The 57,671-nt window shown below is 41.0% G+C and carries 50 protein-coding genes (1 of these 50 running past the window's edge); 22 read left to right on the forward strand and 28 right to left on the reverse strand.

The features are described from left to right. Positions 1 to 365, forward strand: partial view of a hypothetical protein gene (locus H5123_RS06245; RefSeq protein ID WP_182697367.1) — the 3' portion only. It extends 40 nt beyond the left edge of the window; only the last 365 of its 405 coding nucleotides appear in the window; its start codon lies beyond the left edge, outside the window; its stop codon occupies positions 363 to 365. Between the two features lie 63 nt (positions 366 to 428). Here the strand turns inward: H5123_RS06245 and H5123_RS20585 are convergent, their stop codons facing one another. Beyond that, positions 429 to 554, reverse strand: coding sequence for a hypothetical protein (locus tag H5123_RS20585; protein WP_259395596.1), 126 nt, complete (start codon positions 552 to 554; stop codon positions 429 to 431). Positions 555 to 564: 10 nt separating this feature from the next. Then, positions 565 to 714, reverse strand: coding sequence for a hypothetical protein (locus tag H5123_RS06250; protein WP_182697368.1), 150 nt, complete (start codon positions 712 to 714; stop codon positions 565 to 567). A 78-nt stretch (positions 715 to 792) separates the two neighbouring features. Between H5123_RS06250 and H5123_RS06255 the strand changes: the two genes are divergently transcribed. Beyond that, entirely contained in the window at positions 793 to 1,125 is a 333-nt protein-coding gene (locus H5123_RS06255) for an elongation factor Ts (protein ID WP_182697369.1), read from the forward strand. 68 nt (positions 1,126 to 1,193) lie between these two features. On the opposite strand, the gene hsdR is transcribed toward H5123_RS06255, so the two are convergent. The 4 genes from hsdR to H5123_RS06275 form a co-directional block, all read right to left on the reverse strand. Then, complete coding sequence (gene hsdR / locus H5123_RS06260; protein ID WP_182697370.1) at positions 1,194 to 3,653, reverse strand: EcoAI/FtnUII family type I restriction enzme subunit R; 2,460 nt, start codon at positions 3,651 to 3,653, stop codon at positions 1,194 to 1,196. A 443-nt stretch (positions 3,654 to 4,096) separates the two neighbouring features. Further along, on the reverse strand, positions 4,097 to 4,345 hold the full coding sequence (locus H5123_RS06265) for a DUF2171 domain-containing protein (protein ID WP_182697371.1): 249 nt from the start codon (positions 4,343 to 4,345) through the stop codon (positions 4,097 to 4,099). Positions 4,346 to 4,721: 376 nt separating this feature from the next. Continuing rightward, the gene (putA, locus tag H5123_RS06270; protein WP_182697372.1) at positions 4,722 to 8,555 is read right to left on the reverse strand and encodes a bifunctional proline dehydrogenase/L-glutamate gamma-semialdehyde dehydrogenase PutA; all 3,834 of its coding nucleotides are present in this window, start codon (positions 8,553 to 8,555) and stop codon (positions 4,722 to 4,724) included. Between the two features lie 508 nt (positions 8,556 to 9,063). Beyond that, the gene (locus H5123_RS06275) at positions 9,064 to 9,522 is read right to left on the reverse strand and encodes a hypothetical protein (RefSeq protein ID WP_182697373.1); all 459 of its coding nucleotides are present in this window, start codon (positions 9,520 to 9,522) and stop codon (positions 9,064 to 9,066) included. A gap of 805 nt (positions 9,523 to 10,327) precedes the next feature. On the opposite strand from H5123_RS06275, the gene H5123_RS06280 reads away from it, so the two are divergent. Then, on the forward strand, positions 10,328 to 10,765 hold the full coding sequence (locus H5123_RS06280) for a SirB2 family protein (RefSeq protein WP_259395599.1): 438 nt from the start codon (positions 10,328 to 10,330) through the stop codon (positions 10,763 to 10,765). Between the two features lie 223 nt (positions 10,766 to 10,988). Here H5123_RS06280 and H5123_RS06285 read toward each other — a convergent pair whose 3' ends face one another. Further along, positions 10,989 to 13,382, reverse strand: coding sequence for an EAL domain-containing protein (locus tag H5123_RS06285; RefSeq protein ID WP_182697375.1), 2,394 nt, complete (start codon positions 13,380 to 13,382; stop codon positions 10,989 to 10,991). After that, complete coding sequence (locus tag H5123_RS06290; RefSeq protein WP_182697376.1) at positions 13,375 to 14,283, reverse strand: phosphate/phosphite/phosphonate ABC transporter substrate-binding protein; 909 nt, start codon at positions 14,281 to 14,283, stop codon at positions 13,375 to 13,377. The genes H5123_RS06285 and H5123_RS06290 overlap by 8 nt, the downstream gene beginning before the upstream one ends. Before the next feature lie 217 nt (positions 14,284 to 14,500). Between H5123_RS06290 and H5123_RS06295 the strand changes: the two genes are divergently transcribed. Then, positions 14,501 to 15,262: a spermidine synthase gene (locus H5123_RS06295; protein ID WP_124014886.1), complete on the forward strand. Its 762-nt coding sequence runs from the start codon at positions 14,501 to 14,503 to the stop codon at positions 15,260 to 15,262. Between the two features lie 11 nt (positions 15,263 to 15,273). Here the strand turns inward: H5123_RS06295 and H5123_RS06300 are convergent, their stop codons facing one another. The 6 genes from H5123_RS06300 to H5123_RS06325 all read right to left on the reverse strand — a co-directional run bounded on the left by H5123_RS06300 (position 15,274) and on the right by H5123_RS06325 (position 20,160). Continuing rightward, a complete protein-coding gene (locus H5123_RS06300) occupies positions 15,274 to 15,942 on the reverse strand; it encodes a glutathione S-transferase (protein ID WP_182697377.1) in 669 nt (222 codons plus the stop codon). Between the two features lie 164 nt (positions 15,943 to 16,106). Further along, positions 16,107 to 16,457, reverse strand: coding sequence for a cupredoxin domain-containing protein (locus tag H5123_RS06305; protein WP_124014888.1), 351 nt, complete (start codon positions 16,455 to 16,457; stop codon positions 16,107 to 16,109). 10 nt (positions 16,458 to 16,467) lie between these two features. Then, complete coding sequence (locus H5123_RS06310; RefSeq protein WP_182697378.1) at positions 16,468 to 18,714, reverse strand: heavy metal translocating P-type ATPase; 2,247 nt, start codon at positions 18,712 to 18,714, stop codon at positions 16,468 to 16,470. Then, positions 18,714 to 19,184 carry a MerR family DNA-binding protein gene (locus H5123_RS06315; RefSeq protein WP_182697379.1) on the reverse strand — a complete coding sequence of 157 codons (471 nt, stop codon included), beginning with the start codon at positions 19,182 to 19,184 and terminating at the stop codon, positions 18,714 to 18,716. The genes H5123_RS06310 and H5123_RS06315 overlap by 1 nt, the downstream gene beginning before the upstream one ends. Positions 19,185 to 19,310: 126 nt before the next feature. Then, a complete protein-coding gene (locus tag H5123_RS06320; protein WP_182697380.1) occupies positions 19,311 to 19,745 on the reverse strand; it encodes a DUF2057 family protein in 435 nt (144 codons plus the stop codon). A gap of 112 nt (positions 19,746 to 19,857) precedes the next feature. Further along, on the reverse strand, positions 19,858 to 20,160 hold the full coding sequence (locus tag H5123_RS06325) for a hypothetical protein (RefSeq protein ID WP_259395280.1): 303 nt from the start codon (positions 20,158 to 20,160) through the stop codon (positions 19,858 to 19,860). Positions 20,161 to 21,545: 1,385 nt separating this feature from the next. On the opposite strand from H5123_RS06325, the gene H5123_RS06330 reads away from it, so the two are divergent. The 4 genes from H5123_RS06330 (at position 21,546) to torD (ending at position 26,184) form a co-directional block, all read left to right on the forward strand. Then, positions 21,546 to 21,716, forward strand: coding sequence for a periplasmic nitrate reductase, NapE protein (locus H5123_RS06330; RefSeq protein WP_124014893.1), 171 nt, complete (start codon positions 21,546 to 21,548; stop codon positions 21,714 to 21,716). Between the two features lie 42 nt (positions 21,717 to 21,758). Further along, complete coding sequence (gene torC, locus H5123_RS06335; RefSeq protein ID WP_182697381.1) at positions 21,759 to 22,937, forward strand: pentaheme c-type cytochrome TorC; 1,179 nt, start codon at positions 21,759 to 21,761, stop codon at positions 22,935 to 22,937. 12 nt (positions 22,938 to 22,949) lie between these two features. After that, positions 22,950 to 25,442, forward strand: coding sequence for a trimethylamine-N-oxide reductase TorA (torA, locus tag H5123_RS06340; RefSeq protein ID WP_182697382.1), 2,493 nt, complete (start codon positions 22,950 to 22,952; stop codon positions 25,440 to 25,442). 100 nt (positions 25,443 to 25,542) lie between these two features. Then, entirely contained in the window at positions 25,543 to 26,184 is a 642-nt protein-coding gene (gene torD / locus H5123_RS06345) for a molecular chaperone TorD (protein ID WP_404948300.1), read from the forward strand. A 143-nt stretch (positions 26,185 to 26,327) separates the two neighbouring features. Here torD and torS read toward each other — a convergent pair whose 3' ends face one another. After that, entirely contained in the window at positions 26,328 to 29,372 is a 3,045-nt protein-coding gene (gene torS / locus H5123_RS06350; protein ID WP_182697384.1) for a TMAO reductase system sensor histidine kinase/response regulator TorS, read from the reverse strand. A 67-nt stretch (positions 29,373 to 29,439) separates the two neighbouring features. On the opposite strand from torS, the gene torT reads away from it, so the two are divergent. After that, on the forward strand, positions 29,440 to 30,513 hold the full coding sequence (torT, locus tag H5123_RS06355; RefSeq protein ID WP_182697385.1) for a TMAO reductase system periplasmic protein TorT: 1,074 nt from the start codon (positions 29,440 to 29,442) through the stop codon (positions 30,511 to 30,513). On the opposite strand, the gene torR is transcribed toward torT, so the two are convergent. The 3 genes from torR to H5123_RS06370 form a co-directional block, all read right to left on the reverse strand. Then, the gene (gene torR, locus H5123_RS06360; protein ID WP_182697386.1) at positions 30,503 to 31,228 is read right to left on the reverse strand and encodes a two-component system response regulator TorR; all 726 of its coding nucleotides are present in this window, start codon (positions 31,226 to 31,228) and stop codon (positions 30,503 to 30,505) included. The genes torT and torR overlap by 11 nt on opposite strands. A 199-nt stretch (positions 31,229 to 31,427) precedes the next feature. After that, positions 31,428 to 32,177: a TorF family putative porin gene (locus H5123_RS06365; RefSeq protein ID WP_182697387.1), complete on the reverse strand. Its 750-nt coding sequence runs from the start codon at positions 32,175 to 32,177 to the stop codon at positions 31,428 to 31,430. A gap of 305 nt (positions 32,178 to 32,482) precedes the next feature. Continuing rightward, a complete protein-coding gene (locus H5123_RS06370; protein WP_182697388.1) occupies positions 32,483 to 33,865 on the reverse strand; it encodes a LysM peptidoglycan-binding domain-containing protein in 1,383 nt (460 codons plus the stop codon). A gap of 355 nt (positions 33,866 to 34,220) precedes the next feature. Here H5123_RS06370 and H5123_RS06375 point away from each other — a divergent pair, with 355 nt between their 5' ends. Both H5123_RS06375 and H5123_RS06380 read left to right on the forward strand, forming a co-directional pair. Then, positions 34,221 to 35,795: a YjjI family glycine radical enzyme gene (locus tag H5123_RS06375; RefSeq protein ID WP_182697389.1), complete on the forward strand. Its 1,575-nt coding sequence runs from the start codon at positions 34,221 to 34,223 to the stop codon at positions 35,793 to 35,795. Continuing rightward, complete coding sequence (locus H5123_RS06380) at positions 35,788 to 36,678, forward strand: YjjW family glycine radical enzyme activase (protein ID WP_182697390.1); 891 nt, start codon at positions 35,788 to 35,790, stop codon at positions 36,676 to 36,678. The genes H5123_RS06375 and H5123_RS06380 overlap by 8 nt, the downstream gene beginning before the upstream one ends. Before the next feature lie 34 nt (positions 36,679 to 36,712). Here the strand turns inward: H5123_RS06380 and H5123_RS06385 are convergent, their stop codons facing one another. Beyond that, entirely contained in the window at positions 36,713 to 37,636 is a 924-nt protein-coding gene (locus tag H5123_RS06385) for a LysR family transcriptional regulator (RefSeq protein WP_182697391.1), read from the reverse strand. Between the two features lie 586 nt (positions 37,637 to 38,222). Between H5123_RS06385 and H5123_RS06390 the strand changes: the two genes are divergently transcribed. The 4 genes from H5123_RS06390 (at position 38,223) to H5123_RS06405 (ending at position 40,987) form a co-directional block, all read left to right on the forward strand. Further along, on the forward strand, positions 38,223 to 38,864 hold the full coding sequence (locus H5123_RS06390; protein WP_182697392.1) for a peroxiredoxin: 642 nt from the start codon (positions 38,223 to 38,225) through the stop codon (positions 38,862 to 38,864). A 66-nt stretch (positions 38,865 to 38,930) separates the two neighbouring features. Continuing rightward, entirely contained in the window at positions 38,931 to 39,800 is an 870-nt protein-coding gene (locus H5123_RS06395; protein ID WP_182697393.1) for an MBL fold metallo-hydrolase, read from the forward strand. A gap of 17 nt (positions 39,801 to 39,817) precedes the next feature. After that, entirely contained in the window at positions 39,818 to 40,567 is a 750-nt protein-coding gene (locus H5123_RS06400) for a sulfite exporter TauE/SafE family protein (protein ID WP_182697394.1), read from the forward strand. Positions 40,568 to 40,582: 15 nt separating this feature from the next. Beyond that, on the forward strand, positions 40,583 to 40,987 hold the full coding sequence (locus H5123_RS06405; protein WP_124014907.1) for a rhodanese-like domain-containing protein: 405 nt from the start codon (positions 40,583 to 40,585) through the stop codon (positions 40,985 to 40,987). Positions 40,988 to 41,098: 111 nt separating this feature from the next. On the opposite strand, the gene H5123_RS06410 is transcribed toward H5123_RS06405, so the two are convergent. From H5123_RS06410 to H5123_RS06420, 3 genes are all read right to left on the reverse strand, one after another. Further along, entirely contained in the window at positions 41,099 to 41,965 is an 867-nt protein-coding gene (locus H5123_RS06410) for an MBL fold metallo-hydrolase (RefSeq protein WP_182697395.1), read from the reverse strand. 256 nt (positions 41,966 to 42,221) lie between these two features. Next, positions 42,222 to 42,866: a DUF3365 domain-containing protein gene (locus tag H5123_RS06415; protein ID WP_182697396.1), complete on the reverse strand. Its 645-nt coding sequence runs from the start codon at positions 42,864 to 42,866 to the stop codon at positions 42,222 to 42,224. After that, complete coding sequence (locus tag H5123_RS06420; protein ID WP_182697397.1) at positions 42,844 to 44,151, reverse strand: NAD(P)/FAD-dependent oxidoreductase; 1,308 nt, start codon at positions 44,149 to 44,151, stop codon at positions 42,844 to 42,846. Before H5123_RS06420 ends, H5123_RS06415 begins: the two co-directional genes overlap by 23 nt. A gap of 257 nt (positions 44,152 to 44,408) precedes the next feature. On the opposite strand from H5123_RS06420, the gene H5123_RS06425 reads away from it, so the two are divergent. Then, entirely contained in the window at positions 44,409 to 45,731 is a 1,323-nt protein-coding gene (locus H5123_RS06425; protein WP_259395597.1) for a sigma-54-dependent Fis family transcriptional regulator, read from the forward strand. Positions 45,732 to 45,757: 26 nt separating this feature from the next. On the opposite strand, the gene H5123_RS06430 is transcribed toward H5123_RS06425, so the two are convergent. The 3 genes from H5123_RS06430 to H5123_RS06440 form a co-directional block, all read right to left on the reverse strand. Continuing rightward, positions 45,758 to 46,282 carry a NifB/NifX family molybdenum-iron cluster-binding protein gene (locus H5123_RS06430; RefSeq protein ID WP_182697398.1) on the reverse strand — a complete coding sequence of 175 codons (525 nt, stop codon included), beginning with the start codon at positions 46,280 to 46,282 and terminating at the stop codon, positions 45,758 to 45,760. Between the two features lie 272 nt (positions 46,283 to 46,554). After that, positions 46,555 to 47,811, reverse strand: a complete 1,257-nt coding sequence (locus H5123_RS06435) for a Y-family DNA polymerase (RefSeq protein ID WP_182697399.1) — start codon at positions 47,809 to 47,811, stop codon at positions 46,555 to 46,557. A gap of 6 nt (positions 47,812 to 47,817) precedes the next feature. Next, on the reverse strand, positions 47,818 to 48,231 hold the full coding sequence (locus H5123_RS06440; protein WP_124014913.1) for a LexA family transcriptional regulator: 414 nt from the start codon (positions 48,229 to 48,231) through the stop codon (positions 47,818 to 47,820). Positions 48,232 to 48,535: 304 nt separating this feature from the next. Between H5123_RS06440 and H5123_RS06445 the strand changes: the two genes are divergently transcribed. Genes H5123_RS06445 through H5123_RS06460 form a run of 4 tightly spaced genes read left to right on the forward strand, consistent with a single transcriptional unit; the run spans position 48,536 to position 51,987 of the window. After that, entirely contained in the window at positions 48,536 to 49,648 is a 1,113-nt protein-coding gene (locus H5123_RS06445; RefSeq protein WP_182697400.1) for an ABC transporter permease, read from the forward strand. 2 nt (positions 49,649 to 49,650) lie between these two features. Next, positions 49,651 to 50,415 (forward strand): ABC transporter ATP-binding protein, encoded by a 765-nt coding sequence (locus H5123_RS06450; protein ID WP_182697401.1) that lies wholly within the window; start codon positions 49,651 to 49,653, stop codon positions 50,413 to 50,415. Next, positions 50,412 to 51,383 (forward strand): MlaD family protein, encoded by a 972-nt coding sequence (locus H5123_RS06455; RefSeq protein WP_182697402.1) that lies wholly within the window; start codon positions 50,412 to 50,414, stop codon positions 51,381 to 51,383. The genes H5123_RS06450 and H5123_RS06455 overlap by 4 nt, the downstream gene beginning before the upstream one ends. 19 nt (positions 51,384 to 51,402) lie before the next feature. Next, positions 51,403 to 51,987: a membrane integrity-associated transporter subunit PqiC gene (locus tag H5123_RS06460; protein ID WP_182697403.1), complete on the forward strand. Its 585-nt coding sequence runs from the start codon at positions 51,403 to 51,405 to the stop codon at positions 51,985 to 51,987. Positions 51,988 to 52,161: 174 nt separating this feature from the next. On the opposite strand, the gene H5123_RS06465 is transcribed toward H5123_RS06460, so the two are convergent. Continuing rightward, on the reverse strand, positions 52,162 to 52,845 hold the full coding sequence (locus H5123_RS06465; protein WP_182697404.1) for an RES family NAD+ phosphorylase: 684 nt from the start codon (positions 52,843 to 52,845) through the stop codon (positions 52,162 to 52,164). Beyond that, entirely contained in the window at positions 52,829 to 53,218 is a 390-nt protein-coding gene (locus H5123_RS06470; protein WP_182697405.1) for an antitoxin Xre-like helix-turn-helix domain-containing protein, read from the reverse strand. Before H5123_RS06470 ends, H5123_RS06465 begins: the two co-directional genes overlap by 17 nt. A 290-nt stretch (positions 53,219 to 53,508) precedes the next feature. Here H5123_RS06470 and H5123_RS06475 point away from each other — a divergent pair, with 290 nt between their 5' ends. Continuing rightward, a complete protein-coding gene (locus H5123_RS06475; RefSeq protein WP_182697406.1) occupies positions 53,509 to 55,578 on the forward strand; it encodes a M13 family metallopeptidase in 2,070 nt (689 codons plus the stop codon). Positions 55,579 to 56,130: 552 nt separating this feature from the next. Next, positions 56,131 to 56,652, forward strand: coding sequence for an NADPH-dependent FMN reductase (locus H5123_RS06480; RefSeq protein WP_124014921.1), 522 nt, complete (start codon positions 56,131 to 56,133; stop codon positions 56,650 to 56,652). A 417-nt stretch (positions 56,653 to 57,069) separates the two neighbouring features. Here H5123_RS06480 and H5123_RS06485 read toward each other — a convergent pair whose 3' ends face one another. Beyond that, entirely contained in the window at positions 57,070 to 57,276 is a 207-nt protein-coding gene (locus H5123_RS06485; protein ID WP_182697407.1) for a hypothetical protein, read from the reverse strand. Between the last annotated feature and the right edge of the window lie 395 nt (positions 57,277 to 57,671).

Consider the following 57,671-nt stretch of genomic DNA (forward strand, 5'->3'; position numbering starts at 1 on the left):
TCGAATACGCCGAAAATGTCCGCTGTAACAAATGTAAGAAAGACTACAAGGGATTTGAATTTTCTAAACGAAAATTGATCACAGGCACAGCGATGATCCTTTTAACTTATGTTGGCGTTCATACCCTGAATGACGAGGTCAAAGGTTACGGAGATCGTTATCCGATAGCGGTTGAATATGCTTTATTAGATAGCTGTATTAATGGAAGTAAAAATTCTATTTCTCAAAGCCGTTATCTCAGCAAGCGTGATGTTTGCCTATGTGCTCTTAAAGGAGCGCAAGAAGATTATCCCTACTCTGATTATAAAGATGATGCGAAAGGGTTCGTTCCTATTTTTCGTCAGTATGCTAACAGCTGTCGATAATTACATACGTAAAAAGCGGTCACCTTCTGGGACCGCTTTAGCCAAATTTAACGCTAAATCGTTTTATTTACTCTTTGGAACGTTACCTCGCCCGTAACCTGAAGGTTTACCCGTCGTGCTTGGGTAATTGGGATTGTTACTTGGACGTGGTGCTGCTGGTGCTTTTGAGGTTGGTGTTGATTTGCTCAAGGTAGTCTCCTTATTTGCCTGACTTTTGGTTAGTTTCTGCCGCACGTTGTGCGCGACCTACAAAACTGCCTTTTTCTACCTTGCCACCACTTTGCTTGGCGGTACCCGAGTGAATGCGAGCAGCGGCTTCTGGTGTCATTGGAGTTTTACTTTTAGTCATGTTCAATTCCTTTTTACTAGTTAATATTATTGGTGTCTTCGCTAAGACAGGTACAGAATGACATAGGGGTGGGGACACATGGGGACAGAAATAAAACAGAAACAAATAAAAGAGTTACTGCAAAAGCTAAACCTCAGTATTAACAACTTTGCAGGGTTAGTTTATGAGGCTCTTTATGATGACAATAATGATGAAGCAGAGAAAAAGCTTGCAGAGAACATTAAGAAGCAACTACAGCGGAAAACAACCAAAGAGGAAGTTTTAGATTCATACCTTGATATATTGGTAGAGCTACCTAGTTATCAAGGCCTCAACCTTGATAAGGTTCGCAGCCAATATGTTAATCATAGCTGCTTAAATGATGACATTACGATGAGTATCACAGCACTTTCAGGTGAACTAGACAGCTAGCTCAACAACTCGTTCGACGACCAATTTTATAAGCAAAGGGGGTGGTCAACACCCCTTTGTCATTTCTATTAGGCTGATTGCTGATGAATTTGATAAATCTGCGCTTCTAGGTCACTAATGGCTTGCTCGTATTCTTGTTTGCCGCCAAAGCCTTTTTTAACGATCTCACTCAAATTGCCGTACTCGGTAAACGGTGCGACTTTAAGCACTTGCATGTTTTCAATTTCTTGCACGCCGACATCGGCATATTTTACCAGTAAATTTTGCAGTACGGCTTGTGCAGTGTCGGAATATTTAGTGAAGTAATTGCGCTTTTGCACATTGTTTGCACGATCTTTTCGAGTTAATGGGGGTTGGTCATACACCACGTGGCAAATCATGTCGAAAGGGTCCATGTCTTTACCCACTTCTTCCTCAAGTGCCGACCAAATAATGCCTTCTAGTGCCAGTTCATCAATCACCGCTTGTTTGCGATCTGATTCATTCCAGCGCTTAACAAACTCATCGAGTGAGCTAAACTGTTTCGCCATGGTTTTACGGGTGTAATCTTTAAAAGATTCGGTAACTAATTTGCCGTCACTGTCGTAATATTGCACTCGTTCAGCCACTTTGCTAACAGTAACACCTGACACGCGGTACTTATGGATTTTACGGGTTTCGCCTTCGTCCCATTCACCTTCATCAAAGCTACCATCGCCTTGGGGGTCGTTTATGTGCTCATCATCCTGATGTTCATCGCCCTGTTGGTTTTGATTATCATCGGCACCGTTTTCATTCGTAACCTCATCACCAACTGAGTCAATATCAACATTTTCATCTTCAATATCTTCAGGCGTCACTCTAATGATTTTTTCTGGTGTACCGTCAAAGCGTTCGTCGGCAAATAATTCGGTGGCCTTTTTAAAGTCGAGAATGGTGAACCACAGCTTGCCGTATCGGTCGTCAATGCGGGTGCCACGGCCAATAATCTGTTTAAATTTGGTCATCGACTGAATGTTTTGATCCAGCACCACTAACTTACAGGTTTTGGCATCTACCCCTGTAGACATTAATTCTGAGGTGGTGGCAATAACAGGATAAGCTTTTTTGGGATTGATGAAGTTGTCTAACTGCGCTTTGCCAAGCTCATCATCACCGGTTATTTTCATCACGTACTTTTCATTCTTGACCATTTGCTCAGGGTTGAGATTGGCAATAGCACGGCGCATGCGATCTGCGTGGTCAATATCGTTACAAAACACGATAGTTTTGGCCATCGGGTCGGTGCGTTTTAAGTAGTTGGTAATGGTTTCGGCAACTAATTGGGTGCGTTCATCAATCACCATGTTGCGATCGAAGTCTTTTTGATTATAAATTCTGTCTTCTATCACTTCACCGTTATTATCTATTTGACCTTTTGTGGGGCGCCAGCCTTGTAGATCGACATCAATATCTACCCGCACGACTTTGTAAGGAGCTAAGAAACCATCTTCAATGCCTTCTTTGAGTGAGTAGGTATAGACAGGCTCACCAAAGTAGTCGGAGTTTGATACTTGGTCAGTCTCTTTAGGGGTGGCGGTAAGGCCAACTTGAGCAGCGCTGCTGAAATATTCTAAAATTTCACGCCAGGCGCTGTCTTCTGAAGCGCTACCACGGTGGCACTCGTCGATAATGATTAGGTCGAAAAAGTCTGGGTCGACTTGTTTAAAGGCTTTTTGGCTTTCTTCTGGGCCGGTTAATGCTTGGTATAAGGCTAAATGAATTTCAAATGCAGGATCAACCGTGCGTCCAGTGATTTTGGTCATTGAAGTGCCAAAGGGCTGAAAATCGTTTATGCGGGTTTGGTCTACCAAAATGTTACGGTCGGCTAAAAACAAGATTCGTTTTTTAGCGCGAGACTTCCATAAACGCCAGATGATTTGAAATGCGGTATAGGTTTTACCCGTACCGGTCGCCATGACAAGTAACACGCGGTCTTTACCGGATGAAATAGCTTCAATGGTTTTATTAATGGCTTGCAGTTGATAATAACGAGGGTGCTTACCCGTGCCATCATCATGATATTCTTGATTGATAATAGGTAACTGGGTTTGGGTATAACCTTTCCACACGCAGTACTTAGTCCATAATTCTTGTGGTGATGGAAAGTCTTCTAAGCGGATCTCTGATTCAAGTTGGTTTTCTTCAGGTGTTTCTAACTTGGTTTTATCATGGAAGATAAAGCCATCGCCATTGGAGGCAAAAATAAAAGGCACTTCAAGTAAACGGGCATAATCTAGCCCCTGTTGCATGCCTTTACCCACTTCGTGCTTATTGGCTTTAGCCTCAATAACAGCCAGCGGCATACTGGGTTTGTGATACAGCACAATATCAGCAGACTTAACCGTTTTGCGCACACCCAATTGACCACGCACAATGACTTTACCGTCACGCAATTTCACCTCTTGGCGAATTTGCGACATATCATCCCACCCAGCATTTTTGATAGCTGGCATGATGTATTTAGAGATAATATCGGTTTCGGTAAGCTTGGCTTTATTGATACTCATACGAGATCTAGATCCTTCTAGCGCGATTGCAAACGGCAATAATATTCAGTTTGCCACAAAGCCTTAGTATCACCAATGATTACATGCAGATACAGAACTTAAATATGTAAAAACGTGATTTTGAGTAAACATTGAGATTGTTTGATGTTGAAGAAGAATCTTGATATGAAATTGCACTTAATATCGCTTCACCAGGTTATCTCATTAATAAAACGACACACGAGTATTGTGCTCTGGCTCATCTTTGAGTCTAAGACACAATACCAGTATGTTATTTACAGGGACCATCTATAAAAGAAGGGCAAACTAAACTGTCAGCGAAAATTAGATATTGTCTAACATACGACGTGATAGTGATGGCGGGAAATAAATTCAGTACTTCCCGCTCTGGTCTTAAGATGGCATGAGTGCATGCCATCTCTGTTTAGCGGTACAGCAAGACTTTAGTGTCCTGTAGCTGTTGGCGGAGTTTGAGACCATTCCTGCATAGCCTGGTCTCCTGGACGATCGATTTTAACTTTATCGCCCTCAATTGAAGTTACCCAGCTCAGCGGAATGTAATGGTGTTGACCGCTGTCATCTTTTTTCAGCTTGAGGGTATCGGTGCCCTCCATATGATCTACAGTAGCAAATTGACCATCTTCGGAGCAAAAAACAGGCATATCAGGTTGAATTTGGTTGGTTTGAATCATAGTTTCTCCTCAGGGCTCAGTACAAGCCCTTCTATTTATAAATGTGCAATCAGTCATCTGACAAGATTCACTAATCGGGATTGTCTTTGACTTTAACTACAATAATTGGTTACTTAATGTTTCTAATCGCACAGTAAAATCATACCGATAAAACCAAATGCAGTCTGTTCGACAACGAACAGACTGCATATCCAAATCCTCTGTTACCATTAATGGTCAACTCGAATAATACATCTGTTCGTCTATCGTTTTAGTTTGCCTGTTAGGTCGTTTTAATTTTATCGATTGTCACTAAAGTGAATAATTTCATCAACGTTTCAGTTGATGAAATTATAAATATTCAGAATATTTGTTTAACCATAACATTCTAAAATAGTTAGTTTTCTTCATCTAAGGTCATTAGCGACGTATTACCACCAGAAGCGGTTGTATCAATGCTAACGGTTTTTTCTGTTAATAAACGTTGAATGAGATTATCAAAATACTCTGAACTAATAACCGGTAAAATTGCGCCTTGACGCTCAGCTAGTCTGTCACTGATATAATGTTTTCGGTCACAATGACTATCAACAACAACTCCTGATAACGCCGGATGTGCCAACAAAGTGGTTAAATGACCTAACCGGGTAACTTGAAAAACATTCTCATCAGAACCTGCTGTAACGAACTTATCTCTAATGGCTAGCGCTTGATCATAAAATAAATCAGAAACCACCGAGATAACGGTATTTCCGGTTGCCAAAGCCGTTACGATAGAGAGCATCCAAAAATGGAAAGTTACATTTTTATCAGCAAAGCAGATGATATTACCGCGGTTTTCCAAATAGAGAATATTAGACTCACCTGTTGGACCTGGAAGTGTTGTTGGCTTTTGTAGGTGTTTTTCAACAGCCACTAATTGTGAATTAGCGGCTGTCAAAGTACGATTTAAGTCATCGGCTAAATCATCAATACTATCGATATTAGCTATTTCGACTAACATTTGACGAACAAAAACAATACGCTGATTTAGCTCGGTCATGCGCCAGATTTTTTCTGCTACATTCGCCCTATCCATCAATAATTCTGCTTCTGCTTTTGATCCCGCATCGCTCACTAAGGCATCGACTTGCGATGGCAATAAGTTAAATTTATCGGCATCAGGAGTGGCTTTTTCTTTCACTAAACGCGTTAAATAAAAGGGGCCACCCGCTTTTGGCCCTGTACCTGAAAGACCACGCCCCCCAAAAGGTTGCACCCCGACAATAGCGCCAATCATATTACGATTTATATATACATTACCTGCACGCGATAGTGTCGCCAAACGAATGGCTCGCTGTTCAATTCGGGTATGTATACCCATAGTTAAACCAAAACCGGTACCATTAATATCATCAATGACTTTTTCTATTTCATCGCCTTTAAAGCGAATAATATGCACACAGGGACCAAAGACTTCATGCTTGAGCACGCTAATATTGTCTATTTCATAAAGTCGCGGTGCAAAAAAGAAAGCTTCGTTTTGTGCTATTTCATTTTCTTCATTAGATATCGCACATTGGTACAATAGCTGACCATGAGTTTTCATATAATCACTGTGAGCATTGAGTGATTCTAGCGCTTTTTGATCAATGACAGGCCCCACATCAGTGCTCAGTTGTTCTGGATTACCCACATGCAATTCTGCTAATGCGCCTTTAAGCATTGTAATAACCGTATCAGCAATGTCTTCTTGCAAAAATAACACCCTGAGCGCAGAGCAACGCTGACCAGCAGACTGAAATCCTGAAGAAATAACATCATCAACCACTTGCTCTGGCAAAGCTGTGGAGTCAACTATCATGCAGTTTTGACCGCCCGTTTCAGCAATGAGAGGCACTTTTGCGCCGTCTCTATCAGCCAACGTTTGCGAAATCATAGTCGCTGTTTTAATTGACCCCGTAAAAATAACCGTTTGAATATGTGCATTAGGAATAATAATACTGCCTACTTCACTCCCCTTGGCAATAACCGCTTGTACAACCCCGTGAGGTAGTCCAGCAGACGCCATGAGTTCAATAGCGCGTAATGCGATTAAACTTGTTTGCTGGGCGGGTTTTGCCAACACCGTATTACCAGTTGCAACGGCTGCAGTTACTTGGCCGATGAATATTGCTAACGGGAAGTTCCAAGGGCTGATACATAACACCACCCCACGGGCTTCTAAACGATCATCTTCTGCAAGTTCAATCGCTTGTTGTGCATAATAACGACAAAAATCAACAGCCTCTCTGACTTCATCAATACCATCTTGAGTCGTTTTTCCCGCTTCCTTGATGCATAAGGCTATGAGCTCGTCCCTATGATGTTCGAGAATATCGCCGATACTGCATAATAAGGCTGCGCGCTCCGATACAGGCTTTTGTGACCATGAGGCAAACGCCGTTTGAGCTGTATCGATCATCGCGAGCATGTCATCTTTGCCATGATGTCGCTGGAAACCAATGATTTCACTTTGCTTTGCTGGGTTTCTAATGGCCACAGCCCCTTCTCGGATATCACTCTCACAGAACTGGTTAGCTTCAGCCCAGTTATCTAGTGATGTTTTTAACGGGGTAAGCATATTGATGTCGGTTAAATCTAGGCCCTTGGAGTTATCTCGACCCACACCATTTTCATCGTGGTATAACGCAATAGGTTTGATTATCTGGCCGTTATATTTGTCTGTTAAGCGAGTCATTTTTTCAACCGGGTCTTCAAGTAACGATTCGACCGGTTGAGACTCATCAATAATGGCATTAACAAAAGAAGAGTTAGCGCCATTTTCTAACAAACGACGGACTAAATAGGCGAGTAGCTCTTTATGAGGACCAACCGGTGCATAAACCCGACATTGAACATTTTCACTGGCAACAACTTGATCATATAAAGAACCACCCATGCCATATAGACATTGAAATTCAAAACTTGTTTTGTCATTGCCCGCCAGTTCAAGAATAGTCGCCACAGTATAAGCATTATGTGTAGCAAACTGTGGATAGAGAGTATCTCTATATTCGAGTAATTTTTTCGCACAGGCGAGGTAAGACACATCAGTAGAAGCCTTGCGAGTGAATACCGGAAAATGCTGATAGCCGCCTTTTTGAGTGTTTTTAATCTGAGTATCCCAGTAAGCACCTTTAACTAAACGCACCATCATTGTCCGGCCAACACGAACGGTTAACTCATGCAACCAATCAAGGATAAAAATAGCCCGCTTTTGATAAGCTTGCAGCGCCATCGAAAAGCCATTCCAACCCGCTAAATCGTCATCACTAAATACCGCCTCAATAACATCAAGGGATAAATCTAATCGCTCAGATTCTTCCGCATCAACCGTTAAACCAATATTGTATTTTTTAGCTTGCAAACAAAGCGCTTTAAGTTTGGGCACAGCTTCAGTCATTACCCGTTGTCTTTGCGCAAATTCGTAACGAGGATGGATAGCAGAAAGCTTAACTGAGATACCAGGAACCCTGCGAGGATCGTCCTTACCTGACGCGAGAGAAACCGCGCCAATAGTATCTATAGCAACTTGATAAGCTTTAAAATATTTATCCGCATCATCCATGGTGCGCGCACCCTCACCTAGCATATCGTAAGAATATACGAAGCCTTGCCGATCTTGTTTGGTAGCATGCTCTGTTGCAGCTTGAATCGTTTCGCCCATAACAAACTGCTCACCCATAATTTGCATGGCGTAGTTCATTGCTTTACGAATGACAGGCTCTCCTAAACGACCAATAATCTTTTTCAATAAATCAAAACTATCTTTTTCGCGCTCATCAGCATAATCAACCATAGTGCCGGTAACTAATAATCCCCAGGATGAGGCATTAACGAACAGTGAATCACTGCTGCCCAAATGACTTCGCCACTCACCTTGAGAAATTTTGTCGCTAATTAGGGCATCTTGAGTGTGTTTGTCTGGTACACGCAATAAGGCCTCGGCCAAACACATCAACACCACACCTTCTTCACTGGATAATGTGTATTCTGCGAGTAAGGCATCTACAGCACCGTTTCCTGACTCATCTCTACGTATTTTTAGTGATATTTTACGGGCTTTTTCCCACGCTCTGCTGGCAGCTTCAGGGTTAACCTTTGCTAACGGTAAAATATGCTCTACCGCAACACTTTCATCAATACGATAGAACTCGCGAATTTTCTGACGAATAGGAGAGTCCGAGATATTTGAATTATTAAAAAGCATGTGCTCACCTCAATATTAATAAATTGTATTTTGCAATGACTAGAGACATTTGATATCTAAGTGATACCTAAGATTTGATGACTAACGATTAAATTATACTGATATTTAGTTTTAGACTCTGTGCGTTAGCGTACTTTCGAGAATACGCTTGATAGTGGCTTTGTTTTCGATTTTAATGTTTGTATTCAAAATGTTAAAAAATATGAACACTGTGAATAACCTGTCATTCTTTTGCTAACGTCGCGGAGTTTTATTGCAGAGTCACATCAAGTTAAGGTCATAAAACCGATAAATTCGGCTTAGATTTGTTGAAATGTCGCATTGTCTATATATGGCTTGATGTGAATTCGCCGTTGTTGCCAAATTAACGCTAATTTGGTGGCTAAAATAACGTATAAAGTCAGCCACTAAACAGGCTTTGCTTACCAGAGGGAGCGCATTCTGCATAGTTTCTAATACGAAACCACTCAGCATGACGCTATGACTTTTGGTCTGAGGAGTATTGATGCTACAAATCGTCAATTTGTTTCATGTTACGTGCCAATAACCTTCCCTCTACCTCTTGAACCGACAATATATCGTTAAGAAATTCCGTCACGGAAGGTGCACAACTGCACTTTTGCAGATACTCAAATAGTCCGACAATATTTTTGTGATATTCAAGAGTGACAATCGCTATTTCATCCGTATCCATCTTTTCAAACGGATGCTCACCTTCAGTGTGAATTGAAATAGCGAGTTTTTCGTAGTAATGCCGACTATAAGTGTTAAGCGCACTGTTGTTACCACTGTCTTCGAACTTTTTCATTATCTGCGCCATTTTTTTTTCGTGCTCTGAAATGTACTTAAGCAGCAATCCAACTCTTACACTATCGCTTTTTAGTGCACAATTTGCTGCAAAATAGTGCAGTTCTTGGTGCATGTTTTTAGTCCATTGCATAACATCGTGAAGTGTTTCTATTTGCATATTATCCTCAAAATTGACGCGTTTAGATCACTTTGCTGTGCAAAGTGAAGCGCCTGCCTAGCATAAAAATAAAAAAATGGTAAAAAAATATCACCATCTGTGGCTTAAATTGCAATCACTTTGAACTCGTTCAGTCTATGCAACATTATGTATTGACTACATAAATAAGAGTTAGCGACCACAATTAACTCATGATGTTAATGCTCATCATACGTGTATTTTATTTTTCACTCTGTTCGCTGCCGCACTCAGCTTGGCATGAATATTTGTCTGATCTACATATTTAGAAACCTTACCGAGAATAGTATGACCCACATAAAGCCATTAGAATTATTGGTGTGGATTGGGCGATATCATCGAAGATGTCTACAGACTCATTGAAAAATATCCTGTTATCTTTGGATAGGACGAAGCTGAATGAGATGAACGCTTGGCTAGTAAATTCATTGTAAAGTCAGTGCGCAAAGTGTAATGGTTTAAGACAAAAAACCGACAAAAGCGCAAAGATAACACCTGAGCAACGGATTAAAGAGTTAGTACTCATGAGCTGCACTAAAATGAAAAAACTGTAGCCTACAATGCTGTATTGCTGATATGAGGAGAAAGCTTGTAAGAGAAGTTTGATGCCTATTTTTCATATAAGCACGATACTCAAATACAATAATTAGACTGAGTTGGTGATATTGATCTTAACGCCACCGTAGTACGTAATTAAGGTTCGTTGGTTACAGACTTTGCTTTAAACTACAAACACACGGTATAAGTACTATATACACATTACTTTTTAGGGAACAAGACCATGTACATGATAGTTAAGCACACCCACCTGACAATAATTGCGCTGACGTTTATATTTTTTATCATTAACTTTGTGTTGACGATGAAAGGCTCTGACAAGGTCAATAATAAACTGCTCAAGATCGGTCCTCATGTTTTGTATGCTCTGTTTATCTGCACCTTTGTTTACATGATTATCGTTAATCCATTGAACTTGTACCCGTTTGTGAACGGTTGGGCATCGTCTAAATTAGGTGGTTTTGTACTTTATGTACTCTCGATTACCTTTACGCTTAAATGGGCAAAATCAACGCTATGGCGCATTGTGGGTTTAATTAGTACGATATTTTGGTTATTGATGAGTGCACGATTGGGTTTTGCCCATCATCTTAAATCGAAAGGGATTGTTGATGATGCTAATGCTTATCTTGAGTTGGGACAGTCTATGTTAACAGGCATTTGTTAGATAATGTCGAGTAAAGTGGCTAATTAACTTTAGCCACTATTGGTCCATCGTGTTGATTCATTCGGTGTTTATTCCAGCGGCAACATGGCCCCTTATACGCACACCTTAGAATAAAAATCTCGCTTTATCTCATTCCATGTTCTACGCAATAGCCGCTTTATTGACTCTAAGTCAATAGGCGCATTTTGCTTATCGTCGCCCTAGCCTACTGGCATCTGCCTAATTAAGCGATTTGAGGTATTAGGCTTTCAAACTGGTCAATTGGTATCGGTCTACTGAACAAGTAACCTTGAAAATTACGGCACCCTTGGCTGATTAAATATTGCTGTTGTTGTTCAGTTTCTACACCTTCTGCAATTACACTTAAACCTAAGCTCTGTGCCATCGAAATAATGGTCTTAACAATGGTTTTATCGTTACTATCAACACATAGTTCACGCACAAATGACTGATCGATCTTAAGCTGATGTAATGGGAGTTTTTTGAGATATTGTAACGATGAATAACCGGTACCAAAATCGTCTAACGAAAACTGGATACCTATAGCCGCTAAAGTATTCATTTTTTCGATAATGGTTTGAATATTATTTAACAGTACACTTTCAGTTAATTCAATTTTAAGTAATTTAGGATTAACACTATATTTATCAATACTTTTTTTGATTATGTCGACAAAATCGGCTTTATGGAATTGTTTGGCGCTGACATTGATAGATAATGATAATCCTGTTGTATTAACATGTTGCTGCCAGGCATTGAGTTGCCTACAGGCCGAATCAATAACCCACTGTCCTATTTCGATAATCATGCCGGTTTCTTCTACCAACGGGATAAATTCTAAGGGGGACACTATGCCACGCTGTGGATGGTTCCAACGGATAAGTGCTTCGGCGCCCACGGGGGTGTTTGAGCTGTCGACTTGTACTTGGTAATACAATTGGAATTGATTATGTTCTAGTGCAATGAGTAAATCGCGTTCAAGCACCACTCTATTGATAATGCTGATTTCCATTTTAGGGTCAAAAAAGCAGACAAGGTTTCGACCTGATTTTTTGGCTTGATACATGGAAATATCAGCTTGTTTGAGTAACTCATCTGGGGTGGTATTATTGCCGAGAAACAAAGTCGCACCAATACTAGTACTGGTCGAATAACTATGGCCTACTATATTGTAAGGCTGGTTAATGGTATCTAAAATAGCCGTGGCAATCGCTTTTATCTGTGTGGCGGCAACAAAAGCATTAGAATGAATGCCTTCTAATATGATCACAAACTCATCACCGCCAAAGCGAGTGACTGTATCACCTTCACGGATAATATTGATAAGTCGATTGGCCACTTGTTGCAATAACAGGTCACCAATATCATGTCCTAGGGTGTCGTTGAGTGTTTTAAAATTATCCAGATCAAGAAATAATATCGCACCATAATACTGATTCCGATCACTAAATATTAATGCTTGTTTTAACCTATCATCTAATAACCGCCGATTGGGTAATTTCGTTAGCGGGTCAAAGTAGGCTAGTCGCTCTATTTGAATAGCATCTTCTTTTTGCTTGCTGATGTCTTGAACCATTGCCAGAACATAATCAATACTGCCATCATTTTTACGCACACAACGCACGACTAACATGGTAGGGATCACTTTGCCTGTTCTGCTAATAAAACGTTTTTCTAAACTATAGCCATCAATTTCATTGGCAAGTAACCTGGTGAATTGGGCTTCATCAGCCTCTAAATCATTAGGGTAGGTTAAATCATTCCATGTTAATTTTTTCAGTTGCTCTTCGGTGTATTCCAGCATCTTACACAAACAAGGATTGATACTGATCAAGCCTTTATCTGGTGACGTAACCGTTAAACCGACCAAATCTAAAGAATAAAATGAGGCTAATTGAGATTCCCTTAATGCCAAGCTATCCAGCATTTGATCAAATTGTTTAGCAAGTAACGAAGCTTCATCAGTTCCCTTCATGTTGACACGTAAATGAGTGGCGCCAGTTTGGACTTTGTCGGCTACTTTTTGAATGATATACAAACGACGAGTTAAATAACGACTGGCTAAGGTGGTGATTAATACACCAAGTAAAATGGCAGTAAGTGCATAAAAGAAACTGTTTATTTTTATTTGGTTAATTTCTTCTAAGTAAGCGCGTCTATCTAAATCAATCACCACCCAGCCAATTTCTCGATCCGCTAAAACAATGGCTTTAGTCACATCAATACTACTATCAGAATAATGTATCTGTTGCAGATCATTGTCTTGGTTGAATGCATCGATATACAAACCCACTTTAGTCAAATCTGTATGTGCCAACACTTGGCCACGTAAATCGATGACGATAGCTTGCTTTAAGTTAGGGTATTTTGAGACACCATTGACGATTTCCTGCAGACCGCTGACATCTCGCGAGGCAACCCAAATAGCAGACGAAGTCGCTAAAGTATCTGCAAGGGCAATAGCTTGATCTTTATATTGTTCAACTTTAATTTTTTGTTGGCGATGAGTGGTATCCCAGACAAATAATCCCATCATCAAAGTGATGATGAGCGTCATGCCAATCATCATTTGTCGGCGCAATGTGCCTAATAGAATACGTTGCAATTTTTTAATCATTGATTGAGCTTTCCACTGGACGCACTTTACTCTCAAAATTATTTATATAGCTGCGTACAACATCGTAATCAGCATCTTCCGCCTGAGTAAATCTAGCGGTTTCCATACCGAGCATAATCGCCTTACCTTCTGGTGAGTCTGCTAAAGTAATCAGTAAATGTTGTATTTTTTGACTAATCTCTTTAGGAAAGTCATCACGTACCATAACTGAGTTATTGATTAAAGATGGTGTTTGCCAAATGACTTTAAGCTGGTTTGCTTTTTCTGGGTGATCTTTTTGAAATAATCGCCAAGGAAGTGGCCAAGTTGCTGCTGCAGCTACCTTACCAAGATATGCATTCATGATTGAAGACTCTTGTGAACCCACATAGATATTATCAAGATCTTGGTTAATATCGATTCCATTAGTGTACAAAAAATACTGTGGCATAATTGTCGCAGCAAGCGCTGTTTGTGCAGGATAACTCACTCTTTTACCCTTGAGCTCAATTGGTTTTTGGATATTATTGTCTTTTCTTACGATAAAAATCCCTTTGAAATCATCAGCATCACCAGCCATGGCAATCACTCGATATCCGTTGTCCCTAGCCTGCAAGGTCTGCCATGGATTAGGCAGTAATAAATCTGGCTTTCTGTCGCGGATTTTTTGTTCATAGGAGGCATAATCGATTGATGCTTCGAGTTCAATATCAATCTCAGGGATTTTCTGATTGATATAATCAATCAGCGGTTGATAAGCTTCGAATAACTTTTGCGGATTGTGTAAAGGGTGAATCGCAAATCGATAGGTTAACGCGGTATTATTACTAGGCGAACGACTGTACTGCAGGGCTTTTTCTGTAGCGGGTTGTTCGCAAGCGAATAGCAAAATGATAATTAAGGTAAAGAGATATTTTTTCATAAAAAATCAATTTGTTATTGTCGTAATAATGATAGTAGTTTTATATTTGAAAAAAGTCACTTTCTGGATACATTATATTAACTTAACCACGAATAATTTAGCCGTTTGATATCAACTCAAAGAGCTTTACTTCGTAAGCAATTAATTTACCGCGTCTATTATCAGCTATACTGCCCTACCCGTTACATGTACGTATTTAAGCGATGTTAACAATACCATGGATATCAAAGGAACCTGCATCTCATCAACTGAAGATGAGCACGGCCCCATTTATGTTTATCAAACAAAAAATAGCCGTATTCTTAGCTTCGATGGGAAAATCTATCAAAGCTGCATGAAACTCAATGATATAAATGGATTACATCTTGGTTATACCCAAGCCATGATGAGCGGATTATTGTTTCTTCCGACAGTGAACATCGCCACTATTATGGGGCTGGGGGCGGGATCGATGGCAAAGTGTTTACTCAATAGTTTCGTTAATATAAACGTCCATGCGGTTGAATACCGCGAAGCGGTAGTCAATGCCGCCAAAGATTACTTTTATTTACCCGATACCCATCGCATCGTTACTCATATAGACGATGCAGTCCATCACATTAAATATACTACTGTCCAAAGTGATGTTATTTTTTCAGATTTGTATAACTCACAAGGCATGGAACCTAACCAAGTGCAGTCATCCTACTTACGGGATTGTAAAAATGCACTTAATGAAAATGGCGTTTTAGTACTCAATATTTGGCATACATCGGTAGAACTTCGACAAGAGTTAGATGCATTACTTGCGCTAGAATTTGAACATCGCTTAATCAGTTTCGAAGTTGACAGTGGCAACAGGATCATTCTGGCATTCAAAAATGCCATACCCCAAATAGAAACTGAACAACTCATGCGTAATGCTCAAATATTGCAACAACAAATCAATATTCCAATGGCGCGTTATGCCGAATTAATCTTAAATACTCAAGCTCAATAAAAATAATAGCCCTAGACAACAGCGCCAAATATCAGGCGTTGTTTAGTGTCTAACCACATTGAATTTTGTACCATTACCTTGCTGAACATCCGACTTTGCAAAAAATGATTCAACCACTGGCGCAATTTTGGATAGGGTGATTGTAGATACCATTGCCGCTCTACTTGGGCAAACTGCCGCATAAACGGCATTAATGCCAAATCAGTTAAGCTCGGTTTGTCGGACATCAAATACTGGTGCAGAGAGAGTCGCGATTCCAGATCGGCAAGATAACGCTCACATTGCTGTCTATCTTCTGGTAATGAGGGTTCATGGTAACGTTTTGAGCAGCGATACCGTTCAAGATGACCTTTAAATTCATTATCAAATATCGCAATAACAGCCAACATTTCATCTAAAGCGTTGGGGACTGCTTTGTTAGTGTAACCTTCTGGGTCTGTTTGTAAAAATGCCCATTGCATGATGGCTAGGCTTTCATCGATCACCTGGTTATCGGTGGTGACTAGTACCGGGACGGTACCTTTAGGTGACACCTTAAGCATCTCATCAGGTTTGTTACTTAACACTATATCGCGTAGCTGAACTTGCTGGCCTGAAGCATAAATCGCCAACCTAGCCCGCATTGCATAAGGGCAATTTCTTAAAGAATAAAGTATGGATAAGTCAATTGTCTGGGTCATTTTTGCTCAGTAAATTCATTTTGCCGATAGGCTTTGTTACATTAACGATAATCATTAATTAAATCTTAGGGTGACATTACACTATCAAGTTCTGAACGTCATTTTGTTCATGTCCCCCAAAGATTCATTATCCAATCCGTTATGCCATAACGGGCTGGCAACGCTTACTCAACGATCAACACGCCTTTATACATTTGCATCTGACAATGAAATGGATACTCGCCTTTTTCCAGAGCAGGTAATGCTACCTTGGTGGGTTTATCCAGTGCTAAATCTTGGCTAATATCTAAGTCGGGTAGCAAGACTGTGGCGGAACATCCGGATTTATCTTGGCGTAAAAAGGTTATTTCTGTCGGCGTATTGGCGCTAATGTTAATTCTTGCAGGCGAATACACCCCGTCTTTAACCACTATTGATGTGCTGGCATCAACCTTAGTTTCATTTGATGGTTTATACAGCCAAAACCACCAAATGATAAAACCGATTAATGCGATACACAGTAAATTAATCAACATTTTGAGTCTCCTAGTGTTCTTTAGCTTTAAACAGACGTAAACGGTTGGCGTTACTGACGACGGTAAGCGATGAAAAGGCCATCGCCGCCCCGGCAATCACTGGGTTTAACAAAATACCAAATACCGGATAAAGCACTCCTGCCGCTAACGGAATACCCGCAACGTTATAAATAAATGCACCAAACAAGTTTTGTTTAATGTTGCGCAGCGTTGCTTTACTAATGGCTATGGCATCGGCTAATCCATGAAGTGATCCACGCATTAAGGTAATATCGGCACTTTCTATCGCGACATCGGTACCCGTACCAATTGCAAAGCCGACATCGGCTAAGGCTAACGCTGGAGCGTCATTAATGCCATCGCCAGTCATGCCAACAATTTCATTTTTTTGCTGAAGTTCAGCGACTTTTTTGGCTTTATCTTCTGGCATCACTTCAGCGAAAAAGTCATCAATACCGACTTTCTTCGCCACTGCGGCTGCGGTAGCTTTATTATCTCCGGTTAACATAATCACTTTAATGCCACTGAGTTTTAATCTCGCAATCGCTTCGATTGAATCGGATTTTATCGGATCAGATACTGCGATAATGGCAAGTAACTGCCCTGCAAGCGCCAAATACATAGGTGTTTTAGCCTCTTCGGCTAAGGTTTGGGCCTTGGCTTGGTAGTCACTAATCGCAATATTGTTGTCTTGCATCAGTTTTTCATTACCAAACAGTAATGTTTGTCCATCCATCTGAGCTTCTACACCTTGACCCGAAATGGCATTAAAGTGTTCAGTGTTAATGGCTTTAATGCTTCTAGCGTTGGCACTGTCAACAATGGCTTGTGCTAAGGGGTGTTCGGAGTGACTTTCAATTCCAGCCGATAAGGCAATTACCTGCTCTTCACTGTCTGCATGAGCCAGAATAATATCGGTAACTTGCGGTTTACCTTCGGTAATGGTGCCAGTTTTATCTAAAACCATTGCGGTGATTTTAGAGGCCGTTTGTAAAGCTTCACCGTTACGAATAAGTACCCCAGATTCAGCCGCCTTACCAACGCCAACCATTACCGACATTGGTGTTGCGAGTCCGAGGGCACAAGGACAAGCGATAATCAACACGGTTGTAGCAGACACTATGGCAAATACCATTGATGGCTCAGGACCAACGTTAAACCACACCATGGCACTGACAATGGCAATGATCATAATGGCTGGTACAAAATAAGCGGCAATGACATCCGCTAATCGACCAATCGGTGGCTTCGAGTTTTGTGCCCGTTTGACCATACTAATAATGTGCGCCAGTGCGGTATCTTTTCCGACCCGTGTTGCTTTAAATATGATTGAGCCAGATTTATTTAAAGTACCGGTGACCACATCATCATCAACAGCTTTTTCAACTGGCATGGGCTCACCGGTCAGCATTGACTCATCAATGGTACTTTTACCTTCAATAACCACTCCATCCACGGGGATTTTTTCGCCAGGACGGACTCTAACATGATCGTTAAGTAACACTTGGGCAATGTCGATATCGATTTCTTTGTCATCACGGATAACCCGCGCCGTTTTTGCTTGCAGGCCAATAAGACGCTTAATGGCTTCAGAGGTCTTACCGCGCGCTTTCACTTCTAGTGCTAAACCAAGATTAATTAAACCAATGATCATCGTGGTTGCTTCAAAGTAAACATGTCTTGCCATTTCAGGAAACCACTGTGGAAATGCCACAATTAGCATCGAATATATCCAAGCCGTTCCTGTTCCCAAGGCGATGAGGGTGTCCATATTGGCGTTATGGTTTAAAAAAGACTTCCAAGCACCGATATAAAAATGTTTACCGGATATCAACATAATGGCCAAGGTAACTACACCAACCAGCCCCCATACCATTTGCTCTGAGAGGCTTGATACCGTCATCTCGCCAATAAAAAGTCCATAGATCATCAACGGAATACCGACACTTAAAGCGATAATGGTATGGCGTAATAAACTTTTATAATGTTGTAAATCAGCCTGTTCTTTCTCATTCATGGCATCTTCTGCCGACTCAGCCTGGATTTGAGTGGCATTGTAGCCAGCACTTTCTACCGCGTTGATAATGGACTCTGCAGTTGCTTGACCAGTAACAAGTACCGTTCTATCTGCAAAATTCATATCGGCCGAATCTACGCCTTGTACGGTTTTAATGGCTTTCTCAATTTTACCAACACAGCTAGCGCAGCCTGCGCCGATAATATTGAGCTGTATAGGTGAATGCATTGTGTGTTCCATTACTTAACCTCCGTTGGTGTTAATGTAATCTTATCATCCTGATTAATACTTGCAGGAGTGCCATCTGTTTGATGTGAACCTTCAATCAAATGGCAAATCATATTTCCTGTCGGTAAGTTATCTGGCATGGTTGACCATTGCTCAACTGCGTGTGCAAGCCTTGAACGTAGTTTAACCATTTCATTAAATTGTCTTTCCGTTTCAGCCAGCTTTTGTTTAACTAACGTTCGCACAAGATGGCAGGCACTTTCGCCATGATCGGTTTTTGAAAAAATCACTTTAATTTCTTCAACTGAAAAATCAAGTCTGCGAGCGCTTAAGATAAATTGCATACGCGACTTATCTTTATGGTCATAGACTTTATAACCATTGACTGGAGATTTATTCGGATTAAGTAGGCCAATGCGAGTGTAAAAGCGCACTGTGTCGGCAGTAATACCTAATTCAGTAGCAAGTTGGTTCACTTTCATGCAGCCTCCACCGCTAAGGTTAATCATTATAATCATCTGACTATAAACCTATGTGTAACACACAGGTCAAGTAGGGTTTGAATATTAAAATAATAGGGCGCATTAGAGCGCCCTATTATTAGAGGGTTATTGCTGCATCATTTTACTATGTTGTTTCATGATGATAGCCATTAGCTCTTCGTGATTAACTAACTTGACGGTTTCACCTTTGATAGTGGCGCTTTCTAATGTTATAAACGGTGATTTGATAAAGTTTTTTGCATTTTTCGAAGATAGAATCTCTTTGGTATACACTTTAATATCTTCATCTCTAGATAGATTTAAACTCCAATATAACGCATCAGACTTAATGAAATTAGTATCATCAGCGCCAGATGAGAACAATTCATAAAACTGTAATTCAATGAGATGTTGACCAGGAGAGATTTCTAATTGGCTTTTATTTGATACCGGTTTTCCATCGACCGCAGTAAAGATCAAATAATCTGGCAATGAGATAGTGGCAGCCATTGATACTGAGCTGACTAAAGATAGTAGTGAAATAGCAATAAATTTTTTCATAATAAACTCCGTTAACTTTTTGATGCTGATAACGATAGCAACAAAAATCTTTATAAATTAATGTGGTAATTAATATAGGTAACTAATATAAATAATTAATTTAGATAAAGAATTAAGCTATTGGAGGTGGGTTTTGGCTTGATAGATTAGAAGGGGTTGATACCCATAAAGGCAAGCTGGCCTTCGTGCTGGTTAGCCCTATAGAGATAAGCTCTATGCCTGTAAAAAACGTAAAAGTATTCGCGATCGCATGGCAATGACTAATGCATTGACTCATATCACCTAAACAACAATTAGGCTCGTTATCACAGTCAGTGTTCATCATTGCTGACTGATGAGGTGGGCTCGATTGTGCGTCAGACATGACCATTTCTGCAGGCATAGACATTTCATTAGACATAGCGAAGCTAGGCATCAATAATTGCCCTACTAGTGATATTATAATCGCTATATTTAACAAAACTTTCAGCATATATGGCGCCCAAGAATTCGAAGATGATCTTACTATAACGATTTTTAGTTAGATTTGTTCGACACATGTCACATTTAGCGACTAACTATACGATGCCTAGTAAGTGATTAAAAAGCTAAGTACGTTAATACTCTCACTACAGAGAGCGCCTCTATCCGCCTAGAACGGTCAGAACTGGCTTATATATTCTATATCAGTTATATCATGCTGTGAGCTAGGCTAATATTTGTTAACAAACTCTTTAGAATAAGATTATCTCATTGTTTTATAGTGATAAAAACAAATTTTAACATATTTAACGGCCAATAAAGCTCTACCATATAAGCTATATTTTGCACTTAAGAGAGCCAATGCATCTTGTTCTGGGGATATTGTGATAACAAATGTCATTGTGTATGCTGCAAGCCTGCTATTAACATTATTGTAACTATATGGCTGTCATTATTTGAAGCTACTTAGCAAAGATTTACCTCATTTGCATTGTAGTCTTAAGTGGCTATCTAATCTAAGGAACACTGCTGTTAATATTTATTAGCAATAATACCTGTGACAATAATAAGGTGCACAAATGTTCGAATTGTTGAAATATTTTTTATATCTGTTGTTGGTACTTTTAGCTTGCCTTAATCAAGCACCTGATAAGTCAGTTGCAGAGCTGAGTAAGCGTTGGGCTCAACCTGCTTCTCAGGATGAATATTCACTCAAGAGATGAAGGACCAAAGTCTGATCAAGAACCCATAGTATTAATCCATGGTACAAGTGCATCTTTACATACTTGGGATGGTTGAGCCCGCATAAGGAGCCCACTCTAGTGATGCGATTTTCCATGTTTCACCTGCATGTGAAGTTGGCATAAATACGATTAAAGACAATAAAATAAACTTTAAAATCAACATCCTTGTATTACTCCATTAGTGTCAAATTAATAGAATAACTATAGTGTAGTTAACAGATTTTAATCTATTTTTTTATGGTGTTGTTTAACATTGTTATCACACGTCATATCACATCGAGTGTTTAGCTTTTTATTATCGTAATAGTTTAATGTAATTCTCTATTAGACCTGAATAAAATTACGGGTTAAAAAACCACAAAATAGTCTAAAGCTATGGTAGATAGCGATGCGGTGCATAAACCATAATCTCACTTTCCCTAGTCTCTACCCCGGTGTTATTTTCTACCGCAACCTTTCTTGTTGGTACTCAATCTATTTATTCATAATCTTTCATATATTGTCTACGTTCATTCATCCACAGTCTGAGTGCCATTAACAATTGTTATCTAATATAGCTGTCATCAGCAAAGGTAATTTTTTAAGTGAGCAAGCTATGACAACAAAAAACGTAGTAGATCCCCAACGTAATGTGAAGTCTAAGGAGCTGAAAGCTCTTGGGTTTATCATTTTTTTATTCTTTCCCATTATCACAGTAACCAGCATTAGTGCGTATGGTTTTGTCATTTGGATGATCCAAGCATTTGGTGGCGTTGTTGCGCACTAATCCTCAAATAAATTATGAGTCAATCTTATAAAGGATGCTGTTATGAAATGGTTTATTAATACCTGGCGGACGCTAAACCAGCCTGCCAAATATCTTACATTAGGCACAATTAGCCTATCTGCTTTTTTAATGGGGATTATATTCTGGGGTGGTTTTAATACTGCACTGGAAATGACCAACACTGAAGAGTTCTGTATTAGCTGTCACAGTATGGAAAGCAAGCCCTACCAAGAGCTACAGAAAACGGTGCATTGGTCTAATCACTCTGGTGTTCGGGCCACTTGCCCCGATTGTCACGTGCCTCATAACTGGAGTCGTAAAATTGGGCGCAAGATTGAAGCATCACATGATATGTGGGGCTGGTTGATGCAAACTGTTAATACTGAAGAAAAATTTGAATCAAAACGTCTAGAGATGGCTAGCCGTGAGTGGAAACGCTTCGACCGTGATAACTCTTTGGCGTGTAAAAACTGCCATAACTATGACTCGATGAAATGGGATGACATGTCAAAGTTGGCGCAAAAACAAATGAAGCGTGCAGCAGAGATAGACCAGAGCTGTGTTGATTGCCATAAAGGTATTGCTCACAAACTTCCTGACATGGGGACTTCTCGTGCACCAGAACTCATTGCACAAGTAGGATCTGGCGAAACTGGTCTTGTGGTTGGTGCTCAGTACTTTACTGCCTTAACTAAACCCCTTTATTTTAATCAAAAAACAGATGTTGAAGCTGGCACGTTAAACATTGCCACTAAAGTGACGGTACTTGAAATCAATGGCAGTCGTGTACTAGTTGGTATTAATGGTTGGCGTAAAAAAATTGGTGCTGGTCGTGTTATCTATTTCGATTTTGGTCTTAACATTCTGTCGGCTCAGTTATCAAAAGATGCTGCTTTAGAAGAAGGCGTAATGAATGTTTTTGAACAGAAAGAAGACCCCATGACCGGATTAACATGGCAGCGTGTTGAAGCCAAAATTTGGACAGATGCTGACTACCTAATTAACGATTTACAGCCACTTTGGGATTATGCCCGCACCACTTATACCAGAAGTTGTAGTGTGTGCCACACCCAACCAGCAGAAGCACATTTTGACGCTAACAGCTGGCCTGGAATGTTTAAAGGCATGATTGCATTCGTCAACATGGACCAAGACACTCAAGCGCTTGTACAAAAGTACTTACAAGAGCATTCATCTACTTTCGATAAGTCGGCGCATTAATAGGATATCATCATGAACAGAAGACATTTTCTTAAAGGCTTAGTGGCGACTTCTTATGTTGGACTAAGCAGTACATCAGTTTTGGCACCATTCAATGCCCTTGCAGCTGCGGGCACTAAAGCAAATGACGACTGGTTGACTACCGGTTCGCACTTTGGTGCATTCAAGATGAAACGTAAGAATGGCGTGATTGACCAGGTGATTCCATTTGAGTTGGACAAATACCCTACCGATATGATTAATGGCGTTAAAGGCTTAGTCTACAACCCTTCACGGGTTCGCTACCCTATGGTACGCCTAGATTTTTTATTGAAAGGTCATAAAAGTGATACCAGTCAACGAGGTGATTTTCGCTTTGTCCGTGTCACTTGGGATAAAGCATTGACTCTGTTTAAAGATTCACTTGATGAGGTGCAAACTCAATATGGCCCATCAGGATTGCACGCAGGTCAAACTGGCTGGCGCGCCACTGGACAACTGCATTCAAGTACCAGTCACATGCAACGCGCTGTTGGAATGCACGGTAATTTTGTCAAAAAAATAGGTGACTACTCAACGGGTGCTGGCCAAACTATTTTGCCTTATATTTTAGGCTCTACTGAAGTTTATGCCCAAGGTACTTCATGGCCGTTGATCCTTGAGCAATCTAAAACCATCATTTTGTGGTCAAATGATCCCTATAAAAACCTGCAAGTGGGTTGGAATGCGGAAACCCACGAATCGTTCGCTTATCTAGCGGAGCTTAAAGAAAAAGTAAAACAAGGTAAGATCCGGGTGATCAGTATCGACCCAGTGGTCACTAAAACCCAAAAATACTTAGGCTGTGAGCAACTTTACGTCAACCCACAAACTGACGTTGCGTTAATGCTGGGTATTGCCCATGAAATGATCACCAGTAAGTTACACGATGAAAAATTTATTGAGGGCTACAGCCTAGGTTTCGACAGATTCGTACCTTATATTTTAGGCGAGTCAGATAACGTAGCTAAAACACCAGAGTGGGCCAGTAAAATTACTGGTGTTAGCCCTGAAATTATACGTGATTTAGCTAAAGTGATGACCAAAGGTCGTACTCAAATCATGATGGGTTGGTGTATTCAACGTCAACAACACGGTGAACAACCTTATTGGATGGCAGCTGTACTTGCCACTATGATTGGCCAAATTGGTTTACCTGGTGGTGGTATCAGCTATGGCCATCATTACTCAAGTATTGGTGTTCCTTCATCGGGCGCAGCTGCACCGGGCGCGTTTCCTCGTAATCTTGATGAAGGCCAAAAGCCATTATTCGACAGTAATGATTTTAAAGGTGCAAGTAGCACCATTCCGATTGCACGTTGGATTGATGCCATTTTAGAACCGGGTAAAACCATCGATGCAAACGGGGCGAAGGTCACTTATCCTGATATTAAGATGATGGTATTTTCAGGTAATAATCCATGGAGTCATCACCAAGATAGAAATAAGATGAAGCAAGCATTTCAAAAGCTTGAATGTGTGGTCACTGTCGACATTAACTGGACAGCAACGTGCCGTTTCTCAGACATCGTTTTACCCGCTTGTACTACATTTGAACGTAATGACATTGACGTTTATGGCAGCTACGCTAACCGTGGTGTTTTAGCGATGCAAAAAATGGTTGAACCATTATTTGATAGCTTGTCTGATTTTGATATCTTTACCCGCTTTGCCAAAATAATGGGTAAAGAGGCAGAATATACCCGTGGCATGTCTGAATTTGACTGGATTAAGAAACTTTATAACGACTGTAAAGCCGATAATGCCGGTAAGTTCGATATGCCAAATTTCGACACGTTCTGGAAACAAGGTTATGTACATTTTGGTGAAGGCCAACCTTGGACTCGCCATGCCGACTTTAGGGATGATCCTGAAATGAATCCATTGGGTACACCATCGGGCTTGATTGAAATTTTCAGCCGTAAAATCGCCCAATTCAACTACGATGACTGTCCTGGCCATCCTACTTGGATAGAAAAGTCAGAGCGCAGCCATGGTGGTCCTGGTTCAGATAAATACCCAATGTGGATGCAATCTTGCCACCCAGATAAACGCTTACATTCACAAATGTGTGAGTCGCAGCAATATCGGGAAACCTATACGGTACAAGGCCGTGAACCCGTGTACTTGAATCCTACCGATGCAAAACAGCGCGGCATTAAAGATGGCGATGTTGTTCGTGTGTTTAACGACCGAGGTCAACTGTTAGCGGGTGCAGTGGTATCCGACAGCTTCCCTAGTGGGGTTATCCGAATTCATGAAGGAGCTTGGTATGGCCCAGTCGGTAAAGATGGGTCTAAAAAAGGCGGTAGTGAAATTGGGGCGTTGTGCAGCTATGGTGACCCTAATACGTTAACGCAAGATATTGGTACATCAAAGCTTGCCCAGGCTTGCTCCGCATACACTTGCTTGGTCGATTTCGAAAAGTATCAAGGTAAGTTACCTGACGTCAGTTCTTTTAGTGGCCCAATAGAAACGCAGCTATAACGTGTAAGTATTATCACTGTGCGCTAAGCGATTTAATTCTTGGCGCTTAAGTTAACGGCCATAATAGGCTCAGGAGATAACATAGATGAATGACAAGATATTGTATAACACGCCAATGAACCAGGGTCGTTCGGTGGTGTATAAGCTGCTCTCATCACTGTTTGCAAAAGAGCTAGACCAACAGCTATTACAAGAGCTCACTGCAAGTCAGGCTCAGGCATTCTTTGCTCAATTGGCCAGTGACCCGTTATTGAGTCAAGACATTGAAACCATAAACTCAGTGCTTAATTCAACCCTTAACAGCGTCAATACTGATCATGCTTTATTAGAGCTTGCTGCCGATTATTGTGGCCTATTTTTAGTAGGAACAAAGCATAGCGCCAGCCCTTATGCCAGTTTATATCTTAACGATAATGCAGTTGCCAAGGACGATGTACTCTTATTTGGTGAACAGCATCAGCAAATGCAAACATATCTAAAACAAAGCCAATTAACGGTTCAAAGTGAATTTCCTGAACCGTCTGACCATATTGCCGTTATTTTGGCTTATGTCGCTCACCAAGCGTGTGCTTGTGACGATAACACTCAGCTCAGCTTTATTAGGCAATATCTCCACGCTTGGTTACCCCGTTTTGTAGATAGGCTTACCTCTGTGGATACTGGTAAGTTTTATTCAGCCATTGCTCACCTCACTCTGGCTTGGGTTGAAAGCGATTGTGTAGGACTAAAAGGTGCTCAGTAACAGGATATCTATATAATTAACCCCCATATAAAAACACCGATCAAGCTCGGTGTTTTTATATGTAATGTTTGAGTTCAGGATAAATAGCGTTAGGGTTACACACACAGATATAATTATTATCAATATTTTACAACAGCTTAGGTTTAGATTTTCAACTCAAGTGCGTTAATGGATGCTTGCAATACTTGCTTAAGCAACAAATATGAATCATCACTAATGCCATCTTTTTCTAATTGTTTGCACAACTGACTCAACTGAATAAAGCCAATGCTGGCACTACTGCCTTTAAGTGCGTGTAACGCTTTTGGCCTATCTATAGGTAAAGCTGCCAGTGCATTGATGTGTTGTGTACTACTGACTTTAAATAACGCTAACATCTCTTTAACAGCTTCTGTACCAAGATATTGTAAGTCTTCATTAATTTGCTTTTCATCGAGTAAAGGCTGATTGTCTTCATTACAAACTGAAAATTTTTGATCTATGGTCGTTTGTGTAAAGCCTTTGTGTTTATCCATCTTAGTTAACTTATTCGTGTTGTCGCTGTTGATTGCTGACTTATCACTTGCATCACCAATCCAATTGGCTAAAAACTTCATATTAAGCGGTTTGGCTAATACGTCGTCAAAGCCCGCTGCTTGATACTCGTTTATGTCATCATGTTGAATTTGTGCCGTAAAAGCGGCTATGCTGATGTCTTTTTGGGCTGCGTTAGCAATATTCTTCAACTCTACCAATAACTCAATTCCTGAGCCATCGCCTAATTGAATATCAAGCATAATGCCGTCAAACTTCAACGCACTATCAACGTTAAACAACGCTCTTGCTTGAGCACAACTATCAGCCAGTACGGAATGATGTCCAAGATGTGCTAAAAACCCTTGGGCTACCATGGAATTGACTTTGTTGTCTTCGATAACGAGTACACATTTAGGATCAACTTTAGGTAATTTTGCACAGATAACCTCATGTTCTTGCTCACAGATGTGCAATGGCAAACTAAAACCAAAGGTGGAACCCTCACCCACTTTACTATTGACCCAAATAGAATCATTGGCAGTATTAACCTCATTCATTAATGAGACTAATTCTTTACAAATTGCGAGCCCGAGTCCTGTGCCTCTGGTTCTGCCTTGATTAGGCTGTGCACCATAGGCGATAAACAATTGATCCATGGCCTTTTTACTTATGCCAACGCCAGTATCTGACACTTCAAAGGTTAATCGTTTCTCGACCACATTTACCCGTAATGTAACCTGTCCTGCTGGAGTGAATTTAATGGCATTGCCGAGCAAATTAAACAACACTTGGCGCAATTTTGGGCCATCTACCGTTATCCATTTAGGTAAATTACCGCGAACTAAATATAACGAGATACCTGACAATCCCGCACCAGCTAACATGATTGCCATCACTTCATCGAGCAGCTCATTAAGCGCAACAGCCCGTGGTTCGTTAGTTAATTTACCTTGCTCCAAACGGGAAAAGTCCAAAATATCATTAAGTACATTTTGCAGTAAGGTGCCGCTGTATTGCGATAATGCCAACATTTGTTTTTGTGCTGGAGGTAATGGCGAGTGACTCAGTAAAGTCAGGGTGCCTAAAAGACCATTTAGCGGAGTACGGATTTCATGGCTCATGGTCGCTAAAAATAGCGATTTTGCCTTGTTAGCTTGTTCTGCCATCACTCTAGCCGTCGAATGTCCTTTTGCTTCAGCGTCTAGTTGACGGTTGGTTTCAGCCAGTTCGAGTGTACGTGCCTGCACAGTACTTTCAAGTGAGGCTTTATGGGCAAATAATTCTGATGCCGTTTGTTGTAATTCAGATTGCAGTACTTGATTGTGCGCGGTTTTTTGTTTAAAAGCTTCAATGGCAGAAGCCATCGCGGTGAGTTCATCGTCTCCGTGAGGATCAAGTACTACTTCGGTATTGCCCTGACTTAATTGAGATAATGCTGCAGTTGCTTCACTTAGGCGTAAAGCGATACCTTTATAAATAACTCGATAAACCACCAACAGCATAATGATTAACATCAAAATACCTGTCGCCCAAAGTCCTGATTTAGCCCACAGTAATTGCTGTAAAAAATTACTTCGGGCATGTTCTGCCTGTAGCTGTTGTGCTTTCATTGCGCTATCGACTGACTTATTCAGTTGGCCTAATTTATCCGTCAGCGTTAACAGCTGCGCATTTTGTTTCGTTAGCAATTGAGCATATTGCTGCTGCAAACTTAAGCCATCATTCACCTCCCTTAACATTATCAATTGGTGCTCAAGCTCTGTCGCTCTAACCGGATCTCGAATTAAGCCTTTAAGTAATTCTAGAGGCATTAAATCAATTTGCCCACTCGTGCCTGAAGCAGTATAAGGGCTCGGTATTTCATTACCGTTTTGGGAGTTATCGCGAGTAGAATTAATGGTATAAGTCGTTGGAGACAGTACTCGAGCCATATTGTCGAGTACGTTATTTAATCCGAGTTGTTGTTCTGGAGACTGTAATAACTGCCCTACTAACTCAATGTGATGGATCAATCCCAAAGCTCGATTTAAACGTTCACGAACATCCAAGTCTTGTTCTATGATGGAGTCCAAAAGTTGGGCACTTTGTTCAGCACCAACCACTTGAGGGTAAGCTAAACTTAACTTGGCCAGAATGGTTGAATCGACCACAGCTTGTTCTGCTTCAAGTAAAACACTACTCTTACTGGCTGCTTCCGCGAGTGCGCTTCCTTTATTATTCAATTGAGCCGCCAACACTAAACGTTTACCCACTTGGCGGCCGAATACCGATAAGTCATGGATAATTTCACCAGCTAATAGAGCTAATTGCTTATCTTTATCGACACCATGATTTTGTAGATTTAACGAATTGAGTCGTTCAATAGCGGAAAGTAAATTAGTGCTTTCGAGTGACAACTTACGCCCAAGGAAAACGCGTTGTGCCTCTTGTTCCACTCGTTCCAGCGCTTGGGCATTGTCGAGCAAGCCATTAGAAGACTGCATCAATTGCCTTGCAGCCTCAGATGCGGGTAACGCCTCTTCATATAAATATTGGTCAGCAAGCTTTACCCAATAAAGCGAAATGCTGCCAAGGCTAACTAACATTAACAATAACAATCCGAGCAGACAAAATGCCAACATAAGGCGACCTACTAAGCTCTTGCCTGATAGTGATAAAGTGCTCACAGTCATTCCTTAAAATGTTATAATTACAAAAAATCTTAGTGTTCTGTTTAGAAACCTTAATCGAGACAATATAATGCGCCGACTTATTTATTTGCTCATAGCTTGCTTAGGGACAATACCATTACTTGCTGAGGCTACATTAGATTCTAGCTGGATATTACAACAGCGGACGCCATTTAATGCCAAAATTCAAACAGTAAAATCGATACAATATAATCAACTGACTTCGGCCAAAAAGCCTTGGCGGATCTGTGCCTTAGTACCTCACCTCAAAGATGCTTATTGGATCGGCATTGATTACGGTTTGGTGTCAAAAGCCAGCCAATTAGGCATTGATTTAGAATTATTTGAAGCCGGCAGTTATTACAGAAAAGAGCAACAACTAAAACAACTTGAATACTGCCTTAATCAGCCGTTCGATGCCATCTTACTCGGTGCCGTGGCCCCTAATTTACTTGATAACTATCCTGGACAGATTAATAAACCCATCATAGCGTTAGTGAATAGACTCGATAACCCCATGATAACGACTCGTGTAGGCGTTAATTGGTATCAAATGGGCTGGGAAGCTGGCCACTTTATAGCTAAAGCTGTTAAAAAAATACCGCCATCATCTCCAGTAACACTCGCACTACTCACTGGTCCAGAAAGTGTTGGTGGCAGCGATTGGGTTGAGCTCGGTATTCAAGATGCTATTGCCAATAGTCATATTGAGATTACATCAATTCGCCATACCGATAATAATCGTGACCTTTATCGTGACCAACTTCATCATCTGCTTAATGATCATATTCCTAGCTATATTATAGGCAGTGCTGTTGCTATCGAAGCAGCAATTGGAACATTGCAACATAAACAATTAGCTGGCCAAGTAAAGCTTGTGAGCAGTTATCTATCGCCAGCGACATTGCGAGGACTGCATCGTAATAAAGTCGCTTTCAGCAGTGATGATCAAGTGGTGTTACAAGGTAAATTAGCAATAGACATCATGGTAAAACTACTTGAGGGAGCACAATCATTTGGTGATATTGGCCCACAAATACAGGCGTTAGAACAAGGAAAGGTGCAACTCGATATGTTTAATAACAGCTTAGCCCCTGCAAGTTTTTACCCTATTTACCGCGTGACGCCAAAAACTAATCTTTAATCTTTGTCGCAAACAAATAGCCTTCTCCATGAACCGTCACAAACAGGTCAGCCTGTAGCTTGTTTCGTAATCGACGAATAATGACATCAATGGTTCTATCATTTACATCTTCATTACGGTGGCTTGTTTGCTGCATTAGTCGCTCACGAGATAGTACTTGCTGCGGATGCAATGCAAAGGCGGTAAGTAATTCGAACTCTGCTTTAGTCAGCTTTATCACCTCGTCACCACGACTCAGTTTTCGGCTGTTTAACTCAAGAATATATTTATCGAACGCAATGATATCGTCACACTGTTCAAATTGTTCTACAACGTCTTGCTGTGCTTTTTTAACTAATGAAATTCGCCACAACAAATTTTTAACTCTTACTAATAGTTCTCTTAATTCAAATGGTTTAGTCACATAATCATCAGCGCCCATTTCAAGACCAACGATTTTATCAATGGTTTCATCACGACCTGTGACTAAAATAATGCCAACGTCCGAACGACTTCTCAGTTCACGTGCCAAGCTCAAACCATCGGTACCGGGTAAGTTAATATCTAACATCACCAAATCGATATGTTGATTTGTAAACTGTTGCCACATCTGTTCGCCGTCTCCAGCTTCAAGCACCCGATAACCTTCACGCTCAAAATAACCTTTTAATCGAGCTCGGATCACTGCTTCATCGTCAACGACGAGTACTGTATTTGTTAAACCAGAATGTGCCATCGTCCAATCCAGATAGTGTTGCTAATAATGGTCGTTATTATTCATAACTTTTCATATTTGCCTATAAAGATATACAAGGAATGAGTGGCAGCTAGCAAAATTGGTTTATAAAAAAGGACCTAGATCACATAATGGGGATATGTAAAACAAGATCCAATTATATTTGTAGTTTAGCAATAAAAGACGTTATGTTTTTATATTAGAAACTTTTGCTGATGCCGACAACCACTCGGTCATCAAAGATTTTTGTTTGAGTGCCGTAGACCTTATGATCGCTATCCATGGTACTTCCATGATAACGAACATCAAAATTGAGGCCGGCATAGGTTTTACTCACTCCCAAATTCCAGTGTCCCCAACCTTCTGCTCCATTACCATCTAAATCTTGGTAGCCGATACTTGCTGAAACATGTAAACCATTGTCAAACTGATAGCTCGGATGAACGGCATAGTTAACACCTTGCCAGCCCTCTACGCCAAACCAATCGTCGATTGTTGGAGTCACTTCTAATTGCACATTTGCATGACCAAATTGTTTACCAACTTTGATCCACAGTTCGGTATAATTTGAATATGAGGCACCTGGATACAGGTAAGAAAAAACCATAACGTCGTAACTGATACCACTATCGCCAAACTCACCTGCTTTACCTATATAAGGTGCCGTAACAATTTCTAAATTGGGGTCTGCAAATTTGATATTGGAAGCAAATACACCGGTATACCAGCCCAGATCATTACCCCACCCTAGAGTACCTTGTACCACTGGTACTTCTGCATCCATCGTTTCCGATTCGCCACGAAAAACATAATCTGAAGCAAAGGTTAATTTACCACTTATGGCTCCATCGAAGACATTATCATCTGCAGCATTGGCAAAAGAGGTAGCCGATAAGATTAGACTGCCTAACAAAATTGACTGAGCTAGTTGAGTTTTTCTAATGTTCATATTCATTACCCTAAAATATATGTTCTTGTTGATAGGGTGACTATATTCAAAACTTATGAATGGCTGTTGAGTTGGTTATGAACTGATGGGAAACAAATATGAAAAAATATGAACACTAAGATTTAACATCACTCAAGCCTTGTGGGTCACTCTATTAAACGATCTGTATAATCAAAAGTGTCCAGATGGCAAAGCTGGATTTCGATGTGCTTCACTAGGTTAAATCGATAAATACTCACATTTATGTAACGCTCAACTTTTACAACATTTGAGTTATTGTGCTTATCAGTTTTTAAACAACAGGGTTACAATTGAGTCTGCTGTTGCTGGAAGGGCTGTTGATAAAACTGCAGGGTTTTACCTACCGTCAACTTGTCTTTGTCCGTCATTTTGTTCCAAGCGATAATTTGTTCCACACTGACCTTATACACTTTGGCAATACTCCAAAGAGTATCCCCATATTTTACCGTGTGATCGCTCCGAACTGCTGGCTGATTAGATGTGGTGATGGTCCTTGGTTGTTTGTTTGTTGAAGCGAGTTCGACCTCTGGTATCATGCTCGATACGCCTTGTGGCATATACAAAAATTTACCGGCAACTATTTTATCACTATTGATGTCGTTCATTTGTTGAATTTTAGACACAGTCGTTTGATAACGTTTAGCAATAGCACTCATGCTATCGCCCGGTTTTATTTGATATTTAGACCATTTCATTCTGGCGCTAATGTCAGTATCAGCAAGTGCCTTTTTAAATTCATTTACCTTGCTAACAGGCACTATTAATTGATGCGGTCCGTCTGGCGATGTCGCCCAACGATTAAATCCAGGATTTAGATTTTGTAGCCGGGCAATGGGCATATTTGCAAGCTCAGCTGCTACCGAGATATCGATTTGACTGCCAACATCAATGACTTCAACAAGGGGTTTGTTAGGAATAGTTTTGAGTGCAATACCATAACGTTGAGCATTTTTTATCACATCAGCGATTGCCAGCAGTTGTGGTACATATTGTCTGGTTTCTTTAGGCAAGGGTAAAGACCAGAAGTCAGTACTCAGTCCTCTCGCTTCATTATATCTAATCGCCTCACGCAAGCGCCCTTCACCGGCATTGTATGCCGCTAGTGCATATAACCAATTATCGGTCTTTTTGTACAGGTATTCGAGCATATCTAATGCTGCGGATGTTGCCGCTGGCACATCTCTTCGACCGTCATACCACCAATTCATCTGCAAGCCAAAATGGCTGGCCATTGGTGAGGTGAACTGCCATAGACCTGACGCATCGGCACTGGAATACGCGAAAGGATTAAATGAGCTCTCAACCATAGGTAGTAAGGCTAATTCAATAGGTAAATCTCGATGTTCAAACTCTTGCACAATTAAATACAAAAACGGCTTTGCGCGTTGCGAAATACTCTCAAGATGCTGTGGATTATCGATATACCACTGTCGATATTGGTTAACTAACTGCTCATCTGGGATTGGCATATCCATTGAGTAGCGGATGCGTTCCCACACATCACCATTGTCTTGGTAATTTCGGCGGGCTAAAGACTTAGGGATCGTTGAGCTTGTTTTATTGGCAGTACTGATATTGCGGTCTGCGTCGGCATCTTTAATTGCCACCGTTTGGCAACCACTTAACAGGATAAAGCCTGTTGTGATAAAGACAATTAATGTTCTCAATTAAAGATGTTCCTTAGATCTTACGCTGGCATTTTATGCTCAGATCGCGAATATTTTTGAAGCAAAAGTCGTCCATTGTAATTGAGTTTTATTTTTCTATCTATCAGTTTTAAAGAGCCAATTTAGAAAAGTTTATCAATGACTTCAACCGTTAATCAATTCAGCTTAACGATAATCATTATGCGTTTAGAATTATTAGGACATAGTATGGAGTAGAGAACTTGATTGATTGTGATCTGCATCATCGGATTTCGATTTTATCAATGCCAACCTCAGCTATTTTCACTGTTTAAACACCCGGTCACTGAGTAGATTAATGGCTATTAAGCATTAGCCTTTAAAAAGTGAATTCAGCATGTCATTACAAGAAAATATTGTCCAAATAGTCAGCCACCCTCACCTTTCTCCTAAGCAAAAATCAAATTATTTGGCCCTAGAAGCTGAAAATAGTCTGCCATATGTGGCAGTGTCTGAGCAGGTTAGTAATGCGATGAAGGACGGTATTATTTGCGATATGTTTGAAGGCCACGCGCCGTTTAAACCGCGTTATGTTCTGCCCGACTATGCTAAATACCTGAAGCAAGGTTCAGAGTACTTAGCGTTATCACCGGCTGAAGATTTTGATGATGCCCTCAATGCGTTAATGGTGCTTTATCATCATGTGCCGTCGGTGACCAATATTCCGGTGTTCTTAGGTCATTTAGATGCGTTATTGATGCCTTTTGTTGCTGGGCTTGACGCTGATGCCATTTATCGCAAATTAACCCGCTTTTGGATCTTACTTGACCGCATATTGCCCGATGCATTTATGCATGTGAATATTGGTCCGACTGATAATATTATTTGCCGGACTTTATTGCGCATTGACCTTGAGTTACAACAAATTGCGCCTAATTTGACCTTTATGTACGAGCCTGCAATAACACCAGATGATTTATTGTTGCAGGCGACCACCAATATTTGTTTTTGCAATAAGCCTCACATCGCCAACTATTCGTTGCATGCTGAAACATTCGATAAGCGCGGGTTTGGCATTGTCAGTTGTTATAACGCGCTCCCATTAGCTGGCGGCGCCAATACGTTAGTACGACTTAACTTAAAACAAGTTGCCTTAAAAGCCACTAGCATCGATGATTTTTTTCAACAAGTACTGCCTTATTATGGCCAACTCACCTTTGAGCTTATTGAAGCGCGTTCGGCATTCTTACATCAACAATCACATTTTTTCGACAGTTTTTTGGTTAAGGAGCAACTCATTGATGAGAACCGTTTTGCGCCTATGTTTGGGATTTACGGTATGGCTGAGGCGGTCAATATTTTACAAGCCCTGTCTGCTAAGGGGTTAGCTGCCGCTATTGGATCGCAAGAGGCTATTAGTCTATCCAGTAACGCCTATGGCCACAGCCAGGCAGCTAATGAATTAGGCCTAAGGATCTCAGCTGCATTGGCTAACATGGTGACATCAACTCCGGTGACCTATGGTTATAAGGGGCGTGCGTTATTACATTCTCAAAGTGGTATTAGCGTCGATAAAGATGTGACTCCTGGTGTTCGTATTCCTTATGGCACAGAGCCCGATCCCATTAGTCATATTCAAGCGTTAGCGAAGCATCATCAATATTATACTGCGGGAATTAGCGATATTCTTAGCATAGATGAAACCGTAAAATCGAATCCACAAGCCATGTTCCAACTTTGTAAAGGCGCATTTAGCTCAGGTTTTAGGGAGTTTACCGCCAATGTCGCGAATAATGATTTAGTCCGCGTTACTGGTTACATGGTCAAACGATCTGACATTGAAACATTTAAACAACGTGGTTCACGCAGCAATACTAGCGGTTTAGCTGCTGAGGCTGCCATGAATACCGGCATATTACAGCGCCAAGCCCGTGTTATTGCTCACGAACAAGCGCCTTTTGTTTATGAGTAAACTGGCTGTTGTAAGCCAGATATTGCCGTTTTCATGCGTCGATGGGCCGGGCAGTAGATTGGTAATTTTTCTACAAGGCTGCAATTATCAATGCAAAAATTGCCATAATCCGCAAACGATAAGTTTGTGTAGTGCATGTGGCGATTGTGTTGATCATTGCCCTGAGCAAGCATTGACGCTCATTGCGTCGCAAGATACAGATTTAAAATGTAAGCCACATATCGTGTGGCACAGCACTAAGTGCACTGAATGTGATACTTGCCTTAGGGTATGCCAAGCACAATCCTCGCCCAAAACGGTAACTTATACGCTTGAGCAAATCCTTGAGGTCATTAGTTGTCAGCGATATTTTATTAACGGTATTACGGTTAGCGGCGGCGAAGCGAGTTTGCAATTACCTTTTGTTATTACTCTGTTTAAGGCGATTAAATCATCTGAGCAACTAGCACACTTAACTTGCATGATCGACACCAATGGTAGTTTAAGTCGCACGGGATGGCATAAGTTACTCCCCTATTTAGATGGTGCTATGGTTGATTTAAAAGCATGGCACCAAGCTACTCACTACTATATTACCGGGCGAGACAACAAAGCGGTGTTTAACTCAATTGAGTTACTTGCTCAGCACAATAAGCTGTATGAAGTGAGACTGTTACATATTCCTGAGGTTACAGATTATGATACCCAGATAGATGCCCTAGCGGCTTATTTAACTCAGCTACCAAGTGATACCCGAGTTAAACTAAATGCATTTCACCATCACGGAGTTGGTGAAATCGCTTCAACATGGAAGCAATGCACTCAGGCTGATATCGAAAAATTAGCCGCGCTGCTGAGCCAGCGAGGAGTGAATAATCTTGCCTTACCGGCGCTATATCTTTAATTCAATTAAGTCGATTTAATCTCGACATCCTATTTTAGCAATGACGACAGTGTAATATTTGCTCATATAACCATCGGTGTGCGGGATCATTCATGCTTTGCTTATGCCATACGAGGCTATAAGCGACTTTGCCATAATCTATAGGTAAAGCTTTAATGACCAGCCCTTGGGCTTGTTTGGCTGTGGCTCCCCAGTGGCGCGAGCAGGTAAACAGTAATTCACTGTGGTGACACATTAAGGCGGCACTACCAAAGTCTGCTACTGAAATGGGGATCGCGCGTTTTTTGGATTGCTGAGCCAGCAAAATATCAAAAAAGGGTGTGCTTAAGTCGGTATCGGTTATACCTATATGGCTGAATCGCAAATAGTCATCAAGGCTGATGTCTTGCTGCAAAGCCAAAGGATGTGATGCACTCATTAAACAAACCATCTCATCATTGATCAAGGTTTCCCAGACTAAATCGTCATCAATATCCGTCGGCTGACTTAGGTCGTGGGGTAAAATAATGAAATCTAACGAGCCCTTTATTAACCCATCAAAACCAATATTGTCTTTACTGTAAATATCTAAATGGATGTTAGGCGCTAACTTAAGAATATGAGCGCTTATTTTTGCCGCCAGTAGTTCAAAGGTGCTTTCACGCATAGAGAGCGCAAAACGGCCCTGATAATCAGCAGGACTAAACACATCTTGGCTCATGATATGGTTCATATCATTGATCATCTGCTGCACACTAGGGCCCAGTCTTCGCGCTAAGGGTGTGGCGATTAGCGAGTTACCATGTCGATAAAATAATTCATCATTAAGGCTGTTTCTTAGCTGACTCAAGGTTTTACTTACCGATGAGGGGCTTAAACATAAGCGTTCAGCACTGGCAGTGACACTGAGGGTATCAAGCATCACATGCAAAGTGATTAAGTGTTTCATGCTAATACGGGAAAGCTTTGCCAAATCCATTAGTGTCTTAACCCTTTATAAATATTGGATTTAATCATTAAAATATAAAGCTAAAGAGGATATGTGTATAGGCTCAAAAGTCATAATCAAGAGCCGCTTCACAGTGCTGACGAATAAAGAGTCTATTTAAGGCCGTTCAACGTCATTCTAGTTGCTCATGAGTCTTGGCTTATTTCAGATTAACCTTTGCTGATCCGTTAATTTCTTTTCTATTCAATATCCAACCACATTTCCCCCAGCACTTCACATGACTACTAGGCAGCAGTGTTTCTGATCTCGTGGATTGGGTTCAGGGTTTATTACCATCAATAACTGACTTCTCTACGCCATATTTGTCACCATTATTGTCGCTGGTGTCATTTATGGCAAAGCATAGCGAGACGATAGTCGCTATTAGATAACACCGATATCAAGCCTTATAAAGTTAACTGATTTAAAAATTATAATTTTCAATATGTTATAAATAATATGCCAATAAGATCTCGCACCAAGCTAACTTGGCCCACCAATTGCTATTACTAAGTATGTTTGTAATCTGTTTTACAGATTAGGCGGAATTTAAGTTAACCACTACTGGAGTAATAACATGACTGATTCTATTGTTTCTTTTCCACAATTAAACCGACCAGCACCTGCATTTAATACCAAGACGACTCATGGTATGCGCTCTCTCACTGACTATAAAGGCAAGTGGTTGGTGTTATTCTCGCATCCAGCAGATTTCACCCCTGTATGTACTACTGAGTTTATGGGATTTGCACAACACGCTGCAGAGTTTGCTGAGATTAATACCGAATTATTGGGTCTATCTATCGACAGCATTCACTCTCATATTGCTTGGGTACGTAATATTGAAGAAAACTTTGGTGTTGAGATTACCTTCCCTATTATCTCCGATTTATCAATGGCAGTGGCTAAAGCCTACGGCATGATCCAACCTGGCGCGAGTGATACCGCCGCTGTGCGTGCAACTTTCATTATCGATCCTGAAGGTATATTACGTGCCATGGTCTATTACCCAATGAGCAACGGGCGTTCTATTAGCGAATTTGTTCGTTTAGTCAAAGCATTGCAAACCAGCGACGCCAATGGCGTAGCGACTCCAGAAAACTGGCAGCCTGGTGATGACGTTATTGTCCCCCCACCAGCCACTACTGCTGAAGCCAAAGCCCGTTTAAACCAAGGTTATGAATACACTGATTGGTATTTCAGCAAAAAATCGCTTTAATTTTGCCGGCACAGGGATCTAAGTTCCTGTGCATCTTTTACATAGGATTAATATAGGAACTTTATAATGAACTCTACTTTTAGTGTCCATGAGTTTTTAGATGATGACAGTGAAACGTTCACTTATGTCGTTGCCGATAATGCCACTTCATATGCCGTTATTATTGACCCTGTTTTAGATTTTGATTACAAGTCAGGTCGTACTGATACTCGAAGTGCCAAACGAGTTTTACATTGGATTGAACGTCAAAACTTGACGGTGAAATGGATATTAGAAACCCATGCCCATGCAGACCATCTATCTGCTGCCAGTTTTATATGTGACAAAGTCGGTGGCAAAATAGGCATTGGCGAGCATATCACCGAAGTTCAAGATACTTTTAAAAGCATATTTAATCTTGAGGCGAGTTTTTTGCCGAATGGCAGTCAATTTGATCGACTATTTAAACATGGTGATCGGCTACAAGTCGGTGATATGACCATACGCATTATGCATACTCCAGGGCACACACCTGCCGATTTAGCCTACATCATTAACGAACAAGCCGCTTTTGTAGGTGACACTATCTTTATGCCTGATGTGGGGACTGCGCGATGCGATTTCCCTGGTGGCGATGCCAATACCTTATATGACTCAATCCAGACATTATTTAGTTTGCCAGACTCGACCGACATTTATGTGTGCCATGACTACCCTACTGAAGGCCGTGACCACCAATTTAAAACTCAAATCAGTCAACAAAAACAACACAATATTCATGTTAACGACACCATGTCAAAAGCCGATTTTGTTGCTTTGCGACAAAAACGAGACGCCACGTTAGCCATGCCAAGGCTGATATTGCCATCGATTCAAGTCAACATTCGTGCAGGAAAAATGCCTGATGCTGAAGACAATGGCACAGTCTATTTAAAAATCCCGATTAACCTTCTTTAAACCTAAGAGTCATCAAAATGATACAAGCAATTATTGGCGCATTATTGATTGGTTTAGTGCTGAGTGTATTGGGCTCTGGAGGCTCAATTATTACGGTTCCAGTGTTGTTATATCTTATTGGTATGCAACCACAATTAGCCATAGCTTCATCATTATGTATCGTTGGTGTAATCAGTTTAATCAGCAGTATGCGTTTCATTAAGCATAAAAAGGTTTCTTGGCGTCATGTGTTCTTATTTGGTTTACCTGGCATGGCGGGGACTTACTTAGGTGCTTGGACAAGCACTTTTGTGACCAGTGACATTCAACTGACTGTGTTTGTCATTTTAATGCTTATGGGTGCCGTCATGATGTGGCGTAATCAATCAAGTCGATGTAAAGCAGGCACGCTGGATGTGACCAAAATCCTCTTACAAGGCTTAGGGGTCGGTGTTGTGACTGGTTTTGTTGGTGTTGGTGGCGGCTTTTTAATTGTGCCGGCTTTGGTGATCCTCGGTGGTATTGATATTGGACTCGCGATTGGCACCAGCTTACTGATTATTACCATGAATTCATTCGTTGGCTTTATAAAATACTACTCATTGCTTTCAGATAAAGGGCTTGAGTTTGACTGGTCGGTTATTGGGATCATGATTACTGGCGGGTTTGTCGGCAGTATTGCAGGTCAATGGATAAGCCAATATTTACCTAAAGCAATATTACAGAAAATATTTGCCGTGTTTTTAGTCCTAATGGCGCTATTTATCCTAACTAAATCTATTATTTAATATCACGAGGTACACATGAAAACTGCTCAAGAATACATAAGTGAAATCAAAGCTAACATTATCGAAGTGAGTACCCATGATTTACTCACGGCAATGCTTAACCCTGATGTGGTTATTATCGATGTCCGTGAACACGAAGAATTTTTATTAGGCCATATCGAAGGTGCAGTGAATTTCCCTCGTGGTGTATTAGAGATGAAAATACACGAGCATCCTTTGGTCAGTCACCATTGCGAATGGGTTTTAGCATTAAATGAATTAGCAGAAAAAGAGATATTTCTGATTTGCCGTACAGGGGGCCGCTCCGCACTTGCTGCCGATTCATTACAAAATATGGGCTTTAAAAAACCACTATCTGTGGCAGGTGGTATGGTGCAATGGCAACAAGATGGATTTCCATTAGTGCCGTATAAGGTTTAAATCACAGTAAGCTAGATATGCTCTGGTTAATGGCTGATATCTTTCATTGCCATTAGCCAGAGGCCGTATATTTGACCACTAATTGGTAAGATGATTATTTTCGTGATGTGATCACAATTGATTTAGCGGTATTTTAATATAATAGTTATCTTCACCTTCTATGGGTGAAATATTGCCTGCACGAATATTGATTTGGATTGCGGGTAGTAGCAAAGCTGGAGTATCAGCATTTATATGACGTTGTTGATGTAACTGAACAAACTCAGTAAGAGTGACTTTCCCCCCTACAACGCGGTTATTCCTTTTTTGCGCAATAACCGATGTTTCTAATTGATTCTCCGCGTTTTTTTCTGTAGGTGGATAATGTCCTACAAATACACGGGTACAATTTGGCAATGCTAATATCCGTTGAATTGAATGGTATAAGGTGGTTGCACTGCTATCTGGGAATTCAGTACTCGCAGTCCCTAACTCAGGTGTAGATAAGGTATCACCGACAAACACTGTGTCTTCAATAAGATAGCTAACACAAGCTGGTGTATGGCCCGGAGTGTGCATTACGTGAATATTTAAATGACCTAATTTAATCAATTCTTCATCGACAAACAGTTGGTCAAACTGCTCACCATTACACTGAAAGCTTTCATCAAGATTAAGTAATCGCTTAAACGTGTGCTGGACTTTGGTGATATTCTCGCCAATTCCCGTTATCCCTCCTCGATTTTTCTTGATATAGCATGCCGCTGAAATATGATCATCATGGGCATGCGTTTCTAAAATCCATTCAATTTCATATCCATGTTTATCGATATGCTCAATCAGCATATCGGCAAAGTGGGTACTTATGGTTCCAGAGGCGATATCAAAGTCTAAAACAGGATCGATTATGGCGCTTTGACGCGTAGCAAGATCCGTCACCACATAAGTAATCGTATGGCTAACGTGATGATAAAAAGGATCGATGCGGATTTTGCTCATGACACATTACTCCCAACAAAATCCCTTGGGCATTTGTTAGATAAAACCTCATATGAATATCGGTCACATTCGCAACATCATTTATCGTTGACTGAGGAAGTTTGATTATTACAGTATAATGTTAAGTCAAATCATCATCTTTTACTGCGAATTATGTCGCAATAAATTGCGAACGAATCAACTCACTATGATTTAGGTTTTGCGTAATAAGACTTAACGTTTGTTAAGCCTTATTACGTCATTATTTACGTCTTTATTAGGGTTTGGCTGTCATCGGCGATACTGGATCACTGATGACTTTTTGCAATGAAAATGCACCTCTAATATCACCAAGGGCAAAGTTAATTGCTTTATCATCAGGATAGGTTTTATTAATCAATGCACTCAGTTCAGGGTTAATATTACTGCCATGACAACCTAAGCATAACTCTTGAGTTGGAATGGCTTTCATATAACGAAACTCAGTATTATCGCCATTAACAATATACTCGCTGGCCACTATCAGTTTATCAACGGATGACTGTCCTGAAGACTGAATGGCTTCAAACTTTTGTAATTGTGCTAACTCCCATGCATCTGGCGTATTGTCTGAATTACGCACCCGCAAACTGGTTCGAGCGAGCGTCCAGCCTTGTTTCGAATTCTGTGCAGTAATGGCAGGCGCTACCGACTTACACACAGACACAGCATTGGGCAATCCACCTTGCTTTATGGCTGCCTGTAACTGACCTTTTAATGTTTGGCTAAATTCGGCAATACGCTCATTAGCCTCTTGCTCAAGCATTTGCTGTTCGGTTAATGATGCTGCTTGGCTAACGCTGCACATACTCGCGAGTATTAGTAAAGCGCCTAATTTGCCAAATCCTGCCACGTGTTGATTACAATTCTTTGCTAATGTCATTATCATCATCCTCTGCTTCTAGGCGCGTGATCCCCATGAGTTTCAACGCATATTTTTCGTATAATGGTTCACTGCTACCTGTCTTCATTTTTCGTAGAAAGTATTTTTCAAAACCAATTTTGGCAAAATGTGCCCATTTCCCTTTTTTAAACCAAGAGACGTTACGCGGTGCTATTTGAGGCATTGCCACAAATACTGCACCTGTGTCACCCATATCAGCAATACAAATTGCATTCCAGGTGCCTTTACTTTTAGGCGGGCTGTTTTCAATAATAATGCTATGCAAATTGTGAGCGATTGCAGTCATCATCGACTCAATCATGTAACCTGTTTTTGGCATTCCGGTTGGGACTGGCGTTATTTCTGCTGGCGGGATTGCCACACAAACGCCACCCGCAAAAATATTACTAAATGTTGGTGAACGTTGATGTTCATCGGTAATAACAAAGCCTTTAGGGTTACATAGTCCTTCAACATTCGCGACAGCATCAATACCAGCAAATGGGGGGATTAACATTGAATGTTGAAATGGCAATGAGTGAGAAAAATCAACATTTCCCTTTCTATCAAGCTCTGAAATATGCATCACGCCCTCCTCTACAGAGTCAACCGTGGCATTGCATATCCATTTTATATCTCTTTGGCGTAACTCAGACTCGAGCATTGATTTTGAATCACCAACGCCACCTAAACCTAAATGCCCAACATAAGGCTCGCTAGTGACAAAATGAATTGGCACTTTGCTTCGAATGCCGGCATCACGTAACACCTTGTCTAAAATAAACACGTATTCATAAGCCGGCCCAAAGCAGCTTGCACCTTGAAATGCCCCCACGATCACAGGACCCGGATTAGCTAACAGTTTATCGACATCAACTTTGCACTCTACTGCATGTTCAAGTGTGCAAATAGATTGAGTAAAGTGTTCAGGGCCTGCTCCAGGTATAGTGTTAAATGCCAGTTTAGGACCGGTTGCGATAACCAAATAGTCATAGTCAATAATGTCTTCATCAGCAGTTATAAGTTGATTTTTTTCAGTATCAATTTTAGTCACTCTGGCACATTTAAATTCTATTTTTTTATCTGCTAAGTGTTTTTCTATCTGGAACGTAATGGCTTTAGGTTCTCGCCACCCAACTGCAATCCAAGGATTAGAAGGGGTAAAACGAAATGTATCATGTTCGTTAACCATTAAAACTTGATGGTCCTTACCCAAAATCTCTTTTATTTCGTATGCGGCTGGCATGCCACCAGTACCGGCACCTATCACAACAATTTTAGCCATTGAATGTTCTCCCCATTTACAGTGTCTTTGAACTCAATACGGCCATCAGACATGTATATTAGAGCTATACAAAGCTTGTGCCAGATCACATCTTAAATTTTAAGGCAATGAAATCAGTTACCTAGAACCAATCAATGTTTAGATAATGTAAATGCAAGGTTACCAAGTGACAAATGTGGCATTGACGTGACAATTATGGCACCTATAATGACATATTAGAATTAACTGATGCATATGTAGACAAGCGAGAGCAATAAATGGATAACACTACCGTAGTCCAATCGATGATAAACGCGATTGATAAACCGGCAATATTTATTACCCCAGACTATGTCATACATGCGGTCAATGAAGCCTATGCAGAAACATATGAGACCAAAGTGATATTGGGTCAAAGTAAGTGTCATCAGATTTCCCATCACAGTAACGAACCTTGTGACAAACACGGCGAAGATTGCCCTTTACAGCAATGCTTGAGTACGACTAGAGCAGCCAATGCGATGCATATCCATAGCACGGCTCATGGCAAGTCATATTGCGATATTTTAATGAAACCGATTAAAGATAATGATGGCCAAATCTTAGGGTTTCTAGAGATTCTAGATGCTATTGATTATGCATCGATCGAATCTAAAAAAGGCACTATGGTCGGTCAATCCGCGCCGTTTAAGGAAATGCTCAATCGGATAAATCGCGCCTCTCAATCCAACATTGCAGTACTATTGCAAGGTGAAACAGGCGCTGGTAAAGAGCTGGTCGCCAAAGCTGTACATCAAGCCAGCAGTAGAAGTGATAAGCCATTTGTGGTGATTGAATGTACCGGACTGAGTGAGAATCTATTCGAAAGTGAATTATTTGGCTATGAAAAAGGTGCCTTTACCGGGGCGACCACCAGCAAAAAAGGTCTGATTGAAATCGCCCATGGTGGGACGGTGTTTTTTGATGAAATTGGCGACGTACCAATGAATATGCAAGTCAAGTTACTCAGATTACTTGAAACTCAATGCTATCGCGCCGTTGGGGGCTTAAAACAAAAACGTTCTGATTTTAGATTAGTCAGCGCCAGCCATAAAAATTTACTCGATTTAGTTGAAAAAGGAGAATTCAGACGTGATTTGTATTATCGCATTGCAGGATTTCCGATTTACTTACCCTCGTTACGTGAACGCCATGATGATATTCCAACGCTCGTTAATCACTTTATTAAATATTCTGAATACAAACATAAAAAGTTTTCAGCTAATGCGTTAACCTTACTCAGTCGTTATGCCTATCCAGGTAATATTCGTGAATTGAAAAACATTATTGAGCAATCAGCATTAATAGCCAACGAAGATATGATCCACAGCAGTGATTTACCTGAAATTGTTCAACCTAATCACCTGTCGACCGAAGAAAACAATTCCCTAAAAACGGCAACCACGATTATGTCATTAGATGACGTTGAGTATAGGTATCTTTTTCAGGTCTGTGAGCAATTTCAAGGGTCTCCTGCAGAATTAGCCATTAAGCTTAATATCAGTGTTCGTACCTTATATCGTAAATTACAGCGCTATGATTTAAAACTAACAGCGCTGTAAGCACATCACTTCGACCTGCGCATTCACTAATGTTGGTGCATGAGTGAGTGCTTTTTATTACAGCAAGGTTTCATCATGGCGCTTTCTGCGCCCGCTTTGGTTTCACAGCAACGTTTCGCCTCAGGTCCACTGTGACAGCCCGCTTCTCCATCAGCATGATCATGATCGCAACAACCGCCATTAGCTTGCTTAGCAATATGTTTCACTGACGGACGCCCCTGACTTACCTGGGTATATTGTTCACAGTCGGATAAAACAGCAGCCGCAAAATGCTGTAACTCTGTACGGCCGTTTTTTGCATGAAATACACTCAAATTCTGGTTTAGTAGCTTAGACAATAACTGCTGGCCAATATTACGTATGATCACCCGATTCGCGCCTTGTGCCAGTATCAAACTGACTAATTGCTGCTTGCCCTCACATCCATCGAGTAAAGCGGGGTTGGTAAAACGCCCGACTACTTGAGCTTGGTCATTAATAAACAGTACCTCATCGGCTTTGCTAAAATGGTTGGAAATATTTTCCGCTTTCATGGGTATGGCTGTAATCATGGGGGCTGTCCTCACTGTACAATATTCAATTTTATCATCGAGATACCATTTAGTTTAAACGGCATAAATGGTTATGGTTGATGACATTAATGCTTGCCATTATCGATTAACAGTAATTAGCATATGCTATATATACGCCGATTAATGGCATATGCCAATTAGCATTGATATTTTGTGACCGGTGCCACGCTTAGCTCAATATCAATAATCGAATCAGTGATTTCTATTTTATTTGCTCAATGACAATTTTAATGATGGAACCCATAAAAATATTAACATTTAATCTTGGGTAAGCATTTCCATTGAGTTGAATATTGAGGAGTAAGCAAATCACGACGCATTGCCCACTTTTGTTGTATTCCTTGTGCAGCAAGAAACACAGTATCGCGGCCATAACGTTGGTTGATGCTATCAAGGGTGTGCATGAGGGCATAATCGACCTTAGCAGGATTGAATAAATCAAATTGAAAATATTTCTCACTGGCTAAATCAACGAGGCCTACGCCAATTTTGTAATACCGCACACCGACGCGAAACAACCTTGGTGCAGCTTGTCTAAGCGCTTTGGTGAGTTCAATAGAGCAATGTGTCGGACAAGGGAAATGGACAATGACCTTATCACTCACGGGCCGTTCGTCATGGGGGGAATTACTGGCAAACAGCAACATGGTTTTGCAATACGAGCCTTGCTGACGCGCTTTAAGCGCCGCGATAGCGATATGTTTGCTCAATGCCTGTAATAGCAATTCATAGTCAGTGATGCGCTCACCAACACTACGAGTCGAGAAAATTTGTTTTTTATCTGCCCTTACCTCATCCCATTGTTTACAGACTTGACCATTCAGTTCACGAACGGTTCGCTCTATTTCAATACTAAATTGTTTTCTCGCAAGGCTCGGTGGCATACAGGCAAGATCATATGCGCTGCGAATATTCATTACTTCAAGTTTTTTACTTATGCGCCTACCAATGCCCCATACATCACCGACCGCAAGCTGACGCAAAATGTCAGTGCGTTGCTGCAATGTCTCAATTACGCAAACACCTTGGTACCCTGGAATTTTTTTAGCGGCATGATTGGCTATCTTGGCTAAGGTCAAGGTGTCACCCATACCGACACAAACAGGTAAACGTGCTTCTTTCCAAACCGTACGACGGATTAACTGACCATGGGTATGCAGGCATTTAATCGCGGGGTAACTGTGTTTAAACGACAGGAAACATTCATCGATGGAGTACACATGCTGATCGGGCGCAAAGCGGCCTATTATCGCCATCATTTTTGCTGATAAATCGGCATAGAGCTCATAGTTAGATGAACACACAATCACATTACGCTCGGCACATAGCGCTTTAACTTGAAAATAGGGTAGAAATTTTTGTATGCCCGCTTCTTTTGCTTGTCGATTAGCAGCCACAATACAACCGTCGTTATTGCTCAGTACAATGATTGGCTTACCACGCCAATCAGGGCGAAATACCTGTTCAGCACTGCAATAAAAAGCATTGGCATCAACTAAGGCAAACATTGTTGCTTACCCTTGGTGGCTAACAAACATGGGGCTTTGTCGATGACAACGAATTGAGCGGATCACTACACCTTCAATACTAAAGTCATCATAATCGCAAATAGTTACTGGTAAATGTTGCTCATGAGATGACACTAGCATTCGCCGTTGCAGATCGAGAATTTTACACACAAATTCACCATTAAAATTAGCCACAATCACGTCGCCACTTTTAGCCGTTTCATGACGATCGACAATCAGTAAGTCGCCATCGAATATCCCAACACCTTGCATTGACTCCCCTTGGGCTAAGCCGATAAAAGTCGAACTTGGATGTTGCACTAACATCTCATCAAGACTGAGGCCTAATTGAAGATACTCAGCAGCAGGGCTTTCAAAACCGGTAATGCCAGCACTGGCGACAATGGGAATAAAGCGCATACGCTAACCTCGTACAGTTATATCGAATACTGTATAAAAACACAGTATCATTTATAGGGTACATAGTAGCGCTAAATTTTGTCTGTGCAAGTTTATTTATGTTAAATCGCGATATGCAGGCGGCATATTTAGCCATTGAAGGTTGTTATTAGCCAGCTAGATAGCGTTATCAGTTTAATAGTTAATGAGTTTATTTGTTCAAGGTCAAAATACAATTTGAGCGATTGGTCTACACTTGTGATCAGTACAACAATGAACTTGATGCAAACATACACTTGATTGCTACTTTTTTTTGGGGTCTAGTATGACACTCGCCACATTTGATATCGACATGCACGATGACAACTGCGACCTGAGTCTTGCAGGTGATTGGCAATTAGGCCAAGCACCACTAGGTGCCGATATTTGTGCCGCTCTTCCCGCAACTTGCCATACTGTCAGATTAGTGACGACTGAATTATCTCAGTGGGATTCAAGCCTTGCCATTGCCTTATTACAATTATCCCGCTGGTGTGAACAACAAAAAATAACCCTCAATATTCAAGATACCCCACAAGGATTACAACAATTACTGCAGCTAGCTACCGATGTGCCTGTGTATCAAACGGCGAATGATGGTGTCATTGGTGGCATGTGGGTCACGCTTCGTAAAGGCATGATTGTACAAGGCTTACAGGTGCACGATGGCTTAGTGTTTGTCGGGGAAAGCACGTTGGCATTAGGGCGTTGGTTAAGAGGTAAAGCCAGTACTCGGCGCAGTGATATCGTATTTTTTATTGAACAAGCAGGGCCTAAAGGACTGGCGATTGTCACTTTGATTAGTCTGCTAGTTGGAATGATTTTAGCCTATTTAGGTTCAGTGCAGCTGCGTCAGTTAGGTGCTCAGGTGTATGTCGCTAACTTAGTGGCGATTGGAATGGTACGCGAAATGGGCGCCCTGATGACAGGCGTCATTATGGCTGGCAGAACGGGAGCCGCGTATGCCGCTCAATTAGGCACCATGCAGGTCAATGAAGAGATTGATGCGCTGCGAGTCATGGGTATTTCCACCATGGAGTTTCTGGTGTTACCTCGCTTGTTGGCATTGATTTTCATTATGCCGTTAATGTGCATTTACTCTGACGTGATTGGCATGATCGGCGGTGCAGTAGTTGCCAATGGCATGGGCGTGAGTTACACCCAATATATTTTACAAACTCAGGTTGCCATTGATTGGGTAGACATATCCACCGGGTTGATAAAAAGCCTTATTTTTGGTTTTTTGATTGCGATTGCAGGTTGTCAGGCCGGGCTTAAATGCGGGCGAGATTCTAATGCCGTTGGTTTAGCCACGACCAGTGCTGTAGTTAAAGCCATTGTGTTTCTGGTGGTTTCCGATGCCGCGCTCAATATCTTATACGATAAGTTAGGGATCTAATTATGGTGGATGATGCCTTCATCAGTGTACGCAATCTTAGTGTCGGTTATGGTACGACCGAGGTACAAAAACAACTGAACTTCGAGATTAACAAAAATGATATCTTTTTTGTCATTGGCGGAAGCGGTTGCGGCAAAACAACCTTACTTAAATCAATGGTAGGATTGTTAACCCCACTTAAGGGAGAAGTACTTTATCAAGGTAAAAACTTTTATGACGCTGATGAACCAGCGCAAGTGGCCATGCTCAAAGACTGGGGGATCACGTTTCAAACTGGCGCGTTGTTTTCCAGTATGTCGCTTGCCGAAAATGTGGCTTTACCGCTACAACTGTATACCGACCTTTCGGATCGGCAAATAGCAGAGGCTGTGGCATATAAGCTTGCTTTAGTTGGCTTAGCTGGATTTGAAAAATTTTACCCTGCCGAATTAAGTGGCGGTATGCATAAGCGTGCAGGCTTGGCACGCGCGATTGCACTGGATCCACAATTGTTATTTTTTGATGAGCCTTCAGCAGGCTTAGATCCCATTAGCTCTATGCGCTTAGATCACCTAATTGTGCAAATTTGCCAAGCACTGGACTCGACCGTGATTATCGTATCGCACGAGCTACCCAGTATATTGTCAATCGGCACCCGCTGTGTGTTTCTCGATAATCAAACCAATACCATGCTTGATTGTGGCGATCCGAGAGAATTAAAACTTAACAGTAGCCAAGCTCGAGTGCGACAATTTCTCAATCGTGCTGATAAAGTGGAGGCATCATGAGTAAAAGCCAGCGACTTCCTCTTGCGATTGGGGCCTTTATCTTTGGCGCGATTCTTTTAGTGTTTATTGCCCTGCTATTTTTTTCTGGTGGGCGAATATTTGCCGAAAAAGCGCCTGTGGTCATGTATTTCAATAACTCAGTACAAGGGCTTCAAGTCGGTGCGCCAGTGAAGTTAAAAGGCGTAATCATTGGTGAAATAAGCGATATTAGCATTGATTTCCCCAACGACAGTAGCCAAGGTGTCACGGCCTCAGTTCACGCCGATTTACTGTTGAAACGCATCAATCTTAAAGGCATACAAGTGGGAGAAGAGTTTTTCTCCCATGCGATAGAGAATGGCTTACGTGCTCAGCTGAATTATCTGAGTTTATTAACCGGACAACTCTATGTTGAGTTAGATTTTTATCCCAACACATCCGCACATTTCCATGATGACAAAGATTCATTATTGGAGCTACCAACCATAGCGACTGATTTCGAATCCTTGTTTAAAGATCTGCAATCATTGAACTTGAAAAACGTCATCACCAATGTGGATAAATTGGCTCAGCAACTTAGCGACATTGCCGCCAGTGGCAAAATACAGCAAGCGCTGGATAATTTTGATAGCGCTGCAACAGCCGTTAGAAACACCGCTGCGCATATTGATACAACTCAGGCGACATTAGGCACCAAGAGTGCCGAAGTACTGGCTAAACTAGATAGTTTACTAATGCAGTTGAATAAAGATGAACCGCAAATGGTTGAGTCTCTCAACCTCAGTTTAGCGGCACTGCACAAAACATTAGTCAGTATTGATCAGTTGGCGAATCAAGCAGGTAATTCTTTAGATCAAAACTCCCCACTCGTGATTGAATTAACCAATACATTGGCAGAGATTAGCCGCACAGCTCGGGCGTTACGTAGTTTAAGTGAAACCTTAGATGAGCAACCCGAGGCGATTATACGTGGTAAGCAAGGAGAATAATGTTATGAGGCTATCTTGGATGAGATCACTATATTGGAGTGTGAGTTTATTGGCACTTAGCCTGATCAGCGGCTGCCAAAGCTCACCGCCAAAACAGTACTTTGTGTTAACCGCACCGTCCTTGCAGATAGAGCCCGGCAGTACATCACTCGAATACGATATTGGCATTGGCCCTATTGAAATACCCGAGTACCTAAACTTTACTCAAATGGTATATCCGCTTGAAGATGGCAGCCTACAAAGAATAGCCAACAGCTACTGGGCTGAGCCATTAGATCAAGGTATCGGCCGTGTCGTGAGTATTAATCTCAACCAAAGCGATCATAGTCGTAAGTTAGTGTTATTCCCCTGGGGAGCAGAAAATAGCCCGCAGTACAGTGTCAAAATAAAGCTTATGAGCTTAAGCAGAGACAGTAACAATGTCAGACTAAATGTTTATTGGGATCTTATCGATAACCAAGTAAACCGACATATCACCCAGCAACACTTCACTGCTGTCACCAAAGCAGGAGCAACGGCACCAGACATGGTTAGTGCATACAGCCATTTATTGGCTCAGTTATCTGAGCAAATCGATAAGTCACTGCAACAACTGCCAGATTAACCGGAAAGTTTAAGCATAAGAGATAATGCAATTTATAGAATAGTGAGGTTGATTCTAGATAGCGGCTTGAGCGCCTAACGTGTAAAAGATTTAGGTATTAAACGAGTTGTAGCATTAAATGCGATTCATTTTACATTTGTTTATCTGAAGATGAGAACCGATAAAAGGCTGCGGTTACTTAATCAAATTGACTTCTAATATGTGCTCAATCTTTTGCTTTTTACTACTCCAGATGTATTTGTAATGCCCACCTTGCTGTGGGATTGTGACGGCTTTAGGTTTGAATGCCGCAATACATTCACCACCACAGTCTCTTACACTACGATATACCAGGCCGTTACTGTCACGGGCACGCAATGCTTTAGCAAATTGCTGTGCTATCGCGTAGTCATCTGTGTGTAAGTCATCAAATTCTTGGGATCTAATATCATGCAGTGCCAACGCGACTTGATTAATATAGCAACGCATAGTGAGTTCGGTATCGGGCTCATTAGTCGCGCGTAAAAACACTTCTCGGTGGTAAATGGTTTCAGCAAAGGCGGTATGTAACGTTTTAGCCGCATAATACACTCCAAATTGACAACCATCGGTAAAGCGTGATGGCGTACCAATATGGGTAAATGCCGCCATTATTGGCGAGGTTCCAATACCAGAAATACGTTGTTCTACTGGCACCAGGGCCAAGTCGCCTGCTTCTTCACGTAAGCGGTCGTTGGTGAGTGATTCAATAGCAAAGACTATCTCAAGCTCATCAGGGTTGGCGACCTGTTCAAATAAGTCGATAGGCGGAAAATGGCTGGGCACTAATCTGTACAGCTTATCCGCGTTAGGCTCAATGGTATTAACCTCGTTGTGCATCAAGGTATCTCCGCATATCACTCAAATTTATCATGCTACCTTTTAGCATATACTCCAAAGCTGTTTGATTATTAAAGGCTTGATTGACTTTTTGAGGCCAAGCATCGGCTTGATCTCTTGTCGGAAATAAACTCCCAAGGGCTTTATAAATGCCTAAAACGTATGAAATACGCTCCAAGGTATCTGGCGACAATGACGACACTTTACCTTTTTTCCAATTATAAAATGTCGACTCGGCCGGCCTACCTAACAGCACAATTTGATCTTTTGCTCTTACATGCCAAGCATCCATGATATTAAAAAACACCTTCAGCGCGACTTGGGCAGTTTTTTCAGGATTTTGCTGTAACACAGCTTGCTCAATTGCAGACATATCCAGCCCCCTCAGAGATTTATACAGCGATATAAAACGAATCATTACCACAACCAATAATACTCCACACATGGAGTTTATTCAAATTATACTATTTTTACGGTGTAAAATCATCGCGAGATAAGTGGCAAAAACCATAGTTAACAAGGAAGATTCATCGCTGAAATGTCTTATTCATAACCTAGTTGCTAAAATTTGCTAACAATTCAAATGTTGACATTTTGTGTCATTCTTTCAAGATGACGAAGCAAATAACTCTGTCAACACATTGGCTAAGGAATACGATAACAATGAATAGATCCTTAATTGCGATTGGATTAACCACTGCACTATTAGCAGGTTGTGGTGTATCTGATACAACAAATACTCAGGTTGCAGCCGTCACTTCGCCTGCTCCTGCTAAAGCTGAATTAGGTACTTTTGGTATTGACTTAACAGCGCGTAATGAAGCGGTTAAACCTGGCGATGACTTCTTTATGTATGCCAGTGGTCATTGGTACGACAACTTTGTCATGCCAGCAGACAAAACCCGTTACGGCGCATTTAATGCCTTAGCTGAGCGCAGTGAAGATCAAGTCAAAGCAATTATTGATGATATTGCTGGCCGCAGTGATTTAAATGCAGAAGAACAATTAATTGCTGATTTTTATCATGCCTATATGGATACCGAAACCATTAATAAGTTGGGTATCACACCAATTAAAGGCACCTTAGATCAAATAGCGGCAATCAACTCGACTCAAGACTTAACAAAAATATTCGGCGAAGCCTGGCTTACAGGTACATCATCACCTATTTGGGGTGGAATGTGGTTTAACCGTTTAGACCCTAATCAATATGAAATGACCATTGGCGCTGGTGGCTTGGGTTTACCAGACCGTTCATATTACCTAGAAGAAAGTGATCGCTTTGTGAATATTCGTAAAGCTTATGTTGAGCATATCGCTGCAATGTTGGCTTTTGCGGGGATAAAAGACGGTGAAAAACGTGCCGCGGCGATTCTTGCACTTGAAACTAAAATAGCACAAGCACAATGGCCTAGAGAGAAACGTCGTAATCGCGATTTAACCTTAAACCAACTTAAGCGCGCAGATCTTGCTCAGCAATATCCTGGATTTGACTGGGATTTATATTTTGCACAAACAGGCTATCAAGTCCCTCAACTCAATATATCTGAACCTGAACCGGTTAAGGCTATCATTGACTTGATAAATCAACAGCCATTAAATGTATGGCAGGACTATCTGACCTACCACACGGTCAGTAATAATGCCGGATTATTATCAGAAGATATTTTCAATACTAACTTTGCTTTTTATGGCAAAGAGTTAACAGGCCAAGAACAACCTCGTCCACGTTGGAAACGCGCGGTAGAAGAAATGTCAGGCACTCAATCATTGGGCTTTGCAATCGGTAAAGTGTATGTATCACGTTACTTTCCTGAGTCGTCTAAGCAACAAATGGCCGAATTAGTTGAAAACTTACGCACAGCACTTGGACAGCGTATTGATGGTTTAGAGTGGATGGGCGATGAAACTAAAGTGAATGCCCATGCTAAATTAGCGGCATTTAACCCTAAAATTGGTTATCCAGATTCATGGCAAGAATTTGATGGTTTAACCCTGACTAAAAATGATTTAGTCGGTGATATTAAAAATCTGCGCAAATACTTCCAAGCCGACAGCGTAGCTCAGGAACTGGAAAAAACCGATCGTAATCGTTGGGGCATGACCCCGCAAACAGTCAATGCCTATTACAACAGCTCGTTTAATGAGATTGTGTTCCCTGCGGCTATATTACAACCTCCATTTTTTGATCCAAACGCAGATCCCGCGGTTAACTATGGCAGTATTGGTGCGGTCATTGGTCACGAAATGGGTCATGGATTTGATGATCAAGGCTCTAAATCAGACGCCAATGGTATTCAGCGTAATTGGTGGACCGACAAAGATCGCGCAGCCTTTGATGCTAAAGCCGATAAACTGGCTGAACAGTACAGCAAATATGAGCCTATTCCAGAAAACTTTGTCAACGGACGTAACAGTTTAGGTGAAAATATCGGCGACGTTGGTGGCTTATCAATGGCGTACCACGCTTATAAGTTGAGCTTAAAAGGTAAAGAAGCACCGGTTATTGATGGCGTTACTGGCGATCAACGCTTCTTTTTAGCTTGGGCTCAAGTGTGGAAAGAAAAACGCACCGAGCAAAGCATGTTAAGCCAACTTCGTGCTGGCACTCATGCACCAGGTCGTTACCGCGCCCTCGCCCCACGTAACCACGATGCTTGGTACAAAGCCTTTGATGTTAAACCCGGTGACGAGTTGTACTTACCTGAAGAGCAACGCGTACGTATTTGGTAATTTAAGTAAAGACCTGCAATAAGTTGTCTTAGTTACAACACGCATCCGTCACAATGTAAAAATGCCAGTCAGTTAACTGACTGGCATTTTTTATCACTATCGGCACAAATGCTTGAACAAATATCAGCAACCTGATGACTCACATCAGAAACGAATGAAATGGATAATAGTAAAGTTTCAACAGTAGATACAAATTATTTCAAGATTGATCGATGACGGAATAACATTTGAATATTTTTACGGTCTAGACATATTGGTTCATCGTCGCTGACGATACAGTGTGAGCACTTTATAACTCGTTTAGGGATAGAAGTGTGTTAGTTATTTTATAAGTCAGAATGATTTCGAATAACCTTTAATATAAAAAAGTAATTGAATTAACTAAAAATAGTGGCTAACTTCACTTGACCACTACACATCGCCAAGCTGGGATACAGTGACTTTTACTTACTAGTGGCGGTGTTACTTTAGCCCTCGCGTTGATAGGCGCGCCACCCTTAAAAAGCAATCTATACTGCACACTTGAAATAATATTGATCACAGGGAATTAAAATGAAAGTACTGACCTTCGGCACAAGCAACAGCAAAAACTCTATTAACAAAAAATTGGCTTTTTATGCCGCACAGCAAATCAACAACGCAGATATATCGTTAATCGACATTCATGACTTTGAAATGCCCATATACAGCGTAGACAGAGAAACTGAATTTGGTATTCCGCAATTAGCACACGATTTTTATAACGCGATTGGCGCAGCAGATACTATCGTGATGTCATTCGCTGAATACAATGGCTCATATACATCAGCCTATAAAAACCTGTTCGATTGGACATCTCGAATAGACATGAAAGTCTTTCAAAATAAACCGATTCTTATGCTGTCCACCTCGCCAGGTCCTGGAGGAGCGCAAAGTGTCTTAGCCGCAGCGCAAGCATCAGCGCCCTACTTTGCTGCAACAGTAATAGCCGCTATATCATTACCAAGCTTTTTTGATAATTTTGACTTAGAGGAAGGCGTCGTTACTGATAAGACATTCAATCAAAGTTTGCTTGCTGCAATCAGTAAATTCTAAGTTTGTCTTTTTGAGGGGATATTTTCCCTCTTAGGTAACTAACAATACAACAAGAGTCAGAATGCTTGAGTATATTATACAAAAAGAAAGCATTGATGAAATTATGTTTAAGGATTCTGACTACGAGTACAACAAAGCTGACTTCACCGATTCTGACCATGGCCTTTCACGTATATCTATATATTCCAAGGCATACAAGCGGCCATGGACGGCGCAAAGCGTCCCGAAACAGTATCTGCACATAAGCCCACTGCAGGTGATTGACTGTAATGAGGGTACAATCTTAAAGCCCATTCAACCAAACATAAAAAATGCTAAACCTTTATTTCAGAGCCACTTTCTTTGGAGCATAAAAAGCCACTAGTGTAGCAATGGTCAGATTTAACTCTGATGCTAAATCGTGGCAGATATTCACGACTAAAGCCGGATAAAGTAGGGGATCGCAACTAAAACAACGCCTATAATCAGTAAGCTAGTGACACTGGCAACAAAATAAGGAAACACAAATAACGCGATGCCAATACACAAGGGGACAATCGCACGTTGGCGTTTACCAAAAACAAAATAACCCATACCAATAGCGCCAAATAGAACACTCCACATGATCATTGATGCACTTCCCATCTTTAACCTCTTAGCTAACACCTGATAATTGACCATTAAATAAAGCGTTAAGATAATCATTGATCGTCTACTGCCCATCTTTAACCGCTTAGTTAACGCCTGATAATTGGCCATTATAATAAGGCTTTAAGATAATCATTGATCGTCTACTGCCCATCTTTAACCGCTTAGTTAACGCTTGATAATTGACCATTAAAATAAAGCGTTAAGATAATCATTGATCGTCTACTGCCCATCTTTAACCGCTTAATTAACGCCTGATAATTGACCATTATAATAAGGCTTTAAGATAATCATTGATCGTCTACTGCTCATCTTTAACCACTTAGTTAACGCCTGATAATTGAATATTTAATGGTTTCTTAGTTAACAATCTTAATATCTACACCTTAGAT

It is taken from the genome of Shewanella sp. SR43-4 (genome assembly GCF_014163845.1).
Classification (GTDB): domain Bacteria; phylum Pseudomonadota; class Gammaproteobacteria; order Enterobacterales; family Shewanellaceae; genus Shewanella; species Shewanella vesiculosa.

Coding starts and splice junctions, on each gene's coding strand:
- H5123_RS06250 (WP_182697368.1), bottom strand. CDS start 714: ATGACTAAAAGTAAAACTCCAATGACACCAGAAGCCGCTGCTCGCATT.
- H5123_RS06255 (WP_182697369.1), top strand. CDS start 793: ATGGGGACAGAAATAAAACAGAAACAAATAAAAGAGTTACTGCAAAAG.
- hsdR (WP_182697370.1), bottom strand. CDS start 3,653: ATGAGTATCAATAAAGCCAAGCTTACCGAAACCGATATTATCTCTAAA.
- H5123_RS06265 (WP_182697371.1), bottom strand. CDS start 4,345: ATGATTCAAACCAACCAAATTCAACCTGATATGCCTGTTTTTTGCTCC.
- putA (WP_182697372.1), bottom strand. CDS start 8,555: ATGCTTTTTAATAATTCAAATATCTCGGACTCTCCTATTCGTCAGAAA.
- H5123_RS06275 (WP_182697373.1), bottom strand. CDS start 9,522: ATGCAAATAGAAACACTTCACGATGTTATGCAATGGACTAAAAACATG.
- H5123_RS06280 (WP_259395599.1), top strand. CDS start 10,328: ATGATAGTTAAGCACACCCACCTGACAATAATTGCGCTGACGTTTATA.
- H5123_RS06285 (WP_182697375.1), bottom strand. CDS start 13,382: ATGATTAAAAAATTGCAACGTATTCTATTAGGCACATTGCGCCGACAA.
- H5123_RS06290 (WP_182697376.1), bottom strand. CDS start 14,283: ATGAAAAAATATCTCTTTACCTTAATTATCATTTTGCTATTCGCTTGC.
- H5123_RS06295 (WP_124014886.1), top strand. CDS start 14,501: ATGGATATCAAAGGAACCTGCATCTCATCAACTGAAGATGAGCACGGC.
- H5123_RS06300 (WP_182697377.1), bottom strand. CDS start 15,942: ATGACCCAGACAATTGACTTATCCATACTTTATTCTTTAAGAAATTGC.
- H5123_RS06305 (WP_124014888.1), bottom strand. CDS start 16,457: ATGTTGATTAATTTACTGTGTATCGCATTAATCGGTTTTATCATTTGG.
- H5123_RS06310 (WP_182697378.1), bottom strand. CDS start 18,714: ATGGAACACACAATGCATTCACCTATACAGCTCAATATTATCGGCGCA.
- H5123_RS06315 (WP_182697379.1), bottom strand. CDS start 19,184: ATGAAAGTGAACCAACTTGCTACTGAATTAGGTATTACTGCCGACACA.
- H5123_RS06320 (WP_182697380.1), bottom strand. CDS start 19,745: ATGAAAAAATTTATTGCTATTTCACTACTATCTTTAGTCAGCTCAGTA.
- H5123_RS06325 (WP_259395280.1), bottom strand. CDS start 20,160: ATGCCTAGCTTCGCTATGTCTAATGAAATGTCTATGCCTGCAGAAATG.
- H5123_RS06330 (WP_124014893.1), top strand. CDS start 21,546: ATGACAACAAAAAACGTAGTAGATCCCCAACGTAATGTGAAGTCTAAG.
- torC (WP_182697381.1), top strand. CDS start 21,759: ATGAAATGGTTTATTAATACCTGGCGGACGCTAAACCAGCCTGCCAAA.
- torA (WP_182697382.1), top strand. CDS start 22,950: ATGAACAGAAGACATTTTCTTAAAGGCTTAGTGGCGACTTCTTATGTT.
- torS (WP_182697384.1), bottom strand. CDS start 29,372: ATGACTGTGAGCACTTTATCACTATCAGGCAAGAGCTTAGTAGGTCGC.
- torT (WP_182697385.1), top strand. CDS start 29,440: ATGCGCCGACTTATTTATTTGCTCATAGCTTGCTTAGGGACAATACCA.
- torR (WP_182697386.1), bottom strand. CDS start 31,228: ATGGCACATTCTGGTTTAACAAATACAGTACTCGTCGTTGACGATGAA.
- H5123_RS06365 (WP_182697387.1), bottom strand. CDS start 32,177: ATGAACATTAGAAAAACTCAACTAGCTCAGTCAATTTTGTTAGGCAGT.
- H5123_RS06375 (WP_182697389.1), top strand. CDS start 34,221: ATGTCATTACAAGAAAATATTGTCCAAATAGTCAGCCACCCTCACCTT.
- H5123_RS06380 (WP_182697390.1), top strand. CDS start 35,788: ATGAGTAAACTGGCTGTTGTAAGCCAGATATTGCCGTTTTCATGCGTC.
- H5123_RS06385 (WP_182697391.1), bottom strand. CDS start 37,636: ATGGATTTGGCAAAGCTTTCCCGTATTAGCATGAAACACTTAATCACT.
- H5123_RS06390 (WP_182697392.1), top strand. CDS start 38,223: ATGACTGATTCTATTGTTTCTTTTCCACAATTAAACCGACCAGCACCT.
- H5123_RS06395 (WP_182697393.1), top strand. CDS start 38,931: ATGAACTCTACTTTTAGTGTCCATGAGTTTTTAGATGATGACAGTGAA.
- H5123_RS06400 (WP_182697394.1), top strand. CDS start 39,818: ATGATACAAGCAATTATTGGCGCATTATTGATTGGTTTAGTGCTGAGT.
- H5123_RS06405 (WP_124014907.1), top strand. CDS start 40,583: ATGAAAACTGCTCAAGAATACATAAGTGAAATCAAAGCTAACATTATC.
- H5123_RS06410 (WP_182697395.1), bottom strand. CDS start 41,965: ATGAGCAAAATCCGCATCGATCCTTTTTATCATCACGTTAGCCATACG.
- H5123_RS06415 (WP_182697396.1), bottom strand. CDS start 42,866: ATGACATTAGCAAAGAATTGTAATCAACACGTGGCAGGATTTGGCAAA.
- H5123_RS06420 (WP_182697397.1), bottom strand. CDS start 44,151: ATGGCTAAAATTGTTGTGATAGGTGCCGGTACTGGTGGCATGCCAGCC.
- H5123_RS06425 (WP_259395597.1), top strand. CDS start 44,409: ATGGATAACACTACCGTAGTCCAATCGATGATAAACGCGATTGATAAA.
- H5123_RS06430 (WP_182697398.1), bottom strand. CDS start 46,282: ATGATTACAGCCATACCCATGAAAGCGGAAAATATTTCCAACCATTTT.
- H5123_RS06435 (WP_182697399.1), bottom strand. CDS start 47,811: ATGTTTGCCTTAGTTGATGCCAATGCTTTTTATTGCAGTGCTGAACAG.
- H5123_RS06440 (WP_124014913.1), bottom strand. CDS start 48,231: ATGCGCTTTATTCCCATTGTCGCCAGTGCTGGCATTACCGGTTTTGAA.
- H5123_RS06445 (WP_182697400.1), top strand. CDS start 48,536: ATGACACTCGCCACATTTGATATCGACATGCACGATGACAACTGCGAC.
- H5123_RS06450 (WP_182697401.1), top strand. CDS start 49,651: ATGGTGGATGATGCCTTCATCAGTGTACGCAATCTTAGTGTCGGTTAT.
- H5123_RS06455 (WP_182697402.1), top strand. CDS start 50,412: ATGAGTAAAAGCCAGCGACTTCCTCTTGCGATTGGGGCCTTTATCTTT.
- H5123_RS06460 (WP_182697403.1), top strand. CDS start 51,403: ATGAGATCACTATATTGGAGTGTGAGTTTATTGGCACTTAGCCTGATC.
- H5123_RS06465 (WP_182697404.1), bottom strand. CDS start 52,845: ATGCACAACGAGGTTAATACCATTGAGCCTAACGCGGATAAGCTGTAC.
- H5123_RS06470 (WP_182697405.1), bottom strand. CDS start 53,218: ATGTCTGCAATTGAGCAAGCTGTGTTACAGCAAAATCCTGAAAAAACT.
- H5123_RS06475 (WP_182697406.1), top strand. CDS start 53,509: ATGAATAGATCCTTAATTGCGATTGGATTAACCACTGCACTATTAGCA.
- H5123_RS06480 (WP_124014921.1), top strand. CDS start 56,131: ATGAAAGTACTGACCTTCGGCACAAGCAACAGCAAAAACTCTATTAAC.
- H5123_RS06485 (WP_182697407.1), bottom strand. CDS start 57,276: ATGGGAAGTGCATCAATGATCATGTGGAGTGTTCTATTTGGCGCTATT.